The sequence below is a fragment of the Leucogemmata humicola genome, assembly GCF_055379415.1.
Map to the genome: position 1 here is coordinate 4714090 of NZ_AP040875.1, position 56325 is coordinate 4770414.

General features: G+C 63.0%; 55 protein-coding genes and 1 pseudogene (2 of these 56 cut by a window edge). 37 read left to right on the forward strand and 19 right to left on the reverse strand.

Translation table 11 applies throughout. From position 1 onward, the window contains the following. On the reverse strand, positions 1–52 hold the start of the coding sequence (locus AC6H4Z_RS20165) for a hypothetical protein (protein WP_497543760.1). The gene continues 152 nt to the left of window position 1, outside the view; the window shows 52 of its 204 coding nt (coding positions 1–52); it begins with the start codon at positions 50–52; its stop codon lies beyond the left edge, outside the window. On the opposite strand from AC6H4Z_RS20165, the gene AC6H4Z_RS20170 reads away from it, so the two are divergent. Beyond that, on the forward strand, positions 51–569 hold the full coding sequence (locus tag AC6H4Z_RS20170; protein ID WP_497543761.1) for a DinB family protein: 519 nt from the start codon (positions 51–53) through the stop codon (positions 567–569). The genes AC6H4Z_RS20165 and AC6H4Z_RS20170 overlap by 2 nt on opposite strands. Positions 570–590: 21 nt before the next feature. Here the strand turns inward: AC6H4Z_RS20170 and AC6H4Z_RS20175 are convergent, their stop codons facing one another. Beyond that, a complete protein-coding gene (locus AC6H4Z_RS20175; RefSeq protein WP_497543762.1) occupies positions 591–761 on the reverse strand; it encodes a hypothetical protein in 171 nt (56 codons plus the stop codon). A 90-nt stretch (positions 762–851) separates the two neighbouring features. Between AC6H4Z_RS20175 and AC6H4Z_RS20180 the strand changes: the two genes are divergently transcribed. Then, the gene (locus AC6H4Z_RS20180; RefSeq protein ID WP_497543763.1) at positions 852–1445 is read left to right on the forward strand and encodes a class I SAM-dependent DNA methyltransferase; all 594 of its coding nucleotides are present in this window, start codon (positions 852–854) and stop codon (positions 1443–1445) included. 7 nt (positions 1446–1452) lie between these two features. Here the strand turns inward: AC6H4Z_RS20180 and AC6H4Z_RS20185 are convergent, their stop codons facing one another. Further along, complete coding sequence (locus tag AC6H4Z_RS20185; protein ID WP_497543764.1) at positions 1453–2700, reverse strand: RNA polymerase sigma factor; 1248 nt, start codon at positions 2698–2700, stop codon at positions 1453–1455. Further along, positions 2697–3056, reverse strand: a complete 360-nt coding sequence (locus AC6H4Z_RS20190; protein ID WP_497543765.1) for a YciI family protein — start codon at positions 3054–3056, stop codon at positions 2697–2699. The genes AC6H4Z_RS20185 and AC6H4Z_RS20190 overlap by 4 nt, the downstream gene beginning before the upstream one ends. Positions 3057–3244: 188 nt before the next feature. Between AC6H4Z_RS20190 and AC6H4Z_RS20195 the strand changes: the two genes are divergently transcribed. The 3 genes from AC6H4Z_RS20195 (at position 3245) to AC6H4Z_RS20205 (ending at position 6212) form a co-directional block, all read left to right on the forward strand. Then, positions 3245–4708 (forward strand): carboxypeptidase regulatory-like domain-containing protein, encoded by a 1464-nt coding sequence (locus AC6H4Z_RS20195; protein ID WP_497543766.1) that lies wholly within the window; start codon positions 3245–3247, stop codon positions 4706–4708. A gap of 225 nt (positions 4709–4933) precedes the next feature. Then, positions 4934–5386, forward strand: coding sequence for a PaaI family thioesterase (locus AC6H4Z_RS20200; RefSeq protein WP_497543767.1), 453 nt, complete (start codon positions 4934–4936; stop codon positions 5384–5386). Positions 5387–5447: 61 nt separating this feature from the next. Next, positions 5448–6212, forward strand: a complete 765-nt coding sequence (locus AC6H4Z_RS20205; protein WP_497543768.1) for a phosphatase PAP2 family protein — start codon at positions 5448–5450, stop codon at positions 6210–6212. Here the strand turns inward: AC6H4Z_RS20205 and AC6H4Z_RS20210 are convergent. Both AC6H4Z_RS20210 and AC6H4Z_RS20215 read right to left on the reverse strand, forming a co-directional pair. Beyond that, positions 6132–7085: a threonine ammonia-lyase gene (locus AC6H4Z_RS20210; RefSeq protein ID WP_497543769.1), complete on the reverse strand. Its 954-nt coding sequence runs from the start codon at positions 7083–7085 to the stop codon at positions 6132–6134. The two genes, AC6H4Z_RS20205 and AC6H4Z_RS20210, sit on opposite strands and share 81 nt — an antisense overlap. A gap of 68 nt (positions 7086–7153) precedes the next feature. Next, positions 7154–7492: an NIPSNAP family protein gene (locus AC6H4Z_RS20215; protein ID WP_497543770.1), complete on the reverse strand. Its 339-nt coding sequence runs from the start codon at positions 7490–7492 to the stop codon at positions 7154–7156. A gap of 69 nt (positions 7493–7561) precedes the next feature. On the opposite strand from AC6H4Z_RS20215, the gene AC6H4Z_RS20220 reads away from it, so the two are divergent. The 4 genes from AC6H4Z_RS20220 (at position 7562) to AC6H4Z_RS20235 (ending at position 11141) form a co-directional block, all read left to right on the forward strand. Then, positions 7562–8245, forward strand: a complete 684-nt coding sequence (locus AC6H4Z_RS20220) for an ArsR/SmtB family transcription factor (RefSeq protein WP_497543771.1) — start codon at positions 7562–7564, stop codon at positions 8243–8245. 113 nt (positions 8246–8358) lie between these two features. Then, positions 8359–9426, forward strand: coding sequence for a calcium:cation antiporter (locus AC6H4Z_RS20225; RefSeq protein ID WP_497543772.1), 1068 nt, complete (start codon positions 8359–8361; stop codon positions 9424–9426). A 26-nt stretch (positions 9427–9452) separates the two neighbouring features. Continuing rightward, a complete protein-coding gene (locus AC6H4Z_RS20230; RefSeq protein WP_497543773.1) occupies positions 9453–10502 on the forward strand; it encodes a WD40/YVTN/BNR-like repeat-containing protein in 1050 nt (349 codons plus the stop codon). A gap of 36 nt (positions 10503–10538) precedes the next feature. Next, complete coding sequence (locus AC6H4Z_RS20235) at positions 10539–11141, forward strand: photosynthetic reaction center cytochrome c subunit family protein (RefSeq protein WP_497543774.1); 603 nt, start codon at positions 10539–10541, stop codon at positions 11139–11141. Positions 11142–11157: 16 nt separating this feature from the next. Here AC6H4Z_RS20235 and AC6H4Z_RS20240 read toward each other — a convergent pair whose 3' ends face one another. Both AC6H4Z_RS20240 and AC6H4Z_RS20245 read right to left on the reverse strand, forming a co-directional pair. After that, positions 11158–11520, reverse strand: coding sequence for a hypothetical protein (locus tag AC6H4Z_RS20240; RefSeq protein ID WP_497543775.1), 363 nt, complete (start codon positions 11518–11520; stop codon positions 11158–11160). A gap of 6 nt (positions 11521–11526) precedes the next feature. Beyond that, positions 11527–13125, reverse strand: a complete 1599-nt coding sequence (locus AC6H4Z_RS20245) for an O-antigen ligase family protein (protein ID WP_497543776.1) — start codon at positions 13123–13125, stop codon at positions 11527–11529. A gap of 84 nt (positions 13126–13209) precedes the next feature. On the opposite strand from AC6H4Z_RS20245, the gene AC6H4Z_RS20250 reads away from it, so the two are divergent. Further along, entirely contained in the window at positions 13210–13662 is a 453-nt protein-coding gene (locus AC6H4Z_RS20250; protein ID WP_497543777.1) for a DUF411 domain-containing protein, read from the forward strand. Between the two features lie 124 nt (positions 13663–13786). Continuing rightward, the gene (locus AC6H4Z_RS20255) at positions 13787–15781 is read left to right on the forward strand and encodes a M1 family metallopeptidase (protein ID WP_497543778.1); all 1995 of its coding nucleotides are present in this window, start codon (positions 13787–13789) and stop codon (positions 15779–15781) included. Positions 15782–15794: 13 nt separating this feature from the next. Here AC6H4Z_RS20255 and AC6H4Z_RS20260 read toward each other — a convergent pair whose 3' ends face one another. The 3 genes from AC6H4Z_RS20260 to AC6H4Z_RS20270 form a co-directional block, all read right to left on the reverse strand. Continuing rightward, complete coding sequence (locus AC6H4Z_RS20260) at positions 15795–16250, reverse strand: SET domain-containing protein (protein ID WP_497543779.1); 456 nt, start codon at positions 16248–16250, stop codon at positions 15795–15797. Positions 16251–16261: 11 nt separating this feature from the next. Further along, positions 16262–16825 carry a DUF502 domain-containing protein gene (locus tag AC6H4Z_RS20265; protein ID WP_497543780.1) on the reverse strand — a complete coding sequence of 188 codons (564 nt, stop codon included), beginning with the start codon at positions 16823–16825 and terminating at the stop codon, positions 16262–16264. A gap of 61 nt (positions 16826–16886) precedes the next feature. Next, positions 16887–18251: a hypothetical protein gene (locus AC6H4Z_RS20270; protein WP_497543781.1), complete on the reverse strand. Its 1365-nt coding sequence runs from the start codon at positions 18249–18251 to the stop codon at positions 16887–16889. Between the two features lie 91 nt (positions 18252–18342). On the opposite strand from AC6H4Z_RS20270, the gene AC6H4Z_RS20275 reads away from it, so the two are divergent. The 3 genes from AC6H4Z_RS20275 to AC6H4Z_RS20285 all read left to right on the forward strand — a co-directional run bounded on the left by AC6H4Z_RS20275 (position 18343) and on the right by AC6H4Z_RS20285 (position 22410). Then, positions 18343–18975: a DNA-3-methyladenine glycosylase family protein gene (locus AC6H4Z_RS20275; RefSeq protein WP_497543782.1), complete on the forward strand. Its 633-nt coding sequence runs from the start codon at positions 18343–18345 to the stop codon at positions 18973–18975. A gap of 109 nt (positions 18976–19084) precedes the next feature. Then, positions 19085–21505: an ATP-binding protein gene (locus AC6H4Z_RS20280; protein ID WP_497543783.1), complete on the forward strand. Its 2421-nt coding sequence runs from the start codon at positions 19085–19087 to the stop codon at positions 21503–21505. A 32-nt stretch (positions 21506–21537) separates the two neighbouring features. Then, a complete protein-coding gene (locus tag AC6H4Z_RS20285; protein WP_497543784.1) occupies positions 21538–22410 on the forward strand; it encodes a phosphatase PAP2 family protein in 873 nt (290 codons plus the stop codon). Between the two features lie 46 nt (positions 22411–22456). Here the strand turns inward: AC6H4Z_RS20285 and AC6H4Z_RS20290 are convergent. After that, positions 22457–22924 (reverse strand): annotated as a pseudogene (locus AC6H4Z_RS20290) (phosphatase PAP2 family protein); the annotation flags it as partial. A 97-nt stretch (positions 22925–23021) separates the two neighbouring features. On the opposite strand from AC6H4Z_RS20290, the gene AC6H4Z_RS20295 reads away from it, so the two are divergent. Further along, the gene (locus AC6H4Z_RS20295) at positions 23022–24137 is read left to right on the forward strand and encodes an Lrp/AsnC family transcriptional regulator (RefSeq protein ID WP_497543785.1); all 1116 of its coding nucleotides are present in this window, start codon (positions 23022–23024) and stop codon (positions 24135–24137) included. 86 nt (positions 24138–24223) lie between these two features. Here the strand turns inward: AC6H4Z_RS20295 and AC6H4Z_RS20300 are convergent, their stop codons facing one another. From AC6H4Z_RS20300 to AC6H4Z_RS20315, 4 genes are all read right to left on the reverse strand, one after another. Then, positions 24224–25447, reverse strand: coding sequence for an amidohydrolase family protein (locus AC6H4Z_RS20300; RefSeq protein WP_497543786.1), 1224 nt, complete (start codon positions 25445–25447; stop codon positions 24224–24226). A gap of 78 nt (positions 25448–25525) precedes the next feature. Next, positions 25526–26695 carry a thiolase family protein gene (locus AC6H4Z_RS20305; protein WP_497543787.1) on the reverse strand — a complete coding sequence of 390 codons (1170 nt, stop codon included), beginning with the start codon at positions 26693–26695 and terminating at the stop codon, positions 25526–25528. A gap of 43 nt (positions 26696–26738) precedes the next feature. Beyond that, a complete protein-coding gene (locus AC6H4Z_RS20310) occupies positions 26739–29054 on the reverse strand; it encodes a 3-hydroxyacyl-CoA dehydrogenase/enoyl-CoA hydratase family protein (protein WP_497543788.1) in 2316 nt (771 codons plus the stop codon). 35 nt (positions 29055–29089) lie between these two features. Then, complete coding sequence (locus tag AC6H4Z_RS20315) at positions 29090–31315, reverse strand: zinc-dependent metalloprotease (RefSeq protein ID WP_497543789.1); 2226 nt, start codon at positions 31313–31315, stop codon at positions 29090–29092. Between the two features lie 242 nt (positions 31316–31557). Between AC6H4Z_RS20315 and AC6H4Z_RS20320 the strand changes: the two genes are divergently transcribed. Beyond that, entirely contained in the window at positions 31558–32190 is a 633-nt protein-coding gene (locus AC6H4Z_RS20320) for a hypothetical protein (RefSeq protein ID WP_497543790.1), read from the forward strand. A 105-nt stretch (positions 32191–32295) separates the two neighbouring features. Here the strand turns inward: AC6H4Z_RS20320 and AC6H4Z_RS20325 are convergent, their stop codons facing one another. Beyond that, positions 32296–34107, reverse strand: coding sequence for a M61 family metallopeptidase (locus AC6H4Z_RS20325; RefSeq protein WP_497543791.1), 1812 nt, complete (start codon positions 34105–34107; stop codon positions 32296–32298). 64 nt (positions 34108–34171) lie between these two features. Here AC6H4Z_RS20325 and AC6H4Z_RS20330 point away from each other — a divergent pair, with 64 nt between their 5' ends. The 13 genes from AC6H4Z_RS20330 (at position 34172) to AC6H4Z_RS20390 (ending at position 46339) form a co-directional block, all read left to right on the forward strand. Next, positions 34172–36361, forward strand: a complete 2190-nt coding sequence (locus AC6H4Z_RS20330; protein WP_497543792.1) for an OPT family oligopeptide transporter — start codon at positions 34172–34174, stop codon at positions 36359–36361. 50 nt (positions 36362–36411) lie between these two features. Continuing rightward, the gene (locus tag AC6H4Z_RS20335; RefSeq protein WP_497543793.1) at positions 36412–37179 is read left to right on the forward strand and encodes a carboxypeptidase-like regulatory domain-containing protein; all 768 of its coding nucleotides are present in this window, start codon (positions 36412–36414) and stop codon (positions 37177–37179) included. 10 nt (positions 37180–37189) lie between these two features. Then, complete coding sequence (locus tag AC6H4Z_RS20340; protein WP_497543794.1) at positions 37190–38887, forward strand: amidohydrolase; 1698 nt, start codon at positions 37190–37192, stop codon at positions 38885–38887. Between the two features lie 30 nt (positions 38888–38917). Continuing rightward, on the forward strand, positions 38918–39370 hold the full coding sequence (locus tag AC6H4Z_RS20345; RefSeq protein ID WP_497543795.1) for a hypothetical protein: 453 nt from the start codon (positions 38918–38920) through the stop codon (positions 39368–39370). Between the two features lie 97 nt (positions 39371–39467). Next, the gene (locus tag AC6H4Z_RS20350) at positions 39468–40538 is read left to right on the forward strand and encodes a M20/M25/M40 family metallo-hydrolase (protein WP_497543796.1); all 1071 of its coding nucleotides are present in this window, start codon (positions 39468–39470) and stop codon (positions 40536–40538) included. A 56-nt stretch (positions 40539–40594) separates the two neighbouring features. Beyond that, entirely contained in the window at positions 40595–41875 is a 1281-nt protein-coding gene (locus AC6H4Z_RS20355; protein WP_497543797.1) for a M28 family peptidase, read from the forward strand. A gap of 18 nt (positions 41876–41893) precedes the next feature. Beyond that, a complete protein-coding gene (locus tag AC6H4Z_RS20360; RefSeq protein ID WP_497543798.1) occupies positions 41894–42793 on the forward strand; it encodes a histone deacetylase family protein in 900 nt (299 codons plus the stop codon). A gap of 231 nt (positions 42794–43024) precedes the next feature. After that, positions 43025–43411, forward strand: a complete 387-nt coding sequence (locus AC6H4Z_RS20365) for a type IV pilin protein (RefSeq protein ID WP_497543799.1) — start codon at positions 43025–43027, stop codon at positions 43409–43411. Between the two features lie 108 nt (positions 43412–43519). After that, on the forward strand, positions 43520–44404 hold the full coding sequence (locus AC6H4Z_RS20370; RefSeq protein WP_497543800.1) for an alpha/beta fold hydrolase: 885 nt from the start codon (positions 43520–43522) through the stop codon (positions 44402–44404). Positions 44405–44420: 16 nt separating this feature from the next. Next, on the forward strand, positions 44421–44876 hold the full coding sequence (locus AC6H4Z_RS20375; protein WP_497543801.1) for a hypothetical protein: 456 nt from the start codon (positions 44421–44423) through the stop codon (positions 44874–44876). Between the two features lie 3 nt (positions 44877–44879). Then, entirely contained in the window at positions 44880–45623 is a 744-nt protein-coding gene (gene nth / locus AC6H4Z_RS20380) for an endonuclease III (RefSeq protein WP_497543802.1), read from the forward strand. Positions 45624–45693: 70 nt separating this feature from the next. After that, positions 45694–46155 carry a peptidylprolyl isomerase gene (locus tag AC6H4Z_RS20385; RefSeq protein WP_497543803.1) on the forward strand — a complete coding sequence of 154 codons (462 nt, stop codon included), beginning with the start codon at positions 45694–45696 and terminating at the stop codon, positions 46153–46155. Between the two features lie 13 nt (positions 46156–46168). Beyond that, the gene (locus AC6H4Z_RS20390; RefSeq protein ID WP_497543804.1) at positions 46169–46339 is read left to right on the forward strand and encodes a hypothetical protein; all 171 of its coding nucleotides are present in this window, start codon (positions 46169–46171) and stop codon (positions 46337–46339) included. 36 nt (positions 46340–46375) lie between these two features. Here AC6H4Z_RS20390 and AC6H4Z_RS20395 read toward each other — a convergent pair whose 3' ends face one another. Together AC6H4Z_RS20395 and AC6H4Z_RS20400 are read right to left on the reverse strand one after the other, a co-directional pair. Next, positions 46376–47185, reverse strand: coding sequence for an AAA family ATPase (locus AC6H4Z_RS20395; protein WP_497543805.1), 810 nt, complete (start codon positions 47183–47185; stop codon positions 46376–46378). Positions 47186–47226: 41 nt separating this feature from the next. Next, on the reverse strand, positions 47227–47844 hold the full coding sequence (locus tag AC6H4Z_RS20400) for a hypothetical protein (RefSeq protein WP_497543806.1): 618 nt from the start codon (positions 47842–47844) through the stop codon (positions 47227–47229). A gap of 293 nt (positions 47845–48137) precedes the next feature. On the opposite strand from AC6H4Z_RS20400, the gene AC6H4Z_RS20405 reads away from it, so the two are divergent. The 8 genes from AC6H4Z_RS20405 to AC6H4Z_RS20440 all read left to right on the forward strand — a co-directional run. Beyond that, positions 48138–49646, forward strand: a complete 1509-nt coding sequence (locus AC6H4Z_RS20405; RefSeq protein WP_497543807.1) for a hybrid sensor histidine kinase/response regulator — start codon at positions 48138–48140, stop codon at positions 49644–49646. Between the two features lie 70 nt (positions 49647–49716). Continuing rightward, complete coding sequence (locus AC6H4Z_RS20410) at positions 49717–50343, forward strand: HD domain-containing protein (RefSeq protein ID WP_497543808.1); 627 nt, start codon at positions 49717–49719, stop codon at positions 50341–50343. A gap of 57 nt (positions 50344–50400) precedes the next feature. Continuing rightward, positions 50401–50988 carry an RNA polymerase sigma factor gene (locus tag AC6H4Z_RS20415; protein WP_497543809.1) on the forward strand — a complete coding sequence of 196 codons (588 nt, stop codon included), beginning with the start codon at positions 50401–50403 and terminating at the stop codon, positions 50986–50988. Continuing rightward, positions 50985–51389, forward strand: a complete 405-nt coding sequence (locus AC6H4Z_RS20420; RefSeq protein WP_497543810.1) for a hypothetical protein — start codon at positions 50985–50987, stop codon at positions 51387–51389. The genes AC6H4Z_RS20415 and AC6H4Z_RS20420 overlap by 4 nt, the downstream gene beginning before the upstream one ends. Then, a complete protein-coding gene (locus tag AC6H4Z_RS20425; RefSeq protein ID WP_497543811.1) occupies positions 51362–51754 on the forward strand; it encodes a hypothetical protein in 393 nt (130 codons plus the stop codon). The genes AC6H4Z_RS20420 and AC6H4Z_RS20425 overlap by 28 nt, the downstream gene beginning before the upstream one ends. Next, a complete protein-coding gene (locus AC6H4Z_RS20430) occupies positions 51739–53046 on the forward strand; it encodes a TolC family protein (protein ID WP_497543812.1) in 1308 nt (435 codons plus the stop codon). The genes AC6H4Z_RS20425 and AC6H4Z_RS20430 overlap by 16 nt, the downstream gene beginning before the upstream one ends. Positions 53047–53269: 223 nt before the next feature. Continuing rightward, entirely contained in the window at positions 53270–55219 is a 1950-nt protein-coding gene (locus tag AC6H4Z_RS20435) for an efflux RND transporter periplasmic adaptor subunit (protein WP_497543813.1), read from the forward strand. Positions 55220–55223: 4 nt separating this feature from the next. Beyond that, positions 55224–56325, forward strand: the 5' portion of a protein-coding gene (locus AC6H4Z_RS20440; protein ID WP_497543814.1) for an ABC transporter permease. It continues 125 nt past the right edge of the window; 1102 of the gene's 1227 nt are visible here — the first part of the coding sequence; the start codon lies at positions 55224–55226; its stop codon lies off the right edge, out of view.

Here is a 56325-nt window from a genome sequence, read left to right on the forward strand (position 1 = left end):
ATCGCGCCATTTCGTCGACGGCCGGGTCGTCTGGGCGGGCGGCGATGTCCATGACACACTATGTATCAGAGTGTCTCAGACTTCGCCAGACCGGAGCATTCACCGTGAACGACGTCCTGCTGAATCTCATCGCCCATATGCGGTGGGCCGACGCGCTGTTTGCCGACGCCCTCGACCGCGATCCCTCGCCGACGACTGAAGCAGTCGGACTGTTCGCGCACGTCGCGTCAGTCGAACACCTGTGGTACTCGCGAATCCACGGCCAGCCACCCGAGCACGCCGTCTGGCCAGTGCTCACCGTGAGCGAATCGCGCGCGCTTGCCGCGGAGCACGCCGATCTGCTCGAGTCGCTCGTGCTGGCAAGCGACGACGCCGCGCTCGCACGTCGCATCAGCTACCGCAACAGCGCTGGACGCGAGTACGAGAACAGAGTGCTAGACATCGTGACACATGTCGCGACACATGGCGTGCATCACCGCGGGCAGCTGGCACGCATGCTTCGAGCGTCTGGACAGGAGCCGCCGTACACCGACTACATCCAGTTCGCGCGCCGCGATCAGCCCCGCTGACCGCTTGGCGCGCCCAATCGATCAGCCGATGGGCCAGCGCTCCTCGCGTTCGCGCTTCGTCAGCGATTGCTGTTCGCGCTCGCGACGACGAAATAACAACAACATCTCGTCGCCGCGCTCGATGTCACGGCGTTTCGACGTGGGATAGCTGTAGGTGTCACCGCTGTTGTCCCGGCGAATCGTCTCGTCCATTGCCTTTTCCGCCCCCGATCGAGAGGCGCCTTTGCTCCGCAGGGTGCATGCCTTTCCTTCGTTCTCAAGCCGACTTCCTGCGAACGCATCATGAAGAGTTACGATCGCGAATACTTCGACCGGTGGTATCGACACCCGACGCATCGCGTCGCGACACGCGACAGCCTCGAGCGAAAGGTTCACCTCGCCGTGTCCGTCGTCGAATACATCCTCGGCCGGCCCGTTCGTACTGTCCTCGACATCGGGTGCGGCGAAGCGCCGTGGTTTCCCGTCCTGCGGCGTATGAGAAAGGACGTTCGATACATCGGCGTCGAGTCGAGCGAGTACGCGGTTGCCCGGTACGGCGAGTCGCGCAACATTCGACGCGGAAGCCTCGAAGAGCTCGATAGCATGCGCCTTCCGCGAAATATCGATCTCATCGTCTGCGCCGACGTCATGCAGTACGTCGACACGCGCGCTGTTGCACGTGGGCTGCGGTCGATTCGCCGACTACTCGGCGGTGTCGCGTACATCGAGACGTTCGCGACCGAAGACGAGATGGAAGGCGACCACGATAACTGGCATGAACGCTCGGCCGCTGAATACCGCAGCCTGTTTCGCGCAGCCAGACTGACGCAATGCGGCCCCTACTGCTATCTCGAACGCGAATCGTTCAACGGGTTGAACGAATTCGAGGCCTGCTAACGTCTCTTCAGATCTCTGCGAGACGGCGCTCGAGAAAGCGGCGCTCCGGTTCGAGCAACGCGAGCTCGAGCGCCGTTCGATAAGCAAAACGAGCATCGTCGCGTCGACCCAATCTGCGCAGAAGGTCGGCGCGCGCGGCGTGTAGCAAGTGATACTCACTCAACTCTCCGCGAGCCGCGATGGCGTCGAGCAGCAGTAGGCCCTGCTCCGGGCCATCGACCATCGCGACCGCGACGGCGTGGTTGAGCTCCACCACTGGACTCGGCTCGCGCGATAGCAGAAATGCGTACAGCGCGGCGATCTGTCGCCAGTCAGTTTCGGATGCAATCGGTGCCGACGAATGCAGCGCAGCGATCGCGGATTGAACCGCGTACGGACCGACTCGCGCAGCCTTGAGAGCCGACTCGACGCGAACGAGCCCTTCGTCGATCTGATCGCGATCCCACAGCGACCGATCCTGATCCTCGAGCAGCACCAGTTCTCCGGTGGCCGACAATCGTGTCGCTCTGCGCGCGTCGTGCAGCAACATGAGCGCGAGCAATCCCTGGGCTTCGCTCGCGCTCGGCATCAACTCGACGAGCAGCCGGCCGAGGCGAATCGCTTCACCGCAGAGTTCGCGTCGAACGAGATCATCACCACTCGTCGCCGCGTACCCCTCGGTAAACACGAGATACACCACGGCGAGCACCGACTCGATTCGGCCCGCGAGTTCTGAGGCGATCGGAACACGATACGGAATTCGTGCATCGCGAATTTTCCCGGTCGCGCGAACGAGCCGCTGCGCCATCGTCGAAACGGGAACGAGGAAAGCGCGGGCAATTTCCTCTGTCGTCAACCCGCAAATCGTGCGCAGCGTCAGCGCGACCTGGGCTTCACGCGCGAGCGCAGGGTGACAGCAAGTGAAGATCAGACGCAGGCGATCGTCCTCGACGCCGCTCTCTTCGTCGTTCTGATCGACGAGCGCCACCGAATTCTCGATCATCGGCGGCGCGGTCGACAGCGACTCTGCGCGAGCATCCCGCCGCAGCCGATCGATCGCTCGAAAGCGCGCGGTGCTGATCAGCCACGTGCGCGGATTGTTCGGAATCGTTTCCGCGTTGGTCCATTGTTCGACGGCAACAGCAAACGCGTCCTGCATCGCCTCCTCGGCCATATCGAAATCGCCGAGGAGGCGAATGAGCGTCGCGAGGATGCGTCCAGACTCCTCGCGAAAGGTTCGAGCGATGACCTGTTTCGGGTCGTCGCCTGCGCTCACGACGGACTGGGGCGCGCGACGACCGGCCGCACTTCGATCGAGCCAGTTCGCGCCGCGGGAATTCGCTGAGCGAGACTCACGGCTTCGTCGAGATCCTTCGCGTCAACGAGGTAGTAGCCGCCGAGGTGCTCGCGCGTTTCGGCAAAGGGGCCGTCGGTCGTCTGACGCTTGCCATTGCGAATGCGGACCGTCGTGGCCGACGTCGTGGGATGAAGTTGCGCGCCAGCCTTGTAGTGACCGCTCTTGGCGATGGACTGGGTGAACTCCATGTACTCGCCCATCATTGCGCCAGCATCGGCTTCGTTGAGGGCGCCCCAGGCGTTCTCGTTGTCATAGATCAGCAGTAGGTATTGCATCGTCGTCTCCCGAAAGGTCGAAGGGCCATTCCTTCGCAGCATCTAGTCGAACGGGGCCGGGCGAAATCGACAGCCATTTCCCTAGATCGATAGAGATGAACTGTGGGGTCCGTAAGGGGTAGAATGCCGGCTACGCGAGCCGTAGCTTTTGGATAGCCCCCACCCCCAAAACCAGCAGTATCAAGCCTATGAAAGCGACCCCATCTGCCATAGTCGCGCCCAAATGGGCGCTGGCCGCGGCCGTCGCCTTGTTCGTTGGCGCCTCGGCGCCGTCGCTCGGCGCGCAGGGCGCGCCGCCGAAAGCCGCACCCGGATTCTCGCTGTTGCGGGGCTACGTCATCGACAGCGTGCATAGCGGTCCGTTGGTCAAGGCGAGCATTGCCATCGAGGGCACAGCCCGAATCGTCATCAGCGACGGCGAAGGCAGATTTCTGATCGATAGTATTCCCCCGGGCAAGCACCGGGTGGTGGTGAAGCATCCGCTGCTCGATACGCTTGGGCTCGTGATGCGGACGCCAGAATATCCGTTCGGAGCGAACGAGTCGCACGACCTCGACCTGACGGTTCCAACTGGTGATCGTATCGCTGGCGCGTTGTGCACGCCTGCGCAGCGAACGCGAGGTCCGGCAGCGATGGTTGGTTTCGTGCGCGATCCGGACACCAACGGTCCGGCGCTCGGATCGAAGGTGCAGCTGGTTTATCAGATCACCGATGCGGCGGGCAAGAAAACCTCGACGATTCGAGAAGCAACCGTCGACACTTCGGGCCTGTATCGCATCTGCGGACTGCCTGCCGACATGAGCGGCAAGGTTCAGGTATTTCGCAACGGCGTGAGTTCGGGCGAAGTGCCAGCCGAGGTTGTGGACGGCATCGTGCTTCGAGCATTTAGCATCGTGTCACAGCACCAGGCCGTCACCGAGATCACGACGGACAGCGGCAAGGTCAAGCGCATTGCGAAGGGTTCGGCGCGCGTGACAGGCAAGGTGGTGGACAAGAACGGACGCCCACTCGTCGACGCGCGGGTGACGCTGCAGGGCGGTGGCACGACGGCGCTGACGCGATCGAACGGTGAGTTCACGCTCGACAGCCTGCCGTCCGGTACACAGGCGCTCGTTGTTCGCAAGCTCGGGTATGCCGCGACTGAAGCCCCGGTCGAACTTTCGTCGACAGAGCCGGCGCGCACGACCGTGCGGCTCGACGATTTCGTTCCGACGCTCGCCGTCATGCGCGTCGAGGCCGCGCAGGACAAAGCCCTTGCCGACGTCGGCTTCATCGGCCGCAAGCAAACGGGAATGGGCTACTACATGGACGGCAACATGATCAATCACCAATCGCTGTCATTCAGCGACGTGATGCGTGTTGCGCCAGGTCTTCGCGTTCAGCCGCGGGGTGATGGTCGTACCTACGTGATCACCGACAGTCGAAACTCCACGGGCGGTTGCGTGAACTTCTACGTCGACGGCACGCTCTGGCAGACGATGAGCCCGGGCGACATCGACGACTATGTGCGCCCGAGCGAGCTGGTGGCCGTGGAGGTGTACCACGGGTCGCAAACGCCGCCGCAGTTTACGCCGCCGGGGCAGAGCAGCTGTGCAGCAATCGTTGCCTGGACGGTCGCGAAGGTGCGGCCGAAGGACACCAAGAAGCCGTGAAGCAGGTAGAGAGAAAAGTCGCATGCGCCTGATTCGCGTTTTTGCAAAAACAGTAATGACAACCGAGTGCGAAGAGTGCGGAGTGCGTTTCGACCTCGTCGCGGGCGGCGGCTGCATGCGATGCAGGAAGTCTCTCTGCGCCACACACCTGCACGGATCGTGGCTTCAGCGTTTGCGGGTGGATTTCGGTGCTGAGCCGGTGTGCTGCGCCTGTCGCGGGGCCGCGTGAGAACCTACGCGCCACGTGATTCCAATTACGAAGCGCGCATCCGCGGCAGCTTCGACCGCCAGGCCTTCATGGCGACGATCGGCGCACGTCTCTCGCGCGTCGAGCCGGGGCTTGTAGACATCGAGTTGCCGACGCGAGACGATCTCGTGCAACAACACGGCTTCGTGCACGCCGGTGTGCTCGCGTCGGCGGCCGACAGTGCGTGCGGCTATGCGGCACTGAGTCTCATGCCGCCTGGCGCAGCAGTATTGAGCATCGAGTTCAAGATCAACATGCTCGCGCCGGCCGCGGGCGATCGTATTGTCGCGCGCGGCAGCGTGATCCGGGCCGGCCGCACTGTCACCGTGTGCTGGGGTGAAGTCACCGCATATACCGGCGACAGCGAGAAACTCGTCGCGACGATGGTAGCAACGATGATGACGGTTCAGGACCGCGGGCTCATCGACTAGTTACCCACCGGCCGAGCTCGCCAGCTGTCGCGCCGGTTTTGATTTTGCCTTACTGGTGCGCATGAACACGGCACCGCTGGCAACCGCACTCGAAAGCGAACGGCCGATCGCGCGGCCATGGTGGCGACCATGGCGCGGCGTAATTGGCGGGTTTGCACTCGCGTTCTCCATCGGAATGCTGTGCGCCGTCGTCACGAAATCCTTCGGCGACTGGAATCACGGCTTTCAGTGGGAAGCCGACCTCATGCTCTGGCTTCACCGGCCGCTACCGGCATGGCTCGATTTCATCGTGCTCACGACGCCGTGGTTCGGGACGAACCTCACGCTCATCCCGGTCATTCTCGGACTGTCGTGGTGGCTGTGGAAGCGCTGGGAGCGGCCCGATCTCACCGCACAGCTCGTCGCGGTGCAGATCGGAAGCTACCTGCTGAATCCTTCGCTCAAAGCGATGTACTCTCGCGAGCGACCGAGTCTCTTCGAACGCCGCGGATGGTACGCGTGGAGCTCATACCCGAGCGGTCATGCGATCGCGAGCGTATCGGTGCTGCTCACCGTTGCGATCGTTGTGTATCGTGCGAAAGGTTGGCGCTGGCAGTTCTACCTCATCGTGCCGATCGTGCTCGCCAGCGTGTACTCTCGCATCTACCTCGGCGTGCACTGGCCCACGGACGTGTTCGCCGGATCGCTCGTCGGCGGCGTGTGGCTCGCGGTCACGATGTACGCGTTTCGCGATCGCCGAGTGAAATCAGCCGAGGATCTTGGCGACGCGGGCGGCGTCGATGTTGCCCCCGCTGACGATCGCCGCGACCCGCTCTCCGTCTCGTAGCGGAATCGCACGCGTCAGCACCGCTGCCGTGGCCGCGGCACCACCGCCCTCAGCGAGGATCTTGGCGCTGACGAGCAACTCGCGAATCGCATCAACGATCACCTCGTCGTCGACGAGCACCACGTCGTCGACGTATTTGTGCACGACGTCGTAGGTGAGATTGCCGGCCATCGGCGCCGCGAGACCGTCGGCCATCGTGCTGACGGAATCGAGCTGCAGCGCGTGGCCGGCATCGAGACTCTTTCGCATTGCAGCAGCGCCGCGTGGCTCCACGCCGTACACGCGAATCGACGGGTTCGACTCCTTGATCGCGACGAGCACTCCGGCGATCAGACCACCACCGCCAATCGGCACGACGACAGAATCGAGGTTGGACGCCTGCTCGAGTAGTTCGAGCGCGGCCGTTCCCTGCCCCGCAGCAACGAATTCGTCGTCGAATGGATGCACGAACGTCAGCCCGCGTTCCTTTTCGAGGCGCCGCGCCATGTCGAGCGCTTCAAGGCCATTTGCGCCGTGCAGTACCACCTCGGCGCCATAGCCGCGACTCGCTTCAACCTTGGCCTGCGACGCGGCCGCTGGCATGACGACGGTCGCTTTCACTCCGGCCGCGCGCGATGCCCAGGCAAGCGACTGGGCGTGATTTCCGGCCGAGAAGGTGACGACGCCGCGGGCGCGCGTGGCGGCATCCAGCTGGCTGACTTTGTTCAGCGCACCGCGTGCCTTGAACGATCCAGTCTTCTGGAAATTCTCACACTTGAGCAGCAGCTGAACGCCGACGCGCTCGCCTAAGCGAGTCGCGGACATCGTCGGCGTGACGTGTGTTTTGCCAGCAATGCGTTCGCGGGCGGCGCGGACGTCGGACAATGAGAACATGAATCGCGGGAAGCGGAAGCAGGAAGTGTAACCGCGCCGGTAGCGTATCCGCGACTCCTGATTCACGCTCACGATGCGGAGCCGATGTTCCGCGCGTACGTCGAATCAACCGCCTCGAGAAAGGTGCGTTCCTCGCGTAGAATGAATCCGTAGTTCTTCGCCATTTCGAAGTTGGCCGCGCCTTCGGCGTCCGCTTTCAGGCGTTGGCGATAGGCCTCGTACGCGGCGAGGCTCTCGAACGAGATCAGTCCCCACGCGATGTCGTTCGTACCCTCGTGCGGTAGGAAGTAGCCGACCAATTCACCACCGCACCGCGGAATGATCCGACCCCAACCCTCGGCGTATTCGCGAAACGCGTCGCGTTGCGCGGGGTCGATCTGGTATCGAATGAAGCAAGTCAGTCGCATGAACAGTCCGATTGGTGTCCCGCATCGTACCATCTTGCTCGGCGACAATGGTTCGAGTAGCATCGAACCATGAGTGACACACCTGCCATCGCTACCGTTGCCGCCCTGATCGGAGATCGCGCGAGAGCTGAGATGCTCCTCGCGCTCATGTCGGGCCAGGCGCAGACGGCGACGGAGCTCGCGAGCGCAGCAGCGATCACGAAACAGACAGCGAGTTCGCATCTGACGAAACTCGTCGACGCCGGACTGCTCGACGTCGTTCCTCAAGGGCGCCATCGCTATTTCCGAATTGCCGACCGCCAGGTCGCGCGGTTGATGGAGCAGCTGATCGGAGTGGCGGAACGCGTCGACTCACCGCGCTCGTTTGGGCCGCGGGACGTCGCGATGCGAAAGGCGCGTGTGTGCTACGACCATCTCGCTGGTGATCTGGGCGTGCTCGTACATGACAGCATGCAGCACCGGCGCATGCTGCGCGCGACAGCCAACGGTCTCGAACTCACGGAATCGGGCGAGGCTTTCGCCACGGCGCTCGGAATCGATCTCACGACGCTCGCGCGCGAGCGTCGTCCGATGTGTCGCTCGTGTCTCGACTGGAGCGTACGTCGATACCATCTCGCCGGCGCCTTGGGTGCGGCCGTCCTGAATCGATGTATCGAGTTGGGCTGGGCGCGACGCGTCGCGCGAAGTCGCGTAATGAGTTTTTCGGTCACGGGCGAGCGCGCCTTTCGGCGCCATTTTATCATCGACGGCTAGCAGCGCTGCGTCGCGCGCTCACTGGACTCCCGCGCCCGCAGTGCGCATCCTTCGGCGCGCCTGGATCCCACCCATTGCGCGGCTGTCTTTTACCACGCGCCATCCCACATCGAGTGCTCACACGTAGCGATCGTATCGTCTTTGGCGCCACGGCGGCGGCAGTCGCCGCAGCCGCAATCACGCAATTCACCGTAGACAACCCGATCATCAAGTTCATCGCCGCGGCGGTCGCGCTGTCGCTGCTCGCGATGAACGTGTCGAGCGGCACGGAGCAGATCGGCGAGCATCTCGGGCCAGGACCAACCGGCGTTTTGCAAGCAGCGCTTGGCAATCTTCCCGAGGTGCTGGTCTGCGCGTTCGCCCTGCGGGCCGGGCTACTTCAGGTCGTGCAGGCAGCGCTCATCGGGTCGATTCTCGCAAACTCACTGTTGGTACTCGGCGTGGCGATTCTCGTCGGCGGCCTCAAGCACGGACGTCTACACTTTCACTCCGAGTCGCCGCGAATGATCGCGTCGCTCATGATGGTTGCCGTTGCCGCACTCGCGATTCCGACTCTCGCGGCCGAGCTGCACACGCCCGCGGCGGAGCACGAGAACGCGCTGGGTGCTGCATGCGCAATGCTCCTGCTCATCGTGTTTTTCTTCAGCCTTCCCTTCTCGTTGCGGTCCGATCCCGAGCGCAGCGTGCGAAAGGCGGAGAAATCGGAATCGGCCCATGAGGCGTGGCCGCTTCCGCTCGCGATCACCGTGTTGGTCGTTGCGTCGCTTGGCGCCGCGCTCGTGTCAGAGTGGTTCGTGAGCGCGCTCGAGCCGGCGATCGAGCTGCTGCACATCTCGCAGGCGTTCGCGGGCATCGTCGTCGTGGCGATCGCCGGGAATGCGGTGGAGAATGTCGCGGGCATTCGTCTGGCGGCAAAGAATCGCCCCGACTATGCGATGAGCGTCATTCTGAATAGCTCGCTGGTCATCGCGCTGTGCGTGATTCCGGCATTGGTGCTGTTATCGTTCTTCCTTGGCGGGCCAATTCTCACATTGGCGCTACCGCCGCTGCTGATTGCGGCGCTGCTACTTACGACGCTGACGTCGGCGATCATCGTAAACGATGGCGAGACGATCTGGTTGGAGGGTGTGGCGTTGATCGGCCTGTACGCGATCATCGCGGCCGCATTCTGGTGGGGTTGAGGCTGGCGGACCATATAGATACTCCAATGAAAACATTGATAGCGGCGGCTGCACTGGTCGTTTGTGGGTACTCGGCGGGCGCTCAGTGGACGCCGCTGACGTCGAACACCAACGCCGAATTCCGTGGGCTCGTTGCCGTCAGCCGCACCGTGGTTTGGGCGAGCGGCACGCGCGGCCGCGTTGCTCGCACGATCGACGGCGGAGCAACGTGGAAGATCGACACGATTCCGGGCGCGGACTCACTCGACCTTCGGGCTGTGGCGGCCCGCAGCGCGACGCGCGCCTGGGTGCTGAGCTCTGGACCGGCCGAGAGTGGCCAGGCGCGCATCTTTCGCACGGACAACGGCGCGAATTGGTCGAAGCAGTTCGAGACAACCGAGAAGGGTGTGTTCCTGGACGCGATGGCGTTCTGGGATGACACTCACGGTATCGCGCTGAGCGATCCGATCGGCGGCAAGCTGTTTCTGCTCGCCACCGACGATGCGGGCGTGACGTGGACCAAGATTCCAACCGATAATGCGCCGCCGATGCTGCCGAACGAGGCAGCGTTCGCGGCGAGCGGAACTTGTCTGATCGTACAGGGAACGTCGAACGTGTGGATCGGAACCGGCGGCGGCGAGCGCGCGCGTGTGTTCCGGTCGACCGATCGCGGCCGGACATGGAGTGTGTCGGACACCCCCATTCACGCTGGCAACGCAGCGTCCGGCGTTTTTTCAGTCGCGTTCGCCGATGCGCAGCATGGCGTGGCGGTGGGCGGTCAGTATGACAAGCCGAAGGAGAAGTTCGACAACGTCGCCGTGACGGCGGATGGCGGGAAATCGTGGCGTCTTGCCAAAGGACCGTTGCCGGCCGGATACATGTCGGGCGTAACCTTTATCCCCGGCAGCGATGGCAAGAAGCTCGTTGCGGTGGGTCTCGCGGGCACCGCGAGCTCTACCGATGGCGGCGAGAGTTGGGCGATGGTCGATTCTGTCGCCTACAATAGCGTGGCATTTGCATCGCCCGAAGCTGGTTGGGCAGCGGGTCCCCGCGGACGAATCGCTCGATGGTCGCCGTCGGCCGCTAAGAAGCCGTAAGTGTTTTCTAACAGTTCAGCACATCGAGGAAGGGTAATGACGATGGGTCGTGTGGCTGTGGCACTGGTGGGAATGCTCGTCGTGGCATCATGCAATCGGGCGCCGGCGGCTTCGCCGACACCCGCGCCGAGTTCTGCTCCGACGGCAAATGCCGCAGGCGGCGGGCGCGGTGGTCCCGGAGGCGCTCGACGCATTCCGCCCCCGCGCGACAGTCTGGCAAAGCTCCGCGCCGCGTACGTCGCCCAGGTCATGACGAGCATTGCGGGAAAAGAGAATCAGCCGGCGGAAGTCGTATTCAAGAACGTGCAAGTTCTGAAGGGCATCACTGCCGCGCAGCTCGTCCAGACCATGGACAAGTCGTACGGCGAAGCGCTCAGCTGGAATTGCACGAATTGCCATCGGCTCGCGCCTCAGGGCAACTTCGCGAGCGACACGTCGACAGACAAACGTCGCGCGCGCTTCATGCAGCAAATGACGAATGATTTGAATCTCGTACAGCTGCCGAAGCTCTATCCCAAGGACACGCCGAAGGTCACTTGCGCGACATGCCACCGCGGCTACAACGAGCCGCCGCCGGGTGACTACCTCGCTCCCGAACGCGGGAAGCCGGGCGCGCCGCCGGAGAAGACTGGGCGCTAGACGCTCTGCGTCTGACTTACATCCACCAGATTGCCGCAGTGATCAATGCACCGATCAACGTGGCCTTTACAGCGATCATGAACGCACGCCGACGAAGGGCTTCACGCTCTCCGTCGGCGACGTCAGCGTAGGACCGACCGTCGCTCACCTCACGCTTGCCGATCGCGGCGAGAATGACGCACGTCTTGTCTCGCGCTTGCAAGAAGCCGTTCGCTGAAATGACGAACGGGATGATGAGAAACAGCCGCCACTCGCGTGACAGGTGCAGCGCGAAAAGCACGATTGCGGCGACGATTCCCGCCACGAGCCAACCAACTCCCATGCGCTGGCGACGGCGAACGCCGCGATCGACGATGTTCGTCGGACGGTCGCTCGTCATCGCGTACTATCGTCCTCCGCAATTCGCGATGACTCGCTTTGGCGCCGCTGCGGTTGGGAATAGATCTCGGGCCGCACGCGCCTGCGGACGCGCACGCGTGCAGTCGCCGCGCGACAGATGCGCCTCGGCGAGACGCATACGGAGTCGGTAGCTACCGGGATCGAGCGTCACCGCGGTTTCGAGTGCGCTGATGCGAGTGTTCGCGCTGTATACGCCCATCGCGATCAACTGGGTCGTGCTGCGTGCGATGATGATCACGCCGCAGACGATCGTGAGTCCCATTCCGACTCCCCGAACGCCGGTCGACAGCGTGAGCTTGCTCTTGCCGGGCGGAACGAGCACGCCGGCAAGCGTCCAGACGATGAATGCCGGCGCGGCGAGGAGAAGAACGGCATCGAATGCGCCAACGACCGCGGTGGCCGCGAGCGTTCCAACCAGTGCGATTGCCGTGAGGACGCGCTCCGGATCGCGCGACTGTTGGCCACTCAAATCGCGGACGGCCCGTACGAACAGTCCAAACATCGCGAGAAGAAGCAGTGCAAAGCCGACGATTCCCCGCTCCGACATGAACGCGACCCAATCACTACTCGGCCACGGATTCGACGTCATTCCGTCTTCCTGGGAGAGCGACGGATCGTTCTTCGACGCGAACTTGGGATACGCAACGGGCCAGTTCCCGGGACCAACACCAAGCAGCGGATTCGAACGCAGCATGCGGAGGGAATTCGTGTACTGAACGAGCCGCCCCTTTCCGCTTCCTTCTTTATAATTTACTAATCCGGCCGCTGAATCGAGATACGGAGAGTCGCTCTTCCACTCGAGATGATTCGGGAGCGCCACGGCGGCGACGACGCCAGCGATCGCCGCCGCGCCGACCATCACCAACCGGCGCATGGTGCGACCGTCAGTCCAACGATCGCGCATCAGGACGGCGAGGAGTCCGGCAACGGTGGCAGATGCAATTACCGCGAGCCAGCCAGCTCGACTCCGCGAGAGCACGAGCACGGCCGCGATCACACCGGTTCCGGCCGCGCCGAACACGGCGCCAACCAGGTTCCGGGCCGTGAGCGTCACGAGCAGGATCACTGGAAGGCCAATCGCGGCAAGGTGCGCCACGAAATTTCGATTGCCGAAGGTTCCACCCGGCGAGCGGTTCAGGCTGAAATACTCGGTCTGCACGCCGTACGTCTGCGCAAGCGACGTGCACGACCCGATCACGACGCCGACCGCGAGCGCAACGAGCAGGGTTCGCCCATGCCCGGCGCGTCGGAGAGTGCCCGCGACCCAAAACAGCGCAACGCCTGATAGTGAAATGGCCAGCGCACGTTCGGCGAGCCATCGGTTCGTGGAGAACGCCGCCGAGAGCAGGCTGGTAACGAGAAAGGCCGCCAGCAGGAGGTCAACGCCGGTGAGCGAGACTCGGCGCCGGCTACTGATGCACAGCAGCGCCCCGAGCGTCGCGCAAATGTGCAGCACGAGCTCTTTGGGGACGAAGTAGCGATCGAGCTCGAACGCCTTGTACGGCGCGGCGGCCAACACGACGACGACGGCGCCGAGGGCTACGAGGTAGAGCGCGACGCGGTCGCGGGGGGCGGAGGCGTGCATCGGGATGAATCTACGTGAGGCGTGCGGCGTGCGGCGTGCGCTCCCTCCACCCATTATCTTGAATCGTCACCCTACCCCCGACGCATGCTGACTCGTCGTGATTGGATCCGCTCGTCCCTCGCCGGCATGGCGACCATGTTGGTCGCGAAGCGCGCGGCTGCCGCGCCGCCGTCGGTCATTACCGTCTACAAAGACGCGACCTGCCAATGCTGCGCAAAGTGGGTGAAGCATCTCAGCGCAAACGGCTTCGTCGTCACCGTCCATGACATGGGCAACATGGACGAGATCAAGCGGACGATGAACGTGCCGGAAAAGCTGCAATCGTGTCACACGGCAGTCGTCGACAAGTACGTGATCGAAGGACACGTGCCGGCGAGCACCATTAAGAAATTCCTAGCCGAAAAGCCGGCATCAATCGGCATCGCCGCGCCAGGAATGCCCATGGGATCGCCGGGAATGGAAGGCGATCGCGTCGATCACTTCGACATCATCGCGTTCGATCGCGACGGCAAAAGCCGAGTTTACGAAAAGCGTTAACTCCGCTAGCCCGACCGCTTACAAATCATTAGCGGGCGTCCTTCTTGCTCGCATGACCGAGGCTGCTTGATTTCTGCCGAGCCGCCTCGGCTGTCTGCGTTCCTTCTCTAGCCCGTACGGCAACATGCTCAAGACCTCGCGTTTTCTACCGTTGGCGCTGTTCATTGCGGCGTTCGGAACGCCGCTGGCTGCCCAGGCGCCTGGCGCCCCGCGGCCATCGCCGGCGGCTCCCGTCTTTGACCCGACCGGCGTGGGCGACACGTCGATCTTTGCGCCGCTCAACTTGCCGACCGGAAACATGTTCCGAAGCGGCTCAGGGATGCCCGGCCCGCGCTACTGGCAGCAGCGCGCGGAATACGACCTCCACGGTACGCTCGACACCGCGAAGAAGTCGCTTCAAGGTGAGATGACGCTCCGCTACACGAACAACTCGCCGGACACATTGCGGTTCATCTGGTTCCAGGTCGAACAGAACGCCTTTAAGAACAACTCGCTCAACTCGTACGTCTTTCCGCCCGACTCGCGCTTTGGCGCGCGCAACTTCGAAGGCGGCGACATGTTGGACCGTTTCAATCAGGTGACGGCAACGGGAAAGACCGCCTCCAAGACGCGCGTCGACGGAACGGTCATGAAGGTCGATCTCGTGGCGCCGCTCGCGCCCGGGCAGACTGCGACGTTCGACGTCGCGTGGCACTTCAACATTCCCGAGCACGGCGCCGACCGCATGGGGCGCGACGGTGCGTTGTTCGAGCTCGCACAGTGGTATCCGCGTGTGTGCGTCTATGACGATCTGCGCGGATGGAACACCGAGCCCTATCTCGGACAAGGCGAGTTCTATCTCGAGTACGGCGACTTCAACCTCTCGGTCACGGTACCGGTTGGGTACATCGTCGCGGCCACAGGGACGTTGCAGAACGCGGCCGAAGTCCTCACGCCGACGCAGATCTCGCGACTGGCGCAGGCCGCCAAGTCCGAAGCAACCGTGAACATCATCACCGCCGATGAGCTGAAGAGCGGTGCCGCGCGGCCGAAGAAGTCGGGCATGCTCACCTGGCGCTTCAAAGCGCAGAACGTGCGCGACGCCGTGTGGGCCGCCTCGCCCGACTACATGTGGGACGCATCGAGCTGGAAGGGGCACATGGCCTTCGCCTACTACCGGCCGAGCGCGATCGACACGTGGAAGGAAGCGGCAGACATGTCGCGCATGTCGATTCAGGAATACTCGGAGCGCTGGTTCACGTATCCGTACCCGCAGATCAGCGCGGTCGAAGGTCCCATCAGCGGCATGGAGTATCCCATGGTCGCGATGGAAACGAAGAGCGCCGACAAGTACGAGCTGTACAACGTCGTGACGCACGAGATCGGCCACATGTGGTACCCGATGATCGTTGGGTCCAATGAGAGAATTCACATGTGGCAGGACGAAGGGTTCAACACCTTCATCAACTACTTCTCGGAAGCACGCCGGTATCCCGAAAAGGGCTCGTACGTCGAACGCGTTCGCAACGACCGCGAGCAGGTCGTGCAGTACATGCAGCACAACGTCGACGAGCCACTCGAGATCAACCCGGATCGCATCAACCCCGGCCTGCTCGGCGAAAACGCCTACGTGAAAACCGCGGTCGGGCTGGCGCTTTTGCGCGACGAAGTCCTCGGACCACCGGCCTTCGACGACGCGTTCCGCGAGTACACGCGGCGATGGGCATTCAGACATCCCGCGCCAGCGGACTTCTTCAAGACCATCGAAGACGTCTCGGGCAAGCGACTCGACTGGTTCTTCCGACAGTGGTTCCTCGAGAACCCGCACTTCGATCAGGCGATCGACAGTCTCGTGCAGAAGCAGGTGGGCGACGTCGATTCTGTCGCGGTGCTGTACACCAACCACGCACGTGGCGTGATGCCGATCCACGCGCGCTTCACCTTCACCGACGGATCGAAGCAGGATTTCGACTACCCAGCCGAAGTGTGGAGCACGAACACCACGTTCTACATTCGCCGATACGCCTTCGCTGGAAAGAAGGTCGCGAAGATCGAGGTCGATCCGGACAAACGAGTTCCCGATCAGGATCGCGCGAACAATGTGTGGCCGAGAGAAGCACCTTCGCCGGCCAAACCATAGCGGGTCGGCCGTTCTAGCGTTTTTTCGCTAGGATGGTTCCGCGACAGCGCGAAGCGCCGCAGTGACAGGGAAAGCGGCGCTTCGCGGCAGGTGTATGTCGCTCTTCGAGGATGTACGCGTAGTCGTACGCGAGCTCCTCGCCCGGTTCAATGTCGCGAATCGCATCGATCCAGATCCGGCCGTCTTCCACCACCGCGTCGCAGTTCGGATCGCATGAGTGGTTGATGAAGCGCGCGTCATTGCCGTCGACGGCGGCATCGATCACGATGTCGTCGTCGATCGCAAACAGATACGTGTGGTGCCGCTCGCCCTCGACATCCGGATATTGAGCTTCGGCCTCCGCCGGCGTGAGTCGCGCTCCCGCGTACTCGATGAGTCGAGTTCCAGCGGGAATGTGCCGCGTAGCGAATGCGCCAAACCCCTGGATGGGCGACGCACGGATCTCGAACGGACGATCAGACTCCGACACGCCTCGTCCCTCTAGATCGGCGTGGAGCGCTGCTCCACCTGCGTCACGCCGCCGGAAATGATGAACGCCATCACCGCCGCCGCGTCCGCATCGATTCGCTGAACGCGATCGGCGGGAACGACCAGAATGTGCCCCGCGAATCCGTATGACTGGGGCATGTATACGGTCACCGAGTTCGCGACACCGAGCGACGCAAGCGAGTCCGACGTGAGGAACGCGAGCACGCGAACGGCATGATCCTCCGACAGCGCCACGAGCACGGGCTTGTCGAATCTGCGCTTTTCACCGACGAACGCATTGAGCATGTCCTTCGCCGACGAATAGAGCAGTCGAACGAAGGGCAAACGCTCGAAAATTCGATCGAGTGCGCCGAGCAGGCTTCGCGTCACGAGGGTCGACGCGAGCGCGCCGACGAACGTGATGAGCACGATGGCCAGCAGAAAACCGACGCCGCGGATCGGGAGCCCGAGCCAGCTGTCGATCGTCGTGAAGATCATGACGCAGACGTAGAGCGTCAGCGCGAGCGGAACGACGACGACGAGTCCGCGTAGAAAGAAGTTGAAGAGCCGGGCCATTGCGGATGAAACGTAAGACCGCGCGCCCCACGCTGTAAGTCAGCCCGCTCCGCGACGAGCGCTACGGACGCATTCGCGCCGGCCGCACGCGGAGATACGCCGCGAGTCCGGCTGGCGTGCGTGTTCGGTAGATCTGATGCAGCGTCTCAGGGACGAGGTTCAACGTGCCGCGCACGCCGAGTCCGATCGAGGCGCCACGGACGAGCCGAACATCGCGCGTTGCGCCGAGCGACAGCGCGCGCACGGTGAATAGCTGCATCGGTTCGCCGCCGAGAAAGCCAAGATCGTCAGCACTCTTTTGCACCTGCTCCACTCGGCCGTAGATCGTCGTGCGCGGACTCAGGTCGAGCGAACTTTCGACGAGCGCGGCCGCCGACGCGGTGTACATCTTGGCGCCTGGTTCGTGGGTATGAAGGCGCGCCGAATGGTGGTGGATGTTGATGCCCCAGATCACGCCGTTCGACCACACGTTCCCGTCGCCGCGGTCGGTAACGGTGAGCGCGGACGCGCCCCAGCGTTGCATCCCCGTTGGGTCATCGAGGCGATCGTGCGCAAAGACGTATCCGCCCCACGCTGAAAGCGCGACGTTCTCGCTTGGCGCGGCCGTGATGCGCGCTGAATACGAGTCGAGCTTTGCGCCGTTGTAGTCGATGTTGAAGCGATAGTCGTCGGGCTCGCGCGCATTGAAGGCCGACCCTTCGAGCTTGATACGAGAGGTGTAAAGTCCAACGGTCATTACGCCGTCGCTCTGGTGTGTGGCGTCCTGCCAGTGATGCCCGATCGGCGCAAAGGGATCATTCTCCGCCGACGGCCGATGCATGTATGCCACCGGTCCGAGCGCCGGTTCTCCGGCGGCAGCAACGTAGAGCGACGCGGCGATGGTACTCGTAATCGGCCGATCGAATGCCGCGGCCAACTCGGTGATCAGGTCGTGCGGATGTTGGCGATTTACCAACCGCGCGCCCTCGAACGAGCCTCCGGTCTGAAGAAGCTCTGGGTAGCCCTGCCCGTCGACAACGAACGGTTGAAGGCTCGTCATGGCGTTGACGCGAAACAGCCCGCCGGCGATTGGCCGGAGCGCCATGAGCATCTCCCAATCGATGAGTCCTACCTGTCGATCTCCGCGAAAGGAGCCCTGATCGTCGTACTGGCCAAAGGCGCTGCCGTGCAGCATCAGCGTCCACGCACCGGGGTTGCTATGCAGTGCGAACATCGGCGACGCGACGGGAACCCAAGAAGTGCCGGAGCCGAAGCGTGAAAGCGGAATGCCCAGCGGTGCCACGAGCATCGATCCGTTGGCCATCTGCGACATGTCGTGCTGCGCGGCAAGCGGACGCTGCAGGAAGAACAGGGCGGCTGCAACGACGACGGCGAGTCGCGTTTTGACCACAAGCGACGGGAAGCGGGAGGCGGCTTTGTGATGCATGTTACGGATGCGTATCCGCCGGGGCGTTCGGCGGTTCCGTGAATGACAAATAGCGACGCCAACGGCTGTACTTTCGCGTAGATTCCCCGCCATGGCCAATCACGGTCCTGCCATTCGGCATCTCAAACGCGTCGACCCGGTGCTTGCCCGGGTCATCGAAGCAGTGGGTCCCTGCCGAATCCAGACACGCGGCGAGGGAACGCACTTCCAAGCGCTCACGCGGGCGATCGTCTTCCAGCAACTGTCTGGGAAAGCCGCGGGCACCATTCTTGGCCGCTTCAACGCACTATTCCCCGGTGACTCTCCTCTACCAGCCGCGGTGCTGGCGAAGAGCGACGAGGAACTTCGCGCGGTTGGTCTGTCGCGGCAAAAGATCGGGTACTTACGAGATCTGTCATCGAAGGTTGAAGACGGAACGCTTCCACTCGATTCGGTCGACTCGATGGCCGACGACGATTTGATCGAGCACCTCGTGCAGGTCAAAGGCATTGGCCGCTGGACCGCCCAGATGTTCCTCATGTTCCGGCTCGGCCGCCCCGACGTACTGCCAGAATTGGATTTAGGAATTCAAAACGCGGTGAAGCGCGCGTATCGCAAGCGGAAACGCCCGACACCGAAGGACATCACGAAGATCGGCGCGAAGTGGAGTCCGCATTCCTCTATCGCTTCGTGGTACCTGTGGCGATCGTTGGAAAACGGTGATGGACAGCTCGGAGCGGAGTAGCGCACAGTCGCTCGACGCCAGTGCGGCTGAGGCTGTTTCATCGCAAATTCCGCGATACGCACCGGAACATGAGTCGTCACTTGAACGGGTACGGACTCCTCCCTTTGCCGTGACTGCGTCAACCATCGATTCGCCGCCTGTAGCGCCGCGTTCGCTGCCTCTCGAGCGGAAATTACCGCTGCTGATTTTCGGCGTGCTGTCGCTGGTGCTCGTGCTCTCCCTCGGGATTTCGTACTACGAAGTCCGGCGCGCCGCGCAGCTGTCCGCGGGCGAACGCTTGACCAGTCTTTCGCGCGTGCTGTCATCGATGGCCGCCGACCCGCTCACCACACGCCTGATTCAAATGCGGCGTGTGGCGATGGACACGTTCGTCGCCAAGGCGCTGCGCACACCCGATCGTCCACCGAGTGCAGAAGCGAGCCGAGCATTGTCGGTGCTCATTGGCCGGACGGACAGTCTCACGCCTCCAGAGTTGTGGACGCCAGACGGCCGGCCAATCGGCGCCGTCAGGCTCGACACGCCAACGGATCTCCAGCGCTTCCAGGACGAGGTCCGCGCGCATACGCGAATCTCGGACACAGCGTACGTCGGGCAGATGTTCGTCGCCGGCGGCCACGCGTCGCTCTGGGCGGCCGTTCCCGTTCGTCAGGGCAACGAAATCCTCGGCTACGTCGCGCAACTGCGGCGAATCGGCACCAACTCGCGCGCCGTCCAAGCGATGCGCGATCTCATTGGGTCGGAGATCGGCTTCTTTCTCCGCAACGCCAATGGCGACGGTTGGTTTCGCATCACCGGAGAAGCTGCTGCTGGGCCGGCGGCCAGCCGGCCGTTCGCGAACGGTTTGCAACTGCTGACGCACGGCGACGCCGGGCTCGTGCTTGCATCGACGGCGTCGGTTCCTGGAACACCGCTCGCGGTGACGATCGAGCAGCCGATGAGTGCAATCCTCGAGCGACCACGCGCGACGATTCGCGCGTTGGGTACGATTGCCATTCTCCTCGCGATGCTGGGCGCCGTAATCGCGTGGATCATCGGACGACAGCTCGCGCGGCCCCTCGTGGAACTCACGGGCGCGGCAGAAGCGCTCGCGCGCGGAGACTACTCCGAACGCGTCACCACTCGCGGCACCGACGAGATAGGACGACTCGGCGCGGCGTTCAATCGCATGGCTGAGCGCGTGCAGGAGTCGTCTGAGTCGTCGACCGACGCGGTGCAACAGCTGACAAAGTCGGTCTCCACTCAGCTTTTCCTCGCCGAAGCGAGCCGCATTCTCGCGGGATCGCTCTCCGATCAGATTCTGCTCGCGGAACTCGCGCGCTACTGCGTTCCGCGCCTCGCGGACTACTGCACGGTCCACATCGCCGACGACGACGGTTCGCTACGCCGGATCGAAACGGTGCACTACGACGCCGCGAAACAGGAAGCTGTCCGCGACTTGGTGACTCGCTTCCAGTACCAGCTGGATGGTCCTGGCGAAGTGCCGAGTGCCATCCGAACGCAAGCCGCGGTCATGAAACCGGTTCTCGATCGAACATCGATCCTGAGCACGTTGACGGATCCGGTAACGATGCGGCTGTTCGACGACGTTGGCCCCACGTCGTTCCTGTGCGTTCCGCTCGTGGCGCGTGGTCGCGCGTTCGGAGCAATGTCGTTCACGATGACGGATTCCGGCCGAGTGTTCACGAGCGATGATTCCGATCTCGCCATGGAGCTCGCACATCGCACGGCAGTCGCGATCGACAATGCGCTGATTTACCGTCGCTCGCTTGCGCTGCGACTCGAAGCCGAAGCCGCCAGCAGCGCGAAGTCGGATTTCCTGGCCAAGATGAGCCACGAAATCCGTACGCCGATCAATGCGATGATGGGCTACGCCGAATTGCTCGAGATGGGAATCTCTGGGCCAGTCAGCGTATCGCAGGCCAAGCAGCTCAGCCGGATTCGCGCGAGCGGCGAGCATCTGACGTCGCTCGTCAACGAGATTCTGGATCTCGCAAAGATCGAAGCTGGGCGCATGAGCGTGGACCCGACGAACGCACGCGCTGGCGAAGCCATCGAGGTGTCGCTCGCGCTCGTTCGTCCGCAGGCGGCGTCGAAGGGCGTGGAACTCGCCACACGGATCGACGGCGCACCGACTCTGGAATATGTGGGCGATCCCCAGCGTGTTCAGCAAATCCTCACGAACCTGCTGTCCAACGCCGTGAAGTTCACGCCCCCCGGCGGCCGGGTGGTTCTGCGCTGCTCGACTTCGGCGCGCGCTGGATCGCACTCGGCCGAAGAATGGGCGTGCATCACGGTGGAGGACACCGGCGTTGGCATAGCCAGCGACGACTTGCAGCGAATTTTCGATCCGTTCGTGCAGGTCGAAGGCGGGTACACGCGAATGCAGGGCGGAACGGGGCTCGGACTCACGATTAGCCGGGCGCTCGCGCAGCTGATGGGCGGCGAGATCAGCGTCGAAAGCACCGTCGGCGAGGGATCGACCTTCACGTTGTGGCTTCCCTCACCGAGTTCCAGCCCGGTTCCTGCGTAGCTGACCATGATAAGCCCATTGCGGAGCTCGTCATGTACCAGCACGACGCGGCGAACGAGTCGCGAGCACGTCGCTTTTCCCGAACGCTAGTCGCGTTCGCACTCGCCTTAAGCCAAGCCGCACGACTGGGCGCACAGACCCCGGTCACTGATGCGCGGGACACGACGCACGCGCAGAGCCAGGCGCCGTTCTTCACCGAGAAGGATGCGCTTCTCGCTGGCGCATTCGTCGGCGCGACCTTCATCATGATCCCGCTCGATCGCCACATCGCGCAGCGACTGCAGGATTCGTCCACGCAGGCGAATCACTTTTTCAAGCGCGCCTCCACCGGCGTCGAGGCCATCGCGAGCCCAGGAGCGTACATCATCGGCGGAACGCTCTACGCCGTCGGCAAGATCGGAAAGTTCGATCGTGTTGCAGATCTCGGATGGCACGGCACCGAGGCAGTGCTGTTCGCTCAGGGGGTTACGTACGTCCTCAAAGGCTTCGTGGGCCGAGGCAGGCCCTTCCTCTCCAACGGAAAGGACGCCGACGACTTTCGCTTCGGAAAGGGATTCAGCTCGGGCGACTGGACATCGTTCCCTTCAGGACATTCGTCTACGGCGTTCGCGGCCGCAGCGGCCGTCACGAACGAGACGAGCAGATGGTGGCCGAGATCTGTGTGGGTCGTGGGACCGCTGATGTACGCTGGTGCGACGTCCGTGGGACTTTCACGGATGTATCACAACCGGCATTGGGGCAGCGATGTCTTGATCGGCGCAGCGATCGGAACGTTCAGCGGTCGAAAGGTCGTGCAGTATGCGCACGGACATCCCGGGAACCTGATCGATCGCGTGATACTACGTACTTCAGTGGTTCCCGACGGGAACGGCGGCGTGGCGCTCGCCTTTTCTTTCCCAAGGTGAGGCACGACGCGAAGGCAACAGCGGAGCCGAGCAGCCATCCGGCGAAGACGTCCGTCGCCCAGTGATCGTCGGCAATTACGCGATACGCACCCATGAGCGCAGGCACTCCGACGCCAAGGGCGACGGCGCGACGCTTGGAGATCAGTCGCTCGCGACGGAGCACGTACGCCGTCGTGAGCGCGAGCGCGGTCGCGCCGGTGGTGTGGCCGCTCGGAAAGCTGTCGAAGCGCGGGCGACCGTTACCGTACGGCCGCCGCCGGACGAAAATGAGCTTCGCCCCTCGGTGGGCTAGCCAACCGCACCACGCCGCCGTGACAATCGCGGGGCCACCGCGCCGCCCCCGTCGCCTGAGCCAATGCGCCGTCGCGTACGCGACGGTGATGTAGGTACCGGGCAGCCCGAGCGGAAAGAGTGGCGACAGAGCTGTAGCCGCAATCCGGGGCCCTCTTCGTTGCGCCGCCGCTCGAAAGTAGCGGTCAACCGTCGCCGGGCCATCGATCGATACGCGATTCACGCGGCCTGAAAGAGCACGTGCTGCGCCAGCCGAATCGAGTCGGCGTCAGCCTGAACACGGCGCTACAATTCGATGGACGTCTTCCCCTAATCGCATCATGCTCGACACTTCGACTCCGACCGAAATCACCGACCCGACGAACGCGCGAATCCTCGCCGTGTCGGAAGATCGTATCGCTGGTTTTCTGCTCGATCCGTTTGCTGAAATCGCGCGTCTCGCCGAGCTCGACGTTGCGACCGTGCACGAGCGACTGAGAGCAATGCTCGCGTCCGGCACGATCCGTCGCATCCGTCAGACGCTGATGGCGACGAATCTCGCGCCCGGTGCGCTCGTCGCGTGGCGCATCGACAACGACAAACTCGAGGCCGCCTTCGAGTTTCTCTGGAAGGATGATCCGTTCTCCGGTCACGTCGTCATCCGCTCGACGGACGCCGAGACGCCGGGCTCGGCGTATCGACTGTGGACGACATTGAAGGTGCCGCAGGGCTTCTCGATGACCGAGCATTGCGATCTGCTCAAGACGCGCATTGGCGCTGACGCCTATCGCATCATGCCCGCAAAGCGACTCTTCGCGCTCGGCGTAGGGCACATGCGTCGTCGCGGAATGGAGCCTGGCAGCAAGACCGAGGAACTCGGCCAGGTGCTCGACACGAACATCGTCGAATTGAGCGAGCTCGATTGGCGCGTACTCGAGCCGCTGAAGCGCGAGTTCGCTGTCGACGAGATTGGGGACAATCCTTGGGACGGACGCGCTGCGGAGGCCGGACTATCCGTCGATGAGTTCACACGCGTCGCCCGATCGCTCAACGAGCGCGGTGTGATCGGACGCTTTTCGACTTTCCTCGAGCACGTGAAACCGTCGACCGCGGGAACGCGCGTCACGCGATACAACGCGCTGTTTCACTGGCGCGTTCCGCCCGGCCGCGAGATCGAAGCGGGACGAGAAATTGGACGGCACCACATCCTGACGCACGCGTACTGGCGCGAAGGTGGAGAGGAGTTCGCGAACGTGAACATCATGGCAGTTGCGCACGGAACGGACAAAGCCACCGTGCTCGCGCACAAGGCTGCGATCGACGCGCATCTAGAATCGATCGGCATGCCGGTGTCGTACACGAACGTGTTCTGGGGCGGTCGCAGCGAGATCAAACCGTCAGAGATATCGCCGAGAGCCTACCGGGAGTGGCGCGCGGCGATAGAGGCTCGCGGTTAATCGCGATTGCTGAGGAGGTCGGCGGGAGAGGTCACAGGTCTCGGGTCTGAGGTCTCAGGGGAAACCAGTGACCAGTGACCAGAGACCTATTTTTCGTTACGGTACACCCGACCACCCTTCATCACGAACATCACTCGACGCAGCGCGGTGATGTCCTTCGTCGGGTCGCCCTGAACGGCGATGAGATCCGCCTGCAATCCCGGGGCGATCGATCCGAACTGATCGCTCATGTGAAGCGCCTCCGCGCCGAGTGACGTTGCCGATGTGATGGCGTCGATCGGCGACTGACCGCCGTCCTGAACACGACACACCAGCTCCTCGGCGTTGCGACCATGCGCGCCGGCGACGGCATCCGTGCCAAAGATGACTTTGAGTTTCGGTGTCTTCAGTGCGCGCTTGAACATTTCCGTGGCGATCGGAATGGCTTTCTCCATCGCGGCAAAACCTTCGGCGTTGTAGTTGCCGATCCCGTCGTACTTCGCCCGGTTGTCGAGATAGTTTCGGAAGACGAGACAGATCTGCGGATCGAAGTACACGCCGCGATCAGCCATCAACTTGAGCGACTCGTCGTCCGCGAACACGCCGTGTTCGATTTGATTGCACCCTGCGTTCACGGATGCCTTGATGCTCGCCGCGCTGTGCGCGTGGACCATCGTGCGAAGTCCCTGCGCTTTCGCTTCGCTGCAGATCGCCGAGAGCTGTTCGTCGGTCATCGTCTGTGCGCCGCCATCGCGAATGCTCGCCGATGCGAAGATCTTGATGACGTCCGCGCCCTCAGCCTTGCGACGACGCACGAGGGCACGAAGCGAGTCGGGTGTGAGGCGCGTCTGGCTCAGCGCCGTAAGCGACGTGATCACACGCGGGCCGGGAATCTGGCCAACGGCAATCCAGTCGCGCAGATCTTTGTCCTCGGGCGAACCAGGGCTCTGGATCGTCGTGAAGCCGGCCATGAGCGTGGCGTACGCGTTCGCCGTCGTCGACAGCATCGATTGGATCGGCGTGTCGCCGTCGCCATTCGTGTGATACCGACCCTGACGGTTGAAATACCACGTCAGGTGTGAGTGCGCGTCGATGAGACCGGGCAGGAGCGTGTAGCCCTTCAGGTCGTACGTCGCGACGCCTGACGCGGTCTTCGACACGCTCGTGATCTTGTCGCCGGTCACGACGACGGAACCGCCAGGAAGCACGTTACCGCGGCCGTCGAGAACTCGATCGGCGTGAATGACGATCGGCTTGGACTGCGTGGTCATGGTCTGAGCGTGAGCCAGAGATGACGCCGCGGCGACGGCGAGGAACAGCAACGAGCGCATGGGCGATCCGGGAATGGCGACGGGCGAGACAATACGTCTCGCCCGTCGCAGATGCAATGCGGTCGTGCTCGGTGCCGATTACGCGGCGTACACCTCGAACAGTCCCGCGGCGCCCATGCCGCCGCCGATGCACATCGTGACGAGGCCCGTTCCACCGCCCCGTTTTCCCAGTTCGTGGATGAGCTGTGTCGTGAGCTTGGCGCCGGTTGCGCCCAACGGATGCCCGAGGGCAATCGCGCCGCCGTTGACGTTCACCTTTTCCTCATCGAAACCAAGTTCGCGGACCACGGCTACGACCTGCGCCGCGAATGCTTCATTGAACTCGATCAGATCGAGGTCGTTGACGGTCAGCCCGGCGCGCTTGAGCGCTTTCGGAACCGCCTTGATTGGACCGACGCCCATGACATCTGGATCGACGCCCGCGGTCGCGAACGTGATGAAGCGAGCAAGCGGCTTGAGGCCAAGCTCCTTCGCGCGATCGGCCGTCATCAACAGCACCGCTGCCGCGCCGTCGGAGTACGGACTCGAATTGCCCGCGGTCACGGTGCCATTCGCCTTGAACGCAGGTCGAAGTTTTGCGAGGCCCTCCATGCTCGTGTCTGTACGCGGAAGCTCGTCGCGCCCGAACTCGGACGATGCCACGTGCTTGTCCTTGCCGTTCCACGACACGCGCTCGACGGGAATCGGTGTGATCTGCGAATCGAAGGTTCCGCTGTTTAGTGCAGCCGCGGCCTTCTGCTGACTCCCGAACGACCAGCGATCCTGATCCTCACGCGACACCTTCCATCGCGCCGCGACCCGCTCGGCGGTGAAGCCCATGCCGATATATGACTCGACGATTTCCGGATCGAGTCGCGTGTGGTAGCCCGACATCGGGACCTGGCTCATCATCTCGACGCCGCCGGCAAGCGCGACGTCAGCCATCCCGCTCATGATTTCCTGCGCGGCAAGAGCAACGCTCTGCAAGCCCGACGCGCAGAAGCGGTTGATCGTCGCAGACGGAACGTCGACAGGAAGTCCGGCGCGCAGCCATGACAGTCGTGCAACGTTCAAACCCTGCGTCGCTTCCGGCATCGCACAGCCCCAGAACACGTCGTCGATCGTGAGCGGGTCGATACCCGCTCGTTCGATCGCGGTCTTCATGAGGTGCGCCGATAGATCGACGGCGTGCACGTTCGCCAAACCGCCGTCCTTCTTGCCCTTGCCGACCGCGCTTCGCACGGCCGAAACAATCACCACGTCTTTCATGTCAAAACCTCCATCACACTTTCCAACACCGAGAGTCCGGCGTCTAGTTTCGCAGCGGCTTTCCAGTTCGGAGCGTGTAGGCCATTCGCTCCTGCGTTTCCTTCGTCCCCAACAATCGCAGAAACGCCTCGCGTTCGAGATCGAGGATGTCGCGCTCCGTCACCGGTCGCGGCGGTCCATCGCCGCCGGTGAGGATGTACGCGAGTTCGTGAGCGATCCGAACTTCATGTGTCGTAATCTGTCCCGCTTCACGCATCGCCCACACTGCGTACTTGAGGTTACCGAGCGCATCCTTGCCCATCGCGGTGATCGTCCGCGGCAATGGCGCTGCGTAGTCGGACGCGAGATCGACTACTCGAGCAACCGCGTCGGCAATCAGCCGATCTCGATTCATCGTGATGCGATCGACGTCGCGAAGCAGGCCGAGCCGCTTTGCCTCGAGCGCGCTCGTGCTCGTCGTCGCCATGGCGATGAGCTGGAAGGCACGGCGAACGGCCTCGAACGGATCAGCCTCGGAGTACGGCGTCAATTCGCTCGCAAAGCGGAACAGCAGTTCGGTCGTTCCGCCGCCCGCCGGAATCAAACCGACGCCAACCTCGACGAGCCCCATGTACAGCTCGGCGTGCGCCTGCACGCGGTCGGCGTGCAGTGAAAATTCACAGCCGCCGCCAAGCGTCAAACCGAACGGCGCCGCAACCACCGGAAAAGGTGAATAGCGAATGCGCTGCGCTGTATCCTGAAACACTCGCACTGCGTTCTCGAGCTGCTTCCAGTCGTTCGCCTGAATCAGCTTGAGCACCATCGAAAGATCGGCGCCCGCTGTGAAGGTGCGCGGATCGTCGTTGCCGATCACGAGTCCCGTGAGGCCGTCGCTCTCCACGCGATCGAGTGCGCGGTTCGTCATTTCGATGACGCCTGCGCCGAGCGTGTTCATCTTGCTGTGGAACTCGAGCACGGCAACGCCATTGCCTACATCGACGAGCGACGCATCCTCGTTGTGCTCGAGTACGTGTCGCGTGCGCTTGGCTGGCGTGTGAAGGTCAGCGAGTCGAATCTCACCAGCTTCGTGCGGGACTTCCTGATAGCCGCCGGTCAGCGACAGTACTTGCGTTCCATCGCTCGAGTAGAAGCCGTCGCGCACCTCGCGCAACAGCGCCGGCTCGTCGAGGCCAAGCTCGACGAATCCTCGGCGGAGGAAGTCGGCGCCCAGCATGTCCATCTGCTTGAAAGGACCGGCCTCCCAGGCGTATCCCCACTCGATGGCGTGATCGACCGCCGGAATATCGTAGGCGATCGCCGGCGTCGTGGTCAGAACGTAGTGCGAGAAGCGCAGTAAGTATTCTTTGACGAAGTCGCCTTCGCGATCCGCCCACTGTTTGATCGACGTGAAACGTTCGGCGGGCGTGAGCTTGGCGAGTCGCGCGAGTTCCGGCGTCTCCGGTTTCACCTGTGGCCGGTACTCGCCCGTCTTCCAATCGAGCGTGTGGATTTCCTTTCCAACGCGTTTGTAGAAACCGGCGCCGCTCTTCTCGCCAACCTGACCCTTCTTCACAAGGTCGAGCACCCACGGCGACAGCGAAAAATCTTCGCCAGTGGTCTCGCTGAGACCCTTGGTGACGTGGGCAATGATGTCGATGCCGGAAAGGTCAGCCGTTCGGAAGGTCGCCGACTTCGATCGCCCGGTGAGCACGCCGGTGAGCACATCGGCTTCATCGATCGTGAGACCGTGCTTTTCCATCATCCGAATGGCGAGCACCATTCCGTAGACGCCGAGTCTGTTGGCGACGAACCCGGGAACGTCCTTCGCGACGACGATGCCCTTGCCCAGGATGCGGTCGCTGAACCGGCGCGCCGTATCGATCGTTTCCTTGGATGTGTCCGCCGTTGGAATAATTTCGAGCAGATGCAGATAGCGCGGCGGATTGAAGAAGTGCATCCCGACGAAGCGCGACCGAAACCCTGCTGATCGGCCTTCGAGCAGCATCGTCATAGGAATGCCCGAGGTGTTCGACGCGACGATCGTGTGCTCCGGCAGGAGCCTCTCGAGTCGCTCGTACAGCGCACGCTTCGGTTCGACCTGTTCGATGATCGCTTCGATCACGAGGTCGCACGTGGCCAGCTTCGCGAGATCGTCCTCGGTATTTCCTATTTCGATCGACGACGCCCGCGACGCGTCCATGAACGCGGCTGGCTTCGACTTTCGCGACCGCTCGAAGCCGCCGCGCACGATCGCGTTGCGATCTCCGCTCGGCGCGGGCACGTCGAGCAGCGTGACCGGAATTCCGGCCGACGCCGCCAATGCCGCGATCCCGCCGCCCATCGTCCCTGCGCCCACCACCCCCAGTCTGCGAATTCGCATTGGCTTCTTCCCTTGCTCCTTTCGCGCGTGCGCGCTTACGGCGTTCCGAATGGATCTCCCGGTGGCGCAATGGACGGTGCCGAGAACTTGGGAAGTTCGCGCTTGTCGATCCACCGGCCAAAATCGTTGACGATCGAGAGCCAGAGCGCCCGGTCGTCGTCACCCTTCGCCGCACTCTGCTTGGTCCGTGCCCGCGCGCGCAAGTCGGCAACTTTGAGTTCGGCCATCGCTCGCACCTGCGGCGCCGCCTCGGCGTCTGCTGCCAGCATCAATAGCTTTTCGGCAACAGCACGCTGCGTGACTCGCTGAATGGCGGCCAGCTTGGGAGTTGCCGGCGCCGGCGCGTCCCAGGTTGCCGCGACGAGCGCGTCGATCGATCCACCGAGCGTGAGATGCGGTCCCGGCCCTCGCGTGGCGAACTCGACCAGACGCGCTGCGCGATCCCGCTGCAGCAGCATGTCGAGAATCATCTGCGAGAGCGACTGCGCTGCACCGAGCTCGTCGAATGCTGGACGAGTCTTGCTCGCGAACAGTTCCACCGAAGGCGTGACGTTCGCTGCCCCAGGGGCCATCAGTGTGAGAACCGTATCGGGGATCGCGAGCTCTTCGGGCTTGAGGGCATCGAGAATCGAGCGCAGCGCATCCATCTGCTGCTGATAGGCAACGGGGCGCGTGGCCTGCTGACCGTCACCTCGCACAGCGTTGCTGTACTCCATGCCGCCGATTGCTTTCGACGTTCCGTTGAGCGCGAAGCGCTGCATGAAGTACACGGGAACGAAACGCTCCTGCAACAGCGTGATCGGCTCGCCGACGCGAATGTTGCGCTCGCCGAAGTTCTTGATCGCCACGCGACGGACGGCCGTTTCGTGTTTGAGGAACTCGAGCGGCGTCGCCGCGTCATCCCACAAATTCACGCGCGGATCCGATCCATACTCCGGCCGAGCGTCGGCGTCGGAGAGGTAGAGAAAATTCCTCTTCAGGCCGTCGGCGACGATCGCGCGCAGCGAGTCCGACTCAGTACCCGCCGGGAAGATTCCGTAGCCCCAGTGAATCGCCCACACGTCGTACGCGCCCGGTCCAACCGCATACGCCGACGAAATGTCGATGCGACCGTTTGCGTCCAATCGCACGCGCGGCGGCGGATAGTCCATCACCGATCCGCGCTCGTACGTCGACGCGATGTAGTTGTGAGCGAGTCCGAGCGTATGTCCCGTTTCGTGCGCGCTCACCTGTCGCACACGTGCAAGCACGAAGGCTGTGTCGGCCGGCGACGCGTTCGCGCCCATCAACCCGGCATACAGGTTGTAATCAGTACGCGCGCGATGAGAATCCAGTCGAGCCATGCCTTTGATCATCTCGCCCGTGCGCGGATCGGTGAGCGCGCCGCCAACCGACCATCCGCGCTCGTTGCGATTCTCCCACTGCACAACGTTGTACCGAGCGTCCATGGGATCGACGCCTTCCGGCAACAGATCGACAACGAAACCACCCTTGAGCCCCGCGCGGTCGAACGCCTGCTCCCACCATTTGACGCCCTGCAGCGTTGCGGTACGAATCGGCTCCGGAATCCCGCGATCGATGTAGTACCGGATCGGCTCTTTGATCGGAGAATTGGGATCGTTCGGATTCACCCGTTCCAGGCGATGTCGCGACGCCCACTGCACCTGAAGGCGCTCCTGGATCGGCCGCGAGTAATCCTTGAACGAAATGCCGAAGAACCCAACGCGCGGGTCGAGCGCGCGCGGATGGAAGCCCGCGTCGGGCAGCTTCAGGAAACTCATATGCTGGCGCAGCGAAAAAGCGCGCCCATCGGGAACGATGGATTCGATCGTTCCACCAGGCCGGCCAGTCGTGGCATACGTCAGAGCGACGTCGACTTCGGTGTTCTCGGGAAACGCCTTGGTGTACGGCTTGTTGATCGTCGAGCGATCGCGCGCCACGACATAGGTGCCCTGCTGCGACCGCGCCAACGTGCCAACCACGTCGTTCCAGTCGCGCATGGCGAGATCGGTTGCGTCCACCAGAAGCCGGCCACCTTCGTCCGCCAACAGCGGCAATCCCGCTACGGTGCTCGACGGAAACGCCTCGGCCACGGTCCGCGCATGGTCGGCGTTGCCCGAGGTGCTTCGGTACGCCCAATTCTCCAGCACCACCAGCACGCGTTCACCGTCGCGATCGAAGCGAACGACGTCCGTGGACCCGCTCGAACCGCGGTCGATCCCTATCGGATTTGAACCCAGGCCCGTTGCCTGGGTAATCATTAGGAGGGCTCGCGTCGAGTCGCGCGGCAGTTCCAGGAGGATGCGACCCTGCCTCGGGTCGAGATAGATTGGTAGGAAGCCGTCTCGACGATCCATTCCTGCGGTCCGAGCGGCGATAGATGTCGCGACTGGCGCCGATGTTGCTTGCGCGATGGCCGTGAAAGGAGCAGCAAAGGTCGCCGAGACCAGAAGCGCGACGATTGGTCGCCGGGGTAGTGATATCATCGGGGGTCTTCTCTCAAATGCTTCGTGAGGGTTCGGTGCGCTTTAGTACTCTAGGATCTATTGCACTGCTCGGCGCTTTCGCCGCCTGCGCGAGTGGTGGTCCCCATCATTTCGGGCAATACGCTGATCTGTCTCCCAAGGTCGCGTCGCAGGTTGGCGAGCGGTTGCCGCAACATCTGACGGTTCAGGTCGGGCGACCGGCCAACGTTGCCGTCTTTCTCGTCGTTCCCGGGCGGGGGAGCACGCTGCTCTTCCCGGCCGACTCGGTTCAGAGTGGTTTCGTCGAGGCAGGATCGCATCTCGTCGAAACTACGCTTGGACGCAACGCGCTCAGCGACACGTCAAAGCTGATTCGCCGGCCTCAAGGCCAACAGGGCCCGCCGGGAACTCGTCCGACGACGCAGGCTCGTGGGAACGGCCGCGTGAATGGGCGCGACACCGTGCCGGCGTTCGGGTTCAACCAACACGGCTACCTGCTCATCTTCGCCTCGCAGAGCGCGATGCCGTACTCGATTCTGTCGACGCGAGTATCCGGCATCTCGATTCCGATCGAGGACGGCGATGCGCTGAACACGGTGACGAAGCTGATTCGTCAGTCGACGAAGCAGAACGGTCCCTGGGCGGCTTTCGCGACAGATTTTCCGCCCTGAGTTAGACCTTTCAAATCCTTGAAAGACGACGGGCGCGGATTCCTCTCGAATCCGCGCCCGTCGCTTTTCCAGCCTGAGACTCCCGGCCGACCCGGTATCAGCCAGTTACTTGTCGGTGGTGCCCTTGAGGATTCCCTCGCGAATTCGCACGGCCTTCGGCGACGCCGTCGAACTGGCCTCCACAACGGTCTCGCCCGGGCCGAATTGCAGCTTCCCGTCGAGGGGAATGACGTCGCCGCCGCGCTTCACCTTGATCATCAACGGTGACCCCTCGGTCATCGAGCCATACTTGGCGCGTAGCTTCGCTCCGAACTGCTGATCGTCGACGATGATGTCGCCCACCGACACGAGATAGTCGCCCGGTTTGACACCAGCTGCCGCGGCCGAGCCGCCATCGACCACGTTGGCGATGAGGACTCCGTTTGCGTCCTGCTGCGTAAGAACGCCCAACCGCGGCACGCGCTCCTGACGTACGCGCAGGCCGACCATGGGCAGAATGCTGTCCCACGGGAACGGCTGGCGCCCGTCGATATACCGCGCGTTGAACGCCGCGAACGACTTGCCGCCCGCAGCGGACGAAACGGCGGCCCACCATTCCGTGGGCGTGAATCCGCGGCCGCGCTTGTACGTGGAGTCGTAGAGCAAGCGCATCACGCCGTCGAGCGAGCGCTTGTTGTCGCTCGCGTCGCGAATCATCACGTCGAGCATCAGCCCGGCGAGCGAACCTTTCGGATAGTAGATGTACGCGGTTCCGTCGACGGGATGAACCCAGGTATTCAGCGACGCGTCTTCAAGTGACACCGGCGTCGTATTCATCACCTCGTTCATCTTCTCGGCGGTCAGCGCATAAAAGCCCTTCTCGTCGATCACCCCGCCACGAACCTCGGCGAGGTCGGCGTAGTAGTCGGTGATTCCTTCGGACACCCAGAGCCACGGCGTCGGCTGCGAACGAGAGTATTTGTATGGCCAGAGGTCCGACGGACGCAGTCGCTTCACATTCCACGAATGGAAGATCTCGTGAGCGTAGAGTGACGGCTGGAATTCACTACCAACGTACGACGGTGCGAGGACGTCGACGTGTGAGCTCTGATGCTCGAGACCACTCGCGCCGCCGTAGGCGGAATCGACGATCTGCATGACCGTGTAGCTCGTCCACGGTGTCTCACCAAATACGGCGCTCTCGGGCGGGATCACGCGCTTCAATTGGTCCCACGCGGTTTGGCGGAGTTGGCCAGACACTGAGCCGGCCGGATATGTAGCCAGTCGCACCCATCGGTTCACGATGCGCGCGCTATCGAGATCGAAATGCCCCACGAAAAAGGGCATGTCGACGAGGTCATGATAGTTTGTTGCCGTGAAGCTGCGTGGCGTGGTACCGACGGACATGCTCGTCGCCACGTTCCAATCCGCCTCGGTGTGCACCGCAACCGTCGCGGGGAAGTCGAGCGAGCTGCCCTCGGGGTACAGAAACAGGTTCGTCCCGTTGAACAGCAGAAAATCCGGCTTCGCCCAGGACATCGCGTTGTCGAGCGTATCCGCATGGTACTTGAAGCTCACGCGGACCGACTTGGCACCGGCGGGGCGAATGCGCCACGTGTCGTAGTCCAGTTTGTCCGACACCAACGGCTTTCCGTCTTCATTCGCTGCTTCGAAGCCGTCGACCCACCGGACGAAGTTGCTGATCTCGTATGCACCGGGCGTCCACGCAGGCAGCGACAACACAACTGGCGTGGATCCCGATGTCGCAAACGTCATCGCGACATCAATGATCCGGCGCGTGCCGTTCGACTTCATGAACGTCACGTCGTAGCGGATGTCGCGGATTGGCGCCGACACGCTGTCGCGGTTCGGTTGCTGCGCGGCGAGAGTTCCGGTTCCGAGGACCGCGAGCACGGCGGCGATTGAGAATCGTGTCATGCGCCGAAAGCTACTCATTCCGGGCTCTATCGCCCTTCGTTGCCCGCCTCTCATATTCCCGCGCATGACTCATCCCTCTGCTGCTGCCGACGAGGCTGTGCACTCGCCGTACGTGTCCGCAACCGACGACCCCGCGGAACTGACGCCTGGCGTCATCATCCTCGGGGTCATTCTCGGACTGCTGTTCGCCGCCTCGAGTGTGTACCTCGCGCTCAAGGTGAGTCTCACCGTGAGCGCCTCGATTCCGGTCGCGGTTCTCTCGATCACGATCTTCAGGTACATCTCGCGAGTTCTGGGCCGTCCACCGGCCACCATTCTACAGAACAACATGGTGCAGACCACGGGATCCGCAGGCGAATCCATCGCCTCCGGAATCTCGTTCACCCTGCCCGCGCTGCTCCTTCTCGGTTACAACCTGCCGTGGTCGACCGTGACCGCGATTGGCGTCGTGGGCGGCATCCTCGGCGTGGTGTTCATGATTCCGCTGCGGCGCAGTCTGATCGTGAAAGAACACGCCAACCTCAAGTACCCCGAAGGGACGGCGTGTGCCCAGGTACTGATCGTCGGAGAACAGCGCGGAGTTCAAGCCAAGACGGTGTTCATGGGCTTTGGGCTCGGCGCGCTATACAAGTTCCTGACATCGGGCTTTCACTTCTGGCTCGAAGTACCCAAACACACATTCCAACGCGCCATCGCTGGTGGCCGCGCACAGCTCTTCGGTGAGATACAAGCCGAGATCAGTCCTGAACTGACCGGTGTTGGCTTCATCATCGGACCGCGCATTTCCGGATACCTGTTCGGCGGCGGCGTGCTCGCGTGGTTCACGCTCATTCCGGCGATCAAGTTCTTCGGCTCCGGCTTCACCACGGCGATCTTCCCGGCGAACAAGCTCATCGCTGACATGAGCGCCAGCGAGATTCGCTCGAACTACATCTACTACATCGGCGCTGGCGCGGTGACCGCCGCTGGACTGATCAGCCTCGCGCGTACGCTGCCCACGATTTGGCAGGCGCTGGTTGCCGGACTGCGCGACTTCAGCGGCTCGGGCAGTACCGACAATACACGACGCACCGAACGCGACATGCCCATGCTCGTCGTCGTGGTCGGTGCGGTGGTATGCGGACTCGCGATGGTGTTGCTGCCACAGATTCACATCAACATCGCCGGCGCGCTCCTCGCGCTGTTCTTCTCGTTTCTATTCGTCACTGTGTCTAGCCGCATCACCGGGCAGATCGGCAGTTCGTCGAATCCGATCTCGGGCATGACCGTCGCGACACTGTTGCTCACGTCGCTCATGTTTCTCGCCGCCGGCTGGGTCGGCATCGAGTATCGCGTGCTCGCGCTCTCGATCGGTGGCGTCGTGTGCGTTGCCGCGGCAACCGCAGGCGCAACGTCGCAGGATCTCAAGACGGGATTTCTCGTTGGGGCCACACCAGCGCGCCAGCAAGTCGGCCTGCTCTTTGGCGTGACGATCTCGGCGCTGCTCGTCGGCGGCGTGATCTACTTCCTCAACGAAGCCAAGACGACGATCGTCGTGCGCGATTTTCCGGGCGTCGCCGTGAACAGCATCGAGACCGGCCGATACGCGCTTGGCGGCGGACGACTCAACCCAGCCGCCGCCAACGCAGCCGGCCCGACGTTCCGCATTGGCCATCTCTACGAGCAGGTCGGTTCGGCGCCTGCCGGCAAGTATCTCGTCGATGACGCCGGCGCCATTCGCTACCTCGTCGACCCCGGGTTGGGCGGCCGCGAGCGCGTGAACTACGACGGACGGGAGATCGACAAGCTCGAGTCGCCGAAGGGTCAGATCATGGCCCTCGTAGTTGATGGAATCCTTACACAAAAACTCCCATGGGGACTCATCCTGATCGGCGCATTCCTCGCGATCGCGATGGAGCTCGTCGGCATTCCGTCCCTGCCGGTCGCCGTCGGTGTGTATCTGCCAATCTCGACGTCGGCCACGATGTTCATGGGCGGCGCGCTGCGCTGGCTCGTCGATCGACGCATGACGCGCGAGGAACGCGAAGGAGTTGACGCGGATTCCGGTCCAGGAGTTCTCTTCTCATCCGGACTCATCGCCGGTGGCGCCATCACTGGAGTGGTCCTGGCTGGACTGCAGGCGAAGGGTCTCGACACGGCCCTCGACATGTCGAAGACGTTTGGGTCCGCGAGCGCGCTCGTTGCGATGATCGCGTACCTCGTTCTGCTGGCGCTTCCCGTGTACCTCATTGCGCGGAAGAAGCGTCAGATCTGAGGTATACCGACGCTTCGTGCGTCGATCGTTGGTCTTGGAAGGGGGGCCACATGTCGCCAGCACAGCCGATTCGATTCACTCGCCGTTCCGTCCGTAGTCTTTTGGCCTCGGGCATTCTGATCGCTGGCGCCGCGGCCTCGCTCGCCGCACAGAGCCGTGGCTCAGTCACCGGTGTCGTCAAAGACGACATCGGCTCGCCGATCGCGAACGTCGAGGTGACAGTTCCGAGCGCGTCGGTAACCGTGCGCACCGATTCGCTCGGCAAGTTCCTTCTGACGTCGCTCGTCGCCGGCGCAGCGGACGTGTCCTTTCGCCGGCTTTCGTTCTCGCCAGTGATCCTGTCGATCCTGGTTCCGCGCGACGACACCACCGAGGTCGACGTGACGCTCACCGTCGTCGCGCAAAAACTCAAAGGCGTCGTGTCGCAGGCTGACGCCGAACATCTCCGGCAGCTCGACGCGTTCGAGGCGCGACGAAAACAGGGGATCGGGCACTTCATCACGCGCGGGCAGATCGAAAAGCGCAATCCCAGCTTGCTCAGCGACATGATGCGAATGATCCCCGGCGCAGTGATCATCCCGGGCGAGAACGGTCGTGCCATTCTGCGCTTTGCCCGCACCGCGCGTGGCTGCCCGCCGCAGTTTTTCATCGACGGCATTCAGGCGAATGGCTTCAGCGTCGACGACATGCCGGTGAGTGACGTAGAAGGCGTCGAGATGTACGCCGGCGCATCAGGGCTCCCTGCCGAGTACAATAAGATGAACAGCACCGTGAACTGCGGCGCCGTCATCATCTGGACTCGCATCCCCGGAACTTGAACCTTCGCTCATGACACGTTTTGCGACCCTCGCCGCTACCTGTGCGGCGCTCTTCGTGGTGCCCGCCGTCTCCGTCCCCCTCCCGGCGCAGCGCACGAATCCTCCGTCGGCCGATTTGATCGTCACACACGCCCGCATCTACACCGTCGACGACTCGCATCCGTTCGTGAGCGCGATGGCGATTCGCGAAGGCAAGATTCAGTTCGTCGGATCGGAACGCGAAGCGTTGCTGCTCAAGGGCGCCTCGACCCGCATGCTCGACGCCGGTGGGCAGACGATCATCCCAGGAATGATCGACGCGCACGCACACCTGTTCGGACTTGGGGAGTTCCTGCGCAGCATCGATCTCACCGACACCCGATCGTATGATGAAATTGTCAATCGCGTCGCCGCGCGGAGCAAAGACACGCCCGCCGGGCGATGGATCATCGGACGGGGCTGGGATCAGAACAAATGGGGCGACACGCGCTTTCCCACGCACGAAGCGCTGACGCGCATCTCGCCGAACAATCCCGTCGTGCTCGAGCGCATCGACGGACACGCGGTTCTCGCCAACACCGCAGCAATGCGAGCCGCCGGCGTAACTGCCGCGACGAAGGATCCTGCCGGCGGACGCATCGAGCGCGGCGCGAATAACGAACCGACCGGCGTGTTCGTCGACAACGCGATGAGTCTGATCGATCGTGTGGTTCCACCGATGTCACACGACGAAATGCGGAGCGCCACGCTCGCTGCGATCGCCGAGTCGAACAGATACGGACTCGTGGGGCTTCACGATCCCGGCGAGCCGCGCGACGTGCTCGACGTCTTCGAGGAGCTCGCCAAGGCCGGAACCTTCAGTCTGCGCGTGTACGCCATGATCGCCGACGACAGCGCGGCGATCGAGCACTACTTCCAGCGCGGCCCCCAGAGCGCGCTCTATGACGGCCACCTCTGGATTCGATCGATCAAGCTCTACGCCGACGGTGCGCTGGGCTCGCGCGGCGCCGCCCTGCTCGACCCGTACACCGACGATCCGAAGAACTCGGGTCTACTCAAGACCACACCGGCACATCTGCTCGACGTCTCCACCCGCGCGCTGCAGCACGGCTTTCAGGTTGGAACGCACGCCATTGGCGACCGCGGCAATCGCGTCGCGCTCGACGCGTACGAAGCCGCGCTCAAGGCGGTGCGGACGGTCGACCATCGCTTCCGCATCGAGCACGTCCAGATCCTCGACCATGCCGACGTGCCACGTTTTGCCCAGCTCGGCGTGATCCCGTCGATGCAGGCCGTCCACCAGACGAGTGACATGTACTGGGCGCCAAACCGGCTCGGCTACGCGCGGAGCTTTGGGGCGTACGCCTGGCGATCGCTGTTGAATACCGGCGTCATCATTCCGAACGGCAGCGACTTTCCCGTCGAGCGCGTGAATCCGCTGTTTTCCTTCCACGCCGCCGTCGCGCGCCAGGACGACAACAGCTGGCCGCCGGGCGGCTGGTTTCCGGAACAGAAAATGACGCGTGAGGAAGCCCTCAAGTCCATGACCATTTGGCCAGCCTTCGCCGGCTTCCAGGAAACGCTCACGGGCTCGCTGACCGCCGGAAAATACGCGGATTTTGTGATCCTCGACCGCGACATCATGACGGTTCCGGATGCACAGATTCTCGGCGCGCAGGTGATCGCCACTTATATTGCAGGACGGGCTGTCTTCGAGCGTAGTCGCTAGAGCGCCCGTGAATTCCATCGAGGGCGAGTCATGGTTCCACCAGTCGCGGGTCTAGGACCGTCTACCAACGCGATCGACGAGCGGCGTCACTGGCTCACGCCAGACCGACTCACGCGCGTGCGCGCCATTTTTCTCGCGGTGTCGCTCTTCTTTGGACTCGCCGTGTACGTCTTTCACACGCTTGGTGAGACGTACCACGCGCCGCCCATCCTGATCTCCAAGCTGCGTGGCGTCGGTGTTTTGACCTGGCTGTACGCCCTCGTCCAGATGGTGGACATGCGCTTCTACAACAGCCGCTGGGCTCGCCGGCGCCGCGAGTCGATGGGAATTCCCGACAGCCTGCACGGATGGCTGTTCGGTCAAATGGTCGCGTGCTTCGGAATTCTGTACTACGGTCTCACCGAAGACCTGCGCTGGTACGTCGCGGGCCTGGTGATCCTCGGCCTGAGCTTCCTCGTTTTTCCCATCCGAAAGCTCGACTGAGTAGGTCGCGGTGCTCCGCGCGCCGCAGTTGTCTTCCATCTCGTGATGGCGGGCAACACATTTCAAGGATGCCTACAAACCTCATTCCTATCACGACATGCTGAGCCCGGGCTCGCTCGCATTTTTGAAGCGTTTGTTGGACACGCCTGCACCGTCGGGCTTTGAAGGACCAGCCGCCCGCGTCTGGCGTGAAGAGGCCGCCACCTTTGCCGAACGTGTCACGACCGACGTCGCTGGCAACAGCATGGCCGAGGTCAATCCGAGCGGTTCGCCCACCATCATGCTCGACGGCCATATCGACGAGATCGGCGTCATCGTGCAGTACATCGACGACGACGGTTTCGTCTATCCAGGCCCGATCGGCGGATGGGATCCGCAGGTGCTCGTCGGTCAGCGGATCCGATTCCTCGGACGCGGCGGCGACGTTCTCGGTGTCGTCGGCAAGAAGCCGATTCACCTGATCAAGCCTGCCGATCGCGAACACGCGTCGAAGATGACCGACATCTGGGTCGACATCGGCGCCTCGAATCGTGCGGAAGCCGAAGGACGTCTGAGCGTCGGCGATCCGGGTGTCATCGACTCGAAGACGATCGACTTTCCGAACAACCGCATCGTGTCGCGCTCGATCGACGATCGCATTGGTGCCTTTGTCGTCCTCGAAGCTTTGAGACGATACAGCCAGAACCCTGGATCGGCGCGCGTCGTGGCTTGCGCAACGACGCAGGAAGAAATCGCCTGGCACGGCGGCGGCGCGCTCGTGTGCACCAACTGCATCAATCCGCAGATGGCCATCGTCGTCGACGTCACGTTCGCGACCGATCATCCGAACATCGAGAAGAAAGAACTCGGCGATCATCGCATTGGCGGCGGCCCGGTGCTCAGTCGCGGCGGCGTGATCTCGCCCGTCGTGTTCGAGCTCGTTCGCGGCGCCGCCGATCGCGCGAAAATCAAGTATTCGCTCCACGCCGCCGGGCGCGACACGGCGACCAACGCCGACGCGATCCATATCGCCCGCGAAGGCGTTGCCACCGGTCTCGTGTCCATTCCCAATCGCTACATGCACTCGCCCAACGAACTGGTGAGCCTCGACGACGTCGACAGAACGTCGACGCTGCTCGCCGACGTTTGCCGCGAGGTCACGACCAGCACCGACTTCACCGCACGCTGACGGCTCCTCCCGCCACGTGTGACACTGTTCTCATTCGAGTTTTCAAGAGTTTCATGATGTACCGTTCGTTCGTTCGCCTCTCCGTGCTCGGCGCCGCTGCCGCGCAACTCGCCTGTCAGAATGCCGGTTCCACGGCCGCCACGCCGCGCGCCGGCATTCCCGACTCGCTCGCGATTCGTCGCGACATCGAATACCTCGCGAGCCCCCTACTCGCCGGAAGACTCACCGGCACGCAGGGCAACAACGACGCGGCGAAGTACCTCGCGCGACGCTACCAATCGCTTGGCCTGAAGGAATCGGCGCCCGGCTACATCCAGCAATTCGTCGCCCGGCCGCCGGCGCACAACGGCCCAAGTCCGTCGCTGCAGACGCAGAACGTTTTCGCGATTCTCCCAGGCAGCGATCCGGCGCTCCGCGGACAGTACGTCGTTATCGGCGCGCACTTCGATCACCTCGGCACGTCGACGGATGGCGCGCTCGACCCAGACCTGAAAACCGCCGTGCGACGTGGGGCCGACGACAATGCTTCGGGAACTGCCGCGGTCCTCGAGCTCGCACGTCTCCTCGCCGTAACGCCAACCAAGCGCTCTGTCATCTTCGCCAACTTCTCCGGCGAAGAAGAGGGCTTACTCGGCTCATCATACTTCGTTGAACACGGCCCGGTGCCGCTCGACAGCATCGATGCCATGGTCAACTTCGACATGGTCGGCCGGCTCAAGAACGACAAGCTGATCGTGTACGGCGTGGCGACGGCGACGGAGCTCCCGTCGATGATCGAACGCGCGAATGCCACGACAAATCTCAAGATCACGGCGCAGGGCGACGGCTTCGGCCCGTCGGACCACAGCTCGTTCTACGCGAAGAACATTCCGGTGCTGCACTTCTTCACCGACCTGCACGATGACTATCATCGTGCATCGGACACGCCGGAAAAGATCAACGCCGAAGGTGAAGCACGCGTCGTGACCCTCGCCGAACGAGTCGTGCGCGACATCGCCAATCGTCCGGCACGATTGACGTACGTGCGTGTCGCTGCTCCGGTGCAGTCGAGCTCACGCGAAGGGACCGACGTTTACCTCGGTTCCATTCCTGATATGGCCGGCGGCGACATCCCTGGCCTCAAGCTCACGGGTGTTCGCGCGGGCAGTCCTGCCGACATCGGCGGTCTCAAAGCCGGCGACATCATCGTCGAGTTCAGCGGCAAGCCGGTGAAGGACCTATACCAGTATTCTGATGCCCTCTACGCGCACAAGCCGGGCGATGAAGTCACGATCGTCGTGCTGCGCGACGGAAAGCGGTTGCCGCTCACAGTGAAGCTCGGCAAGCGCGGCGGCTGACCGGTCGGCAACGCGCCCATGCCGCTGCACGCCTGGTCGAGCGCGAAGTACACGTTCCCCCTTCCCGACGGTCATCGCTTTCCAATCGCCAAGTACGCGCTGCTCCGCGAGCGCGTACTTGCTGACGGAATCGTGCAGCCCGAGAACATGCACGACCCTGCGCGCGTGACGCGCGACGAGCTGCTGCTCGTTCACACCACCGACTACGTCGACCGTTTCATTCACGGGCAACTGACGCGCGACGAAGAGCGGAAGCTTGGATTCCCGTGGTCAGAGGGTTTGGTCGAACGTTCGTATCGCGCGGCGGGCGGAACGCTCGAGGCGGCGCGATTTGCGGTCGACCACGGCGTTGCCATGAACCTCGCGGGCGGAACGCACCACGCCTTTCCTGATCACGGCGAAGGGTTCTGCGTGTTCAACGACGTTGCGATCGCGATCCGCGTTTTGCAGCGCGAGGGTCGAATCGAGCGCGCGGCGATCATCGACCTCGACGTGCATCAGGGGAACGGGACTCACGCCGTGTTCGCCAGCGACGACAGCGTCTTCACCTTCAGCATGCACGGTGGCCGCAACTATCCATTCCACAAAGTGCCGGGCCGACTCGACGTCGAGCTCGACGATCGAACCGACGACGACACGTACCTCGCCTTGCTGGCGTCAGCGCTCCCGCGTGTGCTCGCCGAGTCACGTCCGGATCTCGTGGTGTACCTGGCGGGCGCCGACGCGCACGAGTCCGATCGGCTCGGCCGCCTGTCGCTGACCTTCGATGGCCTCGCCCGTCGCGATGCGATGGTCCTGGAGCAGTGCCGCGAGGTAGGGCTGCCCGTTGCGATCACTATCGCGGGCGGGTACGGACAGCCGATCGAGGGAACGGTCGCGATCCACGCGACAACGGCGAGGATCGCGGCGTCGCTCTGAGCGGCCAAACGCCGTTTCTCGACACGCACTTTGCACTGAATCGTGCAAATGGCAGGTGTCCCAAGCGTTTTTCCCGGGTCGACAGTCAAAGCTATGTGCTTGATAAACAAGCACATACGCCGAGCGGACTGGTCGGGTCCCCTCCTTGCTTTACTTGGGCCCGGAACCGACAAACACGACTACAGCTGACTGTAGTGCTTTCTGAAAGACCCCTACCTTCTAAGGACCGACATGCTACGCAATCGCAAGGGCTTTACCCTGATCGAACTTCTGATCGTCGTCGTCATCATCGGCATCTTGGCCGCGATCGCAATTCCGAAGTTCGCGAACACGAAGTCGAAGGCATACGTCACCGCGATGAAGTCCGACCTCCGTAACCTCGTGACGGCGGAAGAAGCATTCTTCTCGGATAGCTCGAAGTACACGCAGACGATCACGGACCTGAAGTTCCAGAGCTCGACTGGCGTCAGCTCGCCGACGATCGTTGCTGGCTCGGGCTACTGGACGGCGACGGTGACGCACTCGCAGCTCCCGGCCACGCAGCCCTGCGGTATCAGCATCAACACGACCAACCCGACGATCACGACCGCGGCTGAAGGCGAGCCGGCTTGTAAGTAAGGGTTAGTCGCCGGTGCTCCGCACTCGGCGCTAGGTCGAACGACGTTAGAGAATTCGAAGGGCCGAGGGCGCGATCGCGCTCTCGGCCCTTCGCTTATCTTCCCCGCCATGCCGCCAATTCCACCGCCGCGTGAACAGGGCTTCACGCAGACGACCGACGTTCCACTCTACTGGGCGAAGTACGGCAAGCCTGGCGGATCACCGCTCCTCGTGCTCCATGGCGGACCCGGCGCGCACCACGACTACCTCCTGCCGCAGTTACTCGAGCTCGGCGACCAATTCGATCTGGTGTTCTACGACCAACGTGGCGGAGGACAGTCGAAGACCGACGATCGCGCGCCGATCACCTGGCAGACCCACGTAGCCGACCTCGATCGCGTCATCGGCGAGTTGGGCCTGGCCGCGCCATCGATCGTTGGATACTCGTGGGGCGGACTGCTCGCCATGCTGTATTCCATCGAAGCCACGGCCGGACGCGCGAGGCACGTGCCGCGACGCCTGGTTCTCATCGATCCCGCTCCCGTGAATCGCGAGTATCGGCGACAGTTCGAAACGGAGTTCGCCCGGCGTCAGGCCGGCGCCGACGTCGCCGCGCTCCGAGAGCAGCTGGCTCAGTCCGGACTTCGCGAACGCGACGCCGAAGCCTATCGGCAGCGCAACTTCGAGTTGAGCGTTGCCGGGTACTTCGCGCACCCCTCGGCCGCGCAAAATCTCACGCCGTTTCGCGTCACTGGACGCGTGCAGCAATCTGTCTGGGAAAGCCTCGGCGACTTCGACCTCTTGGCTCCCGGGCAGCTGGACTCCCTATCGATTCCGACCCTGATCCTGCACGGTCGACAGGATCCCATCCCGTTGGCCTCGTCTGAGGCGGCAGCACAGGCAATGCATGCGAGCTTCGTGGTAATCGATGACGCGGGTCACGTTCCGTACGTCGAGCAACCTGAAGCGTTGTTCGCGCCCATTCGTCTATTTCTCGAATCCACCTCGCCATAGGGCACAGCTGTCTCGTATGCCTCAACCCGAGTCGTTCGCACAACCGTACGTCTCCACGATCGAGTTCGAGAACCGGCGATACACGGTGACGTGTCGCGTGTCGTTCGACGGCATCGAGTATTTGGGGCGGTTATGGTTCGCCGATGAAGCGACAGGCGAGACCGGAATGCCCGACCGAGCGCCGATCCCTGGACGCACGCGCGACGAGGTGCTGGAATTCGCTCGGCGCCTTTCGCCGCAGGACCTCTCACTCCGTCACCGGCGCGCGCTCGCCGAGAAGCGTCGATTCCTCAAGCTTCGCCGAGCGACCGAGGATATTCTTACCAAGATTCGGTATCTCAATCAGGTTGCGGTCTCGATGCGCGAAGGTTGGATCGACGAGGACGGCGCCAATCAGGAGCTCGAGCTCACTGAACGGCAGCTCCACGAAGCGGTCGACCGTCTTCGCCATTTCGCCGGTATCGAGGAGTAATTCGTGGCGTCACGCAAGAAAGCAGCGAAGAATGTGAAGGCGAAAAACGTGGTAGCGAAAAAGCCGGCGGCGAAAAAGCCGGCAGCGAAGAAGGCGGCCGGGAAAAAGACCGCTACACCGGAAAACGCCGCCGTCATCTACGATCGTCTCGCGAAACACTATCCGAACGCGCACTGCGCGCTCGATTTCACGAGTCCGTTTCAGCTCCTCATCGCCACCATTCTCAGCGCGCAGTGCACCGACAAGCGCGTGAACATGGTGACGCCGGCGCTCTTCAAGCGGTATCCGACGCCTGAAGCACTCGCGGCGGCAAATCCCGAGGAGCTCGAGGAGATCATCAAGTCCACTGGGTTCTTCCGCGCGAAAACGAAGAGCCTGATCGGCATGGCCACGGGCGTCGCAGAAGACCACGGCGGGAGCGTCCCGAACGAAATGGACGCGCTCGTAAAGCTTCCCGGCGTCGGCCGAAAGACTGCCAACGTCGTGCTCGGAAACGCATTCGATCGCAACGAAGGCGTGGTCGTCGATACGCACGTCGGGCGCGTGAGCCATCGACTTGGACTCACGAAACAGACCGATCCAGTCAAGGTCGAGCAGGACCTGATGAAGCTCTTCCCACGCGAGCGCTGGACCATGCTGTCGCACCTCTTGATCGAGCACGGCCGTCAGATCTGCGACGCCCGCCGCCCAAAGTGCGAGATCTGCTTTCTGAACGATATCTGTCCGTTTGCCAAAACGGTCTTGTAACGACCGGCGCAGCCGGTGCGCGGCGTTGCCCGGCTAGCATCCAGCATTGTGGATCTGCTAGTTTTGGCGAATGTCAAAGACAGCCACTTTCGAGACCAACAAAGGCACCATCGTCGCCGACCTGTTCGACAAGGAAGCGCCGATTACGGTCGCCAACTTTGAAAAGCTCGCGAACAGCGGGTTTTACGACGGCGTGAAGTTCCACCGCGTCATCGCCGACTTCGTCGTGCAGGGCGGCGATCCGCTCTCGAAGGATCTCGCGCCGGGCGATCCGCGCATCGGAACTGGCGGTCCTGGCTACAAGATCAAGTGCGAGACGTCTGGCAATCCGCACAAGCACAGCGTCGGTGCTCTCTCCATGGCGCACGCTGGAAAGGACACTGGCGGCAGCCAGTTCTTCATGGTGCTGAGCGAAGACAACACCAGGCATCTGAACGGCGTTCATACCGTTTTCGGCCAGATCACTGGGGGCCTCGACGTCATGAACAAGCTTCAAAAGAACGACGTCATGAACTCCGTCCGCGTCGCCTGACCCTTCCCATCCCATGGCACAGAATCACGCAACCGAATCCCACACGTTTGGCCCTGACACCAAGGCCGCCTTCCTCGGCCTCGTCATCGGCGCCATCGTGCTCTTTGGCATCGTTCGTACGATCGTCTCCATGACGAACGCCAAGTACGCCCACGAAAAGCCGGGCGCCGAAGCGACGAAGTAACGAAGTAACGCACGGCCCTCGCAGCGCGAGCGTGTTCTAGAGGTATTTGAGAAAACGCTCGCGCGCGTTCAAGAAGTCCCGCGTGATCACGACGTGATCCAGATCGTCGAACTCCACGCGGGCCATTGGGACCTGATCGCACGAATAGATCGTGGCGCCAGGATAGCCCAACAGGATCGGCGAGTGCGTCGCAATGACGAACTGCGCGTTCTCCTGAATCATGTCGCCGATCATCGACATCAGCGCCAGCTGGCTTTGCGGCGATAGCGGCGCTTCCGGTTCGTCCAGCAAATACAAACCGTCGGGTACGAATCGCGACTGAAAGAGCTTGAGAAAGCTCTGTCCGTGCGAATTCTCGTCGAGGTTGACGCCGTACCGGCGTTCCATGTCGGCGAGCGACGCGGCCGCTGGTCCTTTGGCCAGACCGCGCGCGTACGCCGAGCGATCGGCCATTTCCGTGTCGACCGACGCGAGCCGTTCGAGTAGCTCGGTGCGCATCTTCGCCAACGATTTGGTAAAGCCGAAGAAGTCCTCGGCGCGAAGAAAGAACCCGCGGCGCACGCGCTGATTCCACACCAGCTTCAGCGCGCTTCCCAATCGCCGCTGCGCATCCAGCGTCGCATCCAGCTCCACGCTTTCGCTGCCGACGGTCGGCAGCTGCGACGCCGCCGCGATTCCCTCCATCAACGTCGACTTTCCCGAGCCGTTCTCGCCGACGAGAAACGTCACCGTCGGGCTGAGTTGAAGCTCCGGCAGGTTGCGGATGATCGGAACGCTGAACGGAAAGCGCGGCGAGTCTGCGGCGGCTTCCGGATCCCGCAGACGCACTGAACGAAGATGCGGCATCGCCAGTATCCTAGACCTCCAACCCACGGTCTGGCAGAGGCCTAGAAGTACACGGCCGCCAACACCCGCACGAGGTTCGCGCCGAGCGACCAGGTATTGACGGTCGTCGATTGAGTCACTGTCGCTCCGTCGGGCATGACGGTCCGCACATGTTGGCGCTCGCGTCCCGCAGCGGCCGTGAGCTGACCAATGGCGCCCAAGCTCAGATGGCGCGTGAAGAACCACGTCGCGCCTAACTCGCCATACCCGCCGCCGCTCAATTGCCGATCATTTTGATCGTTTCCGTACTCGGCTCTCTGCCAACTACCGAGGGCGCCAACTCCGTAGGTGACGCGCATGTGTGGGTCGCCAGCCGCCGTCGCGACATACCAGCGATGACCGAGTTGTAGGGTCAGGCCCGACGAACTGGTGTTCGCGCCGTCGAACACACCCACCGCGGCGCGATCCAGGTGGCTGGTATTCGCAGTGAAGCCGACTAGCCATGCGCTGCGCGACGACGTGAAGCGCAGCACCGTCCCCCCGTAGCTGATTTCCGAAACCTCGGCGCCCCATGTTCCGGCGGGAGGTACGAGACTGTCCGTCGCTTGGGCATTGGCCCGCTGAACCGAGACGACACTGAGGAGCGCGGACAAAGCCGCGGCGTGACAAAGACGCATCATTAGAGATATCGAAGCGCAGGATGGGCGTGCGTTCGCGACCTGCATCGGCCCATCGAAACGCGACATCGCTTGGCAACGGGTCCAACCCCGGGCCATCACGGATGTTGCGTAACAGAATTGTGTAACGCGCGATGTCTGCGCATGTCGGCGTCGCGCGGAATTCGAGAGTCACCGACGCGCAGTGGCGCCTAGTCGGTAACCTGGATCACCAACAGATCGTCTGACACAGGCAGCAAGCTCGTCAGCGTAGCACTCCGTTGCGCACGGCCAACTTCACCGCAGCCCCTGTCCCCGTGAGCGAGGATCGCTACCGGTCCGTCGTCGACAACTCTCCGTTCGGCATCTACCGCGTGACCTACGACGGCTCGTTCGTCACGGTAAACCCCGCGCTTTGCGCCATGGTGGGCTACACCGCCGAGGAGTTGTTCGCGTCCAATGTCGTCATGCTGTACCCGGACGCCGCAGAACGGCAGCGCTGGCTCAATGACTACGATCAGCGCCCGGCTGGTACTCCCGCCGAGTTGCGCTGGAAGCGCAAAGACGATCAGCTGATCACGATTCGTGTGTGGGTGTACGCCCAGCGCGCCTCGTGCGGAAAGATCGAATACCTCGACGGTTACGTCGAAGACGTCACCGTGCTGCGCGCAACCGAGCAAGCGCTCCGACAATCGGAGCGGCTCGCCGCACTCGGCGAACTCGTTTCCGGCGTCGCGCACGAGTTGAACAATCCGCTCTCCGCCATCCTCCTCTTCACCGAAGACCTCCTCGATCACGAAAATCGGGCCGAAGAGCACGAGGCGTTGACCATCATTGCACAGCAGGCGCGCCGATCGCGGTCGATCGTGCGCGATCTCCTCTCGTTCGCGCGTACGCGTGACGCGGTTCGCGAGCCCATCGAGTCGTGTCCATTCTTTGCGCAACTGACCCGCGCGCTCGAACCGCAGCTCTCCGAGCTGTCTGTCACGCTGCATTCGTTGATCGAGGGCGATTCAACGCTGCTCCCGATCGATCGCGCCGGAATCGAGCAGGTCGTCACGAACCTGGTCATGAACGGAGCCCAGGCCGCCGGGCCAGGCGGCAACGTTTGGCTGACCGCCGCCCGCGATGGGCAGAGCTTTCAGATCGACGTCCACGACGACGGTCCGGGGATTCCTCTAGACGTGCTGCCGCGGATCTTCGAGCCGTTCTTCGCGACCAAGCCGACCGGCCAAGGCACGGGACTCGGCCTGCCGGTCACGCGAGGCGTGATCCAGCAGCATGGCGGGCGGATCGAGGCTCGGAATCGCGATGCGCAGGAAGGCACCGGGGCGCACTTCTCCGTGCGGATCCCGCTCGAGAGCCAGACAGTCCTCCCGAACGTACCAACGGCCGGCAGTGAGGCCACTGAGGGCACTGCCGGGGCGCGGCGCGTCCTGATCATCGACGACGAGGCAACGATCCGGCAGGCGCTCACGCGCTTCTATCAGCGCCGCGGGTGGGTGGTCTCCCAGGCAGCCGACGGCCTCGGCGCGGTGGAACGGCTGATTGGCGGCGCCGAGCCGTTCGACTTGGTGATTTCCGACGTGAAGATGCCTGGGATTTCGGGCATCGAGCTCCATGCTGCGCTGCGAGACATCCGGCCTGAACTGTTGGACCGCCTACTCTTTTGTACGGGTGAGGTGGAGTCGCCGGCTGTCTCGGCCTTTGTGGCGAGCACGAGCTGTCACGTCCTATTGAAACCGTTTGACCTGCGCACGCTGGCGACGGTGTCGGATGACATCGCGTCGCGGCGAACGCCGCCAATGCCCAAGATCACGAGCTGAGCGGCAGAAGCGGGCCAACGCCCACTAAAAAACGTTCGCGAGACGCCGTCCTCGGCCTATATTTGGACCCATGTCCTCCCCTGCTCCGCTTCCCTCCCGTGCGGACGCGCTCGCTTTGATGCATGAGTACACTGCCAGTGAGTCGCTCCGAAAGCACATGCTTGGCGTCGAGGCCGCAATGCGCGCCTATGCCGAACATTTCGGTGAAGATCCCGATCGTTGGGCGCTGGCGGGATTGATTCACGATTTCGACTATGAGCGATATCCGAACGCCGAGCATTCGGCGACCGAAGAACATCCCGGCTGGGGTGTACGACATCTGCGCGAGCGTGGCTGGCCAGAGGACGTGTTGCAGGCCATTCTAGGCCACGCGACGTACTGCGGTGTTGCGCGCGAAACGCGTATGGCTCAAACGCTTTTTGCGGTGGACGAGCTCTCCGGCTTGATCACGGCCACTGCGCTCGTGAAGCCGTCGAGAAGTGTGCACGACGTCGATGCGAAATCGGTGCGCAAGAAAATGAAGGACAAAGCATTTGCCAAAGGTGTGAATCGCGATGACGTGCTGCTTGGCGTTCAGGAGCTTGGCGTGGATCTCGACACGCACATTCAGTTCGTCATCGACGCGATGCGCCGGTCCGCGGACGCGCTTGGACTCGCCGGCACGGCGGCGTCCGGCGCCGGGGATGCGGCCCGCTGACCATCAACGTTTCGGTTCCGGTCCTCGTTTATGAAGGTGGATACCGGGCATGGTCTGATGACCGCAACCACCCTGTCGCCGCCGTTCGGCATGACGTCATTCACTGACGGAAAGCCGGACGAACGAGCGCTGGTAATTGCGGCGCAGCGCGGAAGCGGCGAGTCGTTTGCCGCGCTCGTGCGGCTGCATCAGCGTCGGGCCTACGCGGTATGCCGCGCGATCGTGCTCACGCACGAGGACGCGGAGGACGCGGTTCAGGAGGGTTTCCTCCACGCCTTCAAGGCGCTCGACCGTTTCCTTCCGGATCAGCCGTTCGGCGCGTGGCTGTTTCGCATCATGGCCAATGCGTCGCTGGACCTGGTGCGGCGGCGGAAAGTCCGCGATGCGGATGAACTGCCGGAAACGATTCCGATGCCGTTTCGGGATCCTGGCGAATCGGACGAGCTGCGCCGGCGCCTCAACATGGCGCTGACCAAGCTCACCGACCGTCAACGATCTGTGATCGTGTTGCACGATGTAGAAGGATTTACCCATGGAGAAATCGGCGAGATGCTGGGTATACCGGAGGGCACGGCCCGATCGGACTTGCATCACGCTCGTGCGGCGTTGCGCCGCATTTTGAAAGACGTACGGAGCGACCTATGACGGATTTTCGACTGCTTTCAAACGACGACGAAGAGGTAGCACGCGGGCTCCGCTCGCTGTACGCTGCCCCTGCGGGCGATGCGTATTGGAACGAGCTCGAATCTCGGATCATGGCTCGCGTCGCCGACGTGGAATTGGGATGGTGGACCGAGCTTGATCGATGGATCCGTCCCGCGGTGGCCGCGGCGGCCGTTCTGTTGCTCGCCGCTGGCGTCGCAATGTTCCGCGCCCGGCAGCTCGAGGCGGACATCGCGGTGGACAACATGTTGTCCTCGCCATCCGTACCTGTATCGACGGCCATTCGGCCGGCGTTGGATAACGACCGCGATGCGCGGATTCGTTATCTCTTTGGATGTTCTTCCCAGGAGCCCGCATGCAGCGCTCAAAGCAAACAGCGCTGATGTTCCTTCTCGGCGCCACCCTCGTGGGTGGCGCGCTCGGATTTTCGGCAGATCGATACCTGAGCCACGAGAAGGTCGTCTCACAGTTCGCACCACGACCCAAGTTTTATGACGAGTTGGGCCTCTCGCAGCAGCAGCGTGTGGCGGTCGACTCGCTCATGTTCCAGCAGGATTGTCTGATGCGCGCCGTGATGTCGCCGCAGCGTCCCAAGCTGGACACCATTCGCACCAACTTCCGTACGCAGCTCGAGCAGGTCCTCACGAAAGATCAATTGACGCAGCTTGATTCGCGCAGAAAGGAACACGACGCGCGTCGTCAGGCGGAGCAGGCCAAGGAGCCCAAGAGAACATGTTCAGGAAATTGATTCCATTGCTCGCGGCGCCTGCCGTTTTGGGTGCGCAGCAGGTAGTGGCTGATCCGTCCGCCCGTCCCATCTCGATGGCGGAAGCGGTCTCGCTGGCCAAGCAGAACAACATCGCGGCTATCACGGCGGCGAATTCCGTTCGTTCGGCGTCCAATTTGATCCGGTCAACGCGCGCGAACCTGTACCCCACGCTCACCGCGTCGGCCGGGCAGAGCATCAGCGCAGGCGACCGTATCGGTCAGAGCGGTACGCTCGTGCCGTATACGCCCTCGTGGCAGTACAGCACCGGACTCACTTCGCAGATCACGCTGTTCGACGGCGGCAAGACGTTCGCCGACATCAAGGCTCGACAGGCCGATGCCAATGCCGCGCAGGCGTCGCAGGTCACGACGGAATTCAGCCTCGCATTTCAGGTCAAGACGCAGTACAACGCCGCCCTCGCGGCCAACGAGCAGTTTTCGGCCGCGCAGGCGCAACTCGCTGTCGCGAAGCAGCAGCTCGAGATGACGGTCGCCAAGGTCAACGCCGGCGCCGCCAACATTGCGGATTCGCTCAACAGCGTCGTGCAGGTCGGGAATGCACAGCTGGCGATTCTCACCGCGCAACAGAGCCTGAAGACGGCGAACGCCGCGCTGACCCGATTGGCGGGCACGAACTACATGATCACCGCGAATCCCACCGATACGCTCGATCACACGATGGCGCCGGTCGACAGTGCCGCGGTGATGGGTCTCGCGCTCGCTGGTCCAGCCGTCCGACAGAACGAAGCACAGATCGTGTCGTCCAACGCATCGATCAAATCCGCCAAGACCGCTTACTTCCCCACGCTGTCCGTAAACCTTGGGCTCGCGGGCAACGCACCGTCTTCGCTCTACGGCTTCAACAGCAATCCGTATCCGTATCAACGCAGCGCCAGCTTCAACCTGAGCTACCCGATCTTCAATCGGTATCAGCGCGAGAACGCGATCCAGACGGCACAGATCAGCCTCGAGAACGCGGAAGCAACGCTCAAGGACAACAAGCTCTTCGCACAGCAGACGATCATCACGCAGCTTGGCCTGATGCACAACGCGGAAGAGCAGGTGCGTGTGCAGCAGAACAGCGTGCGCGCGAACGAAGAAGCGCTCCGCGTGAACCAGCAGCGCTACACGCTCGGCGCCGGTACCTTCCTCGACGTGCTCACCTCGCAGTCGAATCTGGTCGCCGCACGCCAGGGTCTCATTCAGGCGCGACTGAACTATCGCAACGCGCGCGCACAGATCGAGGCCGTGATCGGCCGCGACCTTCAGTAAGCCGGCTGTAAGGTTCCGTAATGCGAGGGGCGGGAACACTCTTCCCGCCCCTCTTTTTTTGCCCCATGATGAGGGTGTTCGTTGGCCCGCGCGGCCCTGGTTTCGTCCAGCGTAAAGGCCTTCTCGGACCCCCAGCAGTTCCCGCCCCCCGCGCGTACAATACCCAGACAGCCCGACCAGCACGCGGCCATCACCCCAGGCCGATTTCAGGAGAGAAACTCACGTGAGACGAACCCTCGGCGCGGCGCTTTTGTTGTTCGCCGCCGCAGCCTGCGCGCGCAAGCTCCAAGCGCCAACCGTGCAGACCGCCAACGTTACGCGTCGTGATATCATCATCGATGCGCAAGCCAATGGCGTGATCGAGCCGATCGCCATCATTGAAGTCAAATCGAAGGCATCTGGTGTCATCACCAAGATGCCCGTCGAAACAGGCACGCGCCTCAACCCCGGCGACTTGATCGTTCAGATCGACACGCGCGACGTACAGAACAGGTACGATCAGGCCAAGGCGTCGCTCGACGCCGCCGAAGCCAAGCTCGCGGTCACTGAAAGTGACAAGAAGCGTAATGAGGAAATGTTCAAGGCGCGCGTCATCACACCGCAAGAGTTCGAGCAGATCGCGGTGAACTACGAGACGGCGAAGTCCAACGTCGTCACGAACCGCGCGAACCTCGACCTCGCCAAGCAGTCGCTCGAAGACGCGACGATCAAGGCGCCGTCCGAAGGCGTCGTCATCGACAAGACGGTATCGGAAGGCACCGTCATCGCGTCAGCCAACGGCTCGGTGAGCGGCGGCACGACGATCATCAAGATGGCCGACCTCGGTGTGGTGCGCATTCGCGCGCTGTTCAACGAGAGCGACATCGGCAATATCCATCCGGGCGAGCCGGCGAACGTCACTGTCGACGCGTATCCGGATCGTCGCTTCACTGGCACCGTCGAGAAGATCGAACCGCAGGCCGTCGTGCAGCAGAACGTCACGATGTTCCCGGTGCTCGTGAATCTCGAGAACAGCGAAGGACTCCTGAAGCCGGGCATGAATGGATCGATCGCGGTGCTGATCGACGAGCATGACGGCGTGCTGGCGATTCCGAACGACGCGATCAAGAACCCGCGCGAGGCAGTTGCCACGGGCGCAATGCTCGGTCTGGTGGCGGATAGCATTCAGAGCGACCTCAAGGCCCAGGGCTATACCGGCGGCAACGGCAACCGCGGCGGGTTTGGCGGTGGCGGTAATGGCGCTGGCGGCGGCAATCGTCGCGGTGGCAACGGTGGCGGAAATGGTGGTGGCAACGGCGCAGGCGCAGCACCTCCGGCAAGCGGTGGTACCGCGAACGGCGAAGTCAGCATCATGCAGCAGGGCCAGCAGGGCGGTTTCGGCGGCGGCCCGCAGGTTACCGACGCCGACTGCAAAAAGATCGATGACGTTCTGAAAGCGCATCCGAAAGAGAAGAAGCAGCTCGACGCTCTCGTGGCGAAAATGACTGCACTCCGTCCGGCCGGTTTCGGCGGTGGCAATCGCAACGGCGGTGGTGGTGGTGGTAACGGCGGCAACCGTGCGCCAGGCGACAGCACGCGCCGTCGTGGCGGCGGCGACGGCGCTGGCGGCAATCGCGCCCCGGGCGACACAACGCGACGTGGTGGCGGTGGCGGCGGTCGCGGCAACCCGGAAATGATGGCGATCAACGAACAGATGCGCGCGATCTACACGACGCTGAACATCGATCCGCGCACCGCTGGTGGCTGCCGTCGTCGCGCCGGTGGCGCGGCTGGTCAGGCGGGCGCCGGTGGACAGGGCGCACGTCAGTTCGGTCAGGGCGGTGGTCGTGGCGGCTCGTTGACGCCGTCGCCCGAAATGGGCGGTCGTCCGCAGCGCACGCGTGCCGGTCTCGTGTTCGTTTCCGACAGCACGAAGACGGTCTTCCATCCCCGCCTCGTGCAGCTCGGTCAGGGCAACCTCGACTACACCGAAGTGACCAGCGGTCTCAAGGAAGGTGAGCGCGTGGTGATGCTCGGTGCGCTCGCGATGCAGGCGCAGCGTCAGCAGCAGCAGGATCGCATGCGGCAGAACGCCAGCCCGCTGGGCGGCGGACAGCAGGGCCCCGGCGGTCCTGGCGGCCCCGGTGGCGCCCCAGGCGGCGGTGGTGCTCGCGGCGGCGGCCGCGGAGGCTGATCAAATGCTCATTGGAGAAATCATCAGCGTCGCCTTAGGCGCGCTACGGGCAAACAAGCTTCGGTCGCTGCTCACGATGCTTGGCATCGTGATCGGCGTCGGAGCGGTGATCGCGGTCGTGGCGCTCGGTACGGGCGCCCAGCAGGCGGTGAAAGAACGCATCGCGGCACTCGGCACCACGCTTCTCACGGTGAGCCCAGGACAGCAGCGCGGTGGCGGTGCAGGTATCGCCATCGCCGGTGCGCAGCAACGCCTCGTGATCGACGACGCGAAGGCCGTCGATGAACGCGCAACAACGCTGCTTGCCGTGCAGCCGGAAATGCGCTCGCAACAGCAGGTCGTGTGGGGAAACAAGAACGCGAGCACGCAGATCATTGGCACCACGCCGAACTATCTGCAGGTTCGTAAGTATTCGCTCAAGGCAGGCAAGATGTTCACCGCCGCGGACGACGAAGGTCGTCAGCGCGTGGCCGTCATCGGCAACACGGTCGTCACGAACCTCGGCGTCACGACGCCCGAGGCGTTGATCGGCGAAAACGTGCGCATTCGCGGCACGCAGTTCACCGTCATCGGCGTGCTCGCACCAAAGGGCCAGGCGAACGCGTTCCAGGATCCCGACGACGAAGTGCTGGTCCCGATCAACACGGCGCGCTTCCGCGTGAACGGATCGGATCGTCTTCAGTCGATCAGCGCATTGGCCGAGAGCGAAGACAAGATTCCCGATGCGATGGCGGACATTCAGCGCGTTCTTCGCCGCCAGCATCGTATTCGCCAAGGATTGCCGGATGACTTCCAGATCCGCAACCAGTCCGACATTCTGGCGACAACGCAGGAAACGACACAGGTCATGACGTACCTGTTGTCCGGCATCGCGGCGGTATCGCTGCTCGTCGGAGGCATCGGCATCATGAACATCATGCTCGTGTCGGTCACCGAACGCACTCGCGAGATCGGCATTCGCAAAGCGCTCGGCGCAACACGCTTCAACATCCTGCTTCAGTTCCTGATCGAAGCGGTCGTACTCTGCGTGTTGGGCGGAGTCGTTGGTATCGCGCTCGGCGCCGGCGGTGCAGTAATCATGAGCAAGACGGCCGGATGGTCGACGC

Bases quoted from the DNA above. Each gene is read 5' to 3' on its own strand.
- AC6H4Z_RS20170 (WP_497543761.1), top strand. From the start codon at position 51: ATGACACACTATGTATCAGAGTGTCTCAGACTTCGCCAGACCGGAGCA.
- AC6H4Z_RS20175 (WP_497543762.1), bottom strand. From the start codon at position 761: ATGGACGAGACGATTCGCCGGGACAACAGCGGTGACACCTACAGCTAT.
- AC6H4Z_RS20180 (WP_497543763.1), top strand. From the start codon at position 852: ATGAAGAGTTACGATCGCGAATACTTCGACCGGTGGTATCGACACCCG.
- AC6H4Z_RS20190 (WP_497543765.1), bottom strand. From the start codon at position 3,056: ATGCAATACCTACTGCTGATCTATGACAACGAGAACGCCTGGGGCGCC.
- AC6H4Z_RS20195 (WP_497543766.1), top strand. From the start codon at position 3,245: ATGAAAGCGACCCCATCTGCCATAGTCGCGCCCAAATGGGCGCTGGCC.
- AC6H4Z_RS20205 (WP_497543768.1), top strand. From the start codon at position 5,448: ATGAACACGGCACCGCTGGCAACCGCACTCGAAAGCGAACGGCCGATC.
- AC6H4Z_RS20210 (WP_497543769.1), bottom strand. From the start codon at position 7,085: ATGTTCTCATTGTCCGACGTCCGCGCCGCCCGCGAACGCATTGCTGGC.
- AC6H4Z_RS20215 (WP_497543770.1), bottom strand. From the start codon at position 7,492: ATGCGACTGACTTGCTTCATTCGATACCAGATCGACCCCGCGCAACGC.
- AC6H4Z_RS20220 (WP_497543771.1), top strand. From the start codon at position 7,562: ATGAGTGACACACCTGCCATCGCTACCGTTGCCGCCCTGATCGGAGAT.
- AC6H4Z_RS20230 (WP_497543773.1), top strand. From the start codon at position 9,453: ATGAAAACATTGATAGCGGCGGCTGCACTGGTCGTTTGTGGGTACTCG.
- AC6H4Z_RS20235 (WP_497543774.1), top strand. From the start codon at position 10,539: ATGACGATGGGTCGTGTGGCTGTGGCACTGGTGGGAATGCTCGTCGTG.
- AC6H4Z_RS20240 (WP_497543775.1), bottom strand. From the start codon at position 11,520: ATGACGAGCGACCGTCCGACGAACATCGTCGATCGCGGCGTTCGCCGT.
- AC6H4Z_RS20245 (WP_497543776.1), bottom strand. From the start codon at position 13,125: ATGCACGCCTCCGCCCCCCGCGACCGCGTCGCGCTCTACCTCGTAGCC.
- AC6H4Z_RS20250 (WP_497543777.1), top strand. From the start codon at position 13,210: ATGCTGACTCGTCGTGATTGGATCCGCTCGTCCCTCGCCGGCATGGCG.
- AC6H4Z_RS20255 (WP_497543778.1), top strand. From the start codon at position 13,787: ATGCTCAAGACCTCGCGTTTTCTACCGTTGGCGCTGTTCATTGCGGCG.
- AC6H4Z_RS20265 (WP_497543780.1), bottom strand. From the start codon at position 16,825: ATGGCCCGGCTCTTCAACTTCTTTCTACGCGGACTCGTCGTCGTCGTT.
- AC6H4Z_RS20270 (WP_497543781.1), bottom strand. From the start codon at position 18,251: ATGCATCACAAAGCCGCCTCCCGCTTCCCGTCGCTTGTGGTCAAAACG.
- AC6H4Z_RS20275 (WP_497543782.1), top strand. From the start codon at position 18,343: ATGGCCAATCACGGTCCTGCCATTCGGCATCTCAAACGCGTCGACCCG.
- AC6H4Z_RS20285 (WP_497543784.1), top strand. From the start codon at position 21,538: ATGTACCAGCACGACGCGGCGAACGAGTCGCGAGCACGTCGCTTTTCC.
- AC6H4Z_RS20295 (WP_497543785.1), top strand. From the start codon at position 23,022: ATGCTCGACACTTCGACTCCGACCGAAATCACCGACCCGACGAACGCG.
- AC6H4Z_RS20300 (WP_497543786.1), bottom strand. From the start codon at position 25,447: ATGCGCTCGTTGCTGTTCCTCGCCGTCGCCGCGGCGTCATCTCTGGCT.
- AC6H4Z_RS20305 (WP_497543787.1), bottom strand. From the start codon at position 26,695: ATGAAAGACGTGGTGATTGTTTCGGCCGTGCGAAGCGCGGTCGGCAAG.
- AC6H4Z_RS20310 (WP_497543788.1), bottom strand. From the start codon at position 29,054: ATGCGAATTCGCAGACTGGGGGTGGTGGGCGCAGGGACGATGGGCGGC.
- AC6H4Z_RS20315 (WP_497543789.1), bottom strand. From the start codon at position 31,315: ATGATTACCCAGGCAACGGGCCTGGGTTCAAATCCGATAGGGATCGAC.
- AC6H4Z_RS20320 (WP_497543790.1), top strand. From the start codon at position 31,558: ATGCTTCGTGAGGGTTCGGTGCGCTTTAGTACTCTAGGATCTATTGCA.
- AC6H4Z_RS20325 (WP_497543791.1), bottom strand. From the start codon at position 34,107: ATGACACGATTCTCAATCGCCGCCGTGCTCGCGGTCCTCGGAACCGGA.
- AC6H4Z_RS20330 (WP_497543792.1), top strand. From the start codon at position 34,172: ATGACTCATCCCTCTGCTGCTGCCGACGAGGCTGTGCACTCGCCGTAC.
- AC6H4Z_RS20335 (WP_497543793.1), top strand. From the start codon at position 36,412: ATGTCGCCAGCACAGCCGATTCGATTCACTCGCCGTTCCGTCCGTAGT.
- AC6H4Z_RS20340 (WP_497543794.1), top strand. From the start codon at position 37,190: ATGACACGTTTTGCGACCCTCGCCGCTACCTGTGCGGCGCTCTTCGTG.
- AC6H4Z_RS20345 (WP_497543795.1), top strand. From the start codon at position 38,918: ATGGTTCCACCAGTCGCGGGTCTAGGACCGTCTACCAACGCGATCGAC.
- AC6H4Z_RS20350 (WP_497543796.1), top strand. From the start codon at position 39,468: ATGCTGAGCCCGGGCTCGCTCGCATTTTTGAAGCGTTTGTTGGACACG.
- AC6H4Z_RS20355 (WP_497543797.1), top strand. From the start codon at position 40,595: ATGTACCGTTCGTTCGTTCGCCTCTCCGTGCTCGGCGCCGCTGCCGCG.
- AC6H4Z_RS20360 (WP_497543798.1), top strand. From the start codon at position 41,894: ATGCCGCTGCACGCCTGGTCGAGCGCGAAGTACACGTTCCCCCTTCCC.
- AC6H4Z_RS20365 (WP_497543799.1), top strand. From the start codon at position 43,025: ATGCTACGCAATCGCAAGGGCTTTACCCTGATCGAACTTCTGATCGTC.
- AC6H4Z_RS20370 (WP_497543800.1), top strand. From the start codon at position 43,520: ATGCCGCCAATTCCACCGCCGCGTGAACAGGGCTTCACGCAGACGACC.
- AC6H4Z_RS20375 (WP_497543801.1), top strand. From the start codon at position 44,421: ATGCCTCAACCCGAGTCGTTCGCACAACCGTACGTCTCCACGATCGAG.
- AC6H4Z_RS20385 (WP_497543803.1), top strand. From the start codon at position 45,694: ATGTCAAAGACAGCCACTTTCGAGACCAACAAAGGCACCATCGTCGCC.
- AC6H4Z_RS20390 (WP_497543804.1), top strand. From the start codon at position 46,169: ATGGCACAGAATCACGCAACCGAATCCCACACGTTTGGCCCTGACACC.
- AC6H4Z_RS20395 (WP_497543805.1), bottom strand. From the start codon at position 47,185: ATGCCGCATCTTCGTTCAGTGCGTCTGCGGGATCCGGAAGCCGCCGCA.
- AC6H4Z_RS20400 (WP_497543806.1), bottom strand. From the start codon at position 47,844: ATGATGCGTCTTTGTCACGCCGCGGCTTTGTCCGCGCTCCTCAGTGTC.
- AC6H4Z_RS20410 (WP_497543808.1), top strand. From the start codon at position 49,717: ATGTCCTCCCCTGCTCCGCTTCCCTCCCGTGCGGACGCGCTCGCTTTG.
- AC6H4Z_RS20415 (WP_497543809.1), top strand. From the start codon at position 50,401: ATGACCGCAACCACCCTGTCGCCGCCGTTCGGCATGACGTCATTCACT.
- AC6H4Z_RS20420 (WP_497543810.1), top strand. From the start codon at position 50,985: ATGACGGATTTTCGACTGCTTTCAAACGACGACGAAGAGGTAGCACGC.
- AC6H4Z_RS20425 (WP_497543811.1), top strand. From the start codon at position 51,362: ATGCAGCGCTCAAAGCAAACAGCGCTGATGTTCCTTCTCGGCGCCACC.
- AC6H4Z_RS20430 (WP_497543812.1), top strand. From the start codon at position 51,739: ATGTTCAGGAAATTGATTCCATTGCTCGCGGCGCCTGCCGTTTTGGGT.